Origin of the sequence: Bacillus sp. 22475 (assembly GCF_052044835.1) — a bacterium.
In the GTDB taxonomy this organism is placed as follows: domain Bacteria; phylum Bacillota; class Bacilli; order Bacillales; family Bacillaceae_G; genus Bacillus_A; species Bacillus_A cereus.
Genome location: NZ_JBQENW010000014.1, coordinates 57672 through 115342, shown reverse-complemented (window position 1 = coordinate 115342; position 57671 = coordinate 57672). Strand labels below are relative to the sequence as shown.

The window sequence follows — 57671 nt, the reverse complement described above, 5'->3', positions numbered from 1 at the left end:
AACGCTCCATATCTTCATCTACTACTTTGGTCATTTATTGCAGTCTTCCTTCACGTCTTTGTAGATATTTTCAACGCCTATGGTACACAAGCATTACGGCCTTTCACAAAAAAATGGGTCGCACTCGGCGTGATTAATACATTCGATACCGTAATTTTCTTTATCCATATACTTGCAATTGCTTGCATGCTCGTCGGTTCTCATAAAGGATACACTGCCTTAGCAGCATATATATTAATGATTGTTTACTATATCGGACGAATTATGATGCACAGAAATATAAGAAGCGTTGTACACAAACGTTTCAAAAATGTCGAAAAGATTATCATTTCTCCTTCTTACCGATTTTATCATTATCATTTAGCAGTCGTTACAGCTGATTATTACTACGTTGCGAGATGGCACCGTGGTAACATCATGATATATGACAAGTTCGATCGGGTACCGTTCCCAGACAATGATATTATGCGAGCAGCTAAACAAGATGAAAACATCTCGGCCTTCCTATCTTTCTCTCCTGTATATCGCTGGGATATTTTTGATCATGATCATTATTACGAAGTACGATTCATTGATTTACGGTATCGAAGTAAAGATTATTATCCATTTGTCGCGATTGTTCAGCTCGACCATAATTTAAATATTATTAGTTCCTATACGGGATGGATTTTTAGTGAAGAAAAACTTCGAAAAAAACTGGAATTACTTCCACATTAAAAAAAGCGACTCAAGTCGCTTTTTTTAATGTTTCAAATGATCTTCTTGATTAATTAAATGACTATACTTCGGATTGTTTGTACGCATTTCATGAAGGCGTACACCATGATTATTAATCCATGATCGTACCACTTGCTCAGTCATTTCCTCACCTTGATAACGCCCTGATTTTGCATAAGTTGTTTGAAAATCTTCCCAAAGTAATTCAACCCATGCACGAGCTTGTCCGTAAGAAAGCTTGTCATTCTTGTCTAATAATTCTTTCGTTAATGCTTCATAAATATCATTCATGTTCTAATCTCCTTTTACCTATTTATCCCTTCATTTCTAAAGGATAGTTTCTTCTGTTTTGCACATTCTATAAGTGATACTTCTTAAAGAGGTATCAACTGATGAGGAGGAGGGCGTTCGCAATGGGTAAACAAGCCGAATTTTGGTCTGAGTCAAAAAACAACAGCAAAATCGACGGTCAGCCGAAAGCGAAATCACGCTTCGCTTCGAAGCGACCTAACGGCACAATTAACACGCACCCACAAGAACGTATGCGTGCTGCAAATCAGCAGGAAGAGTAGTACAAATTAAATTAACTTCCTACACGAGGTGATAAAGATGAGCTACCGTGATCGCTTAGATAGTCGTTCTGAATTATTTAACCATACGTGGACTCGTCCAAAACATGCGAAAGCGCAAGTTAACGGACAGACGCAACAAACCCAGTCTCTCATTATATTGGCAAATGAATGTAAAAAACGCCAATTTTAGAATCTCCTATCTCCTTTAACGCCTACCAAAGATGAAAACCAGAGAGATATGTGCTCTCTGGTTTTTATTTTTCTTGCAATAAGGAAATTGGTATGCCAATCTCTTCATTATCATTTTGCTTATATCCCCAAGCAAATACCCCATTGAAATACGTAATTTTAAATAATACACCAGGTTCTTCTGCTAATTCATATATTTCACCAATACGGAACTTGTTTATATCCGTCATATAAGCACGAGCCATTGCCATTTTTCTCATTAATACATCAAATTCATTGACAATCCCAAGCTGCTCAGCTTTTACTGCTTGCTCCCTCAAAGCGCCAATTTCTTCCCTTAGCTCATGCGGTGTCATTTCACTGTAGCGTTTTGGCATATTCATCTTATTCTCCTCATTCCTCTTCGCGTTTCATTTGCAAAAATATCTCAATTTCATCAATAGAGAATCCTTTTCGATATAACGCTTGTTTCATCTTGTTTTCAAATGTCCATCCATCATGCTTCTTATATTTCTCATAATATTTATTTCCATGATAGTGTAACGCTTCTTGTTGCTTTTCGTCATCTCTTTCGTCTTTCAATTCTTCCAAACAAATTTGAATTACTTCTCTAGAATATCCTTTTCGAACAAGCATCTCATCTAACTTTAGCTTCATTTGTAAAAAAGAATGCTTTTGATAAGATTTTTTCTTCTTTTCTATGAGAAACAAGGCATTCTCAATTTGCTTTTCCTTCGGATATTCTTGTAAACTGTGCATAATAAGTAAATCTTGAACACCTTTATTTAACAACTCTCTTTTAATAACAGTTGGACCTTTTCGATTCACATTACTTTGCGTTCGCGTATATAAAACAGCGTACTCTTTATCATTAATATATCGGTCATGTAATAATTTCGAAACGACTTCAGAGATGATGGCCTGTCCCACTTCTTTTTTTCGTAAAAAATCTTCTATTTCTTGTTTTGTTCTCATTTGATAGGATAAATAGGAGATTGCTTGTAAATATGCTTTTTGTACCTCTTCATTGTACAAAATATTTCCTAACTCTATTTCATCAATTTCTAAGCCTTTTTGTAATCCATGTTTCATTAAGATTACTTGATCCACACTAAACCCGTATTCTTCACCTTGGCCTTTATCAATATAAATATTAAATCGTTCTTTCGATCGTTTTTGTACTTCTATTTTTGTAATGACAGCCATACTCTCACCTCTCTATTATTTTAACATAGTCGAGGAACATTTTTTCTTTTCAAGAATATATATAATGAGGAGGAAATACTTGTGAAAATCGCAATTTCTGGTGGTACAGGCTTTATCGGTAAATATCTTTCTACTTTTTTTGTTCAAAAAGGATATACTGTTTACATCCTCACACGAAAAAAAACTACTGAAACTTCCGACCCTAACCTTCAGTATGTTCAATGGACACCAGATTTACAAACCTTCCCCCTCTCTTCTATTGATGTAGTTATTAATCTAGCCGGAGAGTCTATTAATAGTAGATGGACAAAGAAACAAAAGAAAGCCATTTTAAACAGTAGAATTCAAACAACAAAAGGACTCATTAAACAATTGCAGGCACTCCATAAAAAACCACATACATTTATTAATGCAAGTGCTATTGGATACTACGGAACATCTGAAATAGAGTCTTTTACTGAGCAACAAGAAACTCCCGGAAATGACTTTTTAGCAGAAACAGTATTTTTATGGGAACAAGAAGCAGCTAAAGCATGTTCTCTCGGAATAAGAACAATTTACACAAGATTTGGCGTTGTATTAGGTGCAGATGGCGGAGCCTTGCCAAAAATGTTACTTCCCTATCAATTCTATATCGGCGGCACCATTGGTTCTGGGAAACAATGGTTATCATGGATTCATATAGACGATGTCGTTCGTATGATGGATTTCATCATACACAAAAAAGAAATTGATGGTCCTCTTAATATGACAGCACCAACACCTATAAGAATGAAGGAATTTGGAAAGACCATCGCTGCTGCAACGAGAAAACCACATTGGCTGCCTGTCCCTTCATTTATGCTTCACGCCTTATTAGGTGAGATGAGCATACTTGTACTAGAAGGGCAACATGTATTACCTAGTAAAGCAATTAAACATGGATACCAATACACATTTCCGGCAATAGACCATGCATTACAAAATATACTTTCGCATACAATGTAGTACTTCTAAAACACAATTTTACATGGGCCCTTTTAAAACTTTCATTTTCTAGGATCCGAAGCATTACCATACAAATAACCTTTCAGTTACTTTCCCTTAACTTCCATTAGCATTATAAAGTAACAGAAATGAGGTACCTATGAAAATATTGCTCAAACAAGCCATTGTATACCCTATTACATCTCCAAAGTTTCAAGGTGATGTACTCGTTACAGGAGAGCGAATTACCGAGGTCAAACCTTTTATTCAACCTACTCAAGATATGACCGTTATAGATGCACGAGCACTCCATCTCTTACCTGGCTTTATTGATGTCCATACTCACCTTGGTCTCTATGATGAAGGTACTGGTTGGGCTGGAAATGATGCCAATGAAACATCTGAAGTTTCAACACCACATATTCGTTCTTTAGATGGAATCCATCCTCTCGATATCGCCTTTCAAGACGCTGTACAAAATGGAATTACAACCGTTCACGTTATGCCTGGCAGTCAAAATATTATCGGGGGTACTACTTGTGTAATAAAAACAGCTGGAACTTGTATTGATCATATGATTATTCAAGAACCTGCTGGTTTAAAGATTGCCTTTGGAGAAAACCCTAAAAAAGTCCATAGTAATGGAACAAAAGAATCCATAACACGTATGGGGATTATGGGGTTACTTCGGGAATCATTCTATGAAGCACAACACTACGGGCACGAAGCTGATTTTCGAATGCTTCCTATTTTAAAAGCATTACGTCGTGAAATACCCGTACGTATCCACGCCCATCGAGCAGATGATATTAGTTCTGCGCTACGCTTTGCAACGGAATTCAACCTCGATCTACGTATTGAACATTGTACAGAAGGACACTTTCTTGTTGAAGAGCTTTCGAAACACAATTTGAAGGTTTCAGTTGGTCCCACTCTGACACGCCGTTCTAAAATCGAACTAAAAAACAAGACATGGGATACTTACCATATATTATCCAAAAATGGTGTGGAAGTTTCTATAACAACAGACCATCCTTATACACCCATTCAGTATTTAAATATTTGTGCTGCTGTCGCAGTAAGAGAAGGGTTAGACGAGAAAACAGCACTAGAAGGAATCACCATATTCCCAGCCCGAAATTTGCGTTTAGAGGATAGAATTGGAAGCATCGAGGTTGGAAAAGACGCCGATCTCGTGTTATGGACTCATCATCCTTTCCATTATTTAGCCAAGCCTGTACTAACTATGATTGATGGAAAAATAATTTACAAAAAAAATAAAAAAAACTAGTTTATTTTTTTGACTAGATAAAGTATTATACGATTATAAACTGAATGAAACCATAATCAATTTGTGTCGTGATTATCATTTTCAAATTGATGAATGGGGAAGGCAAATGGTGCGCCACCAGCGTTAGAAACTGGTTCTAGTGGGTTCGATTCCCACCCCGAAATTTTTTAAAGATTGATATAAAAATTTCGAGGGTGGGGTGTTTTTTCGTCATGCTACCCTCGTGTGAGGAGGAGTTAGTATGTTGAAAAAACGCGACTTACACGACAGCCACGTTCTATACGAGTTAATGGTGGATCCAGCTGTCTTCCCTTTTGTGCGTCAAAAGGCTTATTCTTATGAAGAATATTTATTCTTAACGAAACAAACGATTGAAGCTGAAGAGCGTGGTGAATTAATTTCACGCACAATTTTAGATGAATGGGGTAACCCTATCGGAACAATTACTTTATTTGATGTGCAAGAAAAAGCTGGATTTCTCGGGACATGGCTTGGCAAACCATATCATGGAAAAGGCTATAATAAATTGGCAAAAGATTCATTTTTTAGTGAACTTTTCTATGAATTAGATATTGAAACAATTTTCATGCGTATTCGTAAAATAAATATTCGTTCTATTAAAGCTGCAGAAAAACTGCAATATGTGAATCTAGCAAATGAAACAAGAAAAGCCGTATATGATGAAATTAACGCAAACGAAGAAGTATATAACTTATATGAAATTCCAAAAGATCAATACACACTTGCTACAATGCGAGATACACCCTTCCAAGATGCTCATCAATTAAAAGAAGCATAATCTAAATTTTCTGAAATGATAATCAATCATTAACATTTTCCATATGCGTATATCCCCTCATGTCTTTGGAAACGATAAATAGTAACTTTAAGACACGAGGTGATTTGTAATGGATAAAAAGAAACGTGATAAAGCAAAAAACACATTATCTAGTACACAAGAAGTTCTCTATCAACGCGAATTTCAAAAAGCAGATCGTGCAGCAGGATATCGCTCGAAAAGCATTTAAAGTGAAAATGAATAATTAGAAGTTTCCCCCCTAATTATTCATTTTCATTACATAATTTTCTCGACTGATAGAAGTAAGCAAAAAGGACCCTTATACATAAGGGTCCTTTTGCTGTGGACAACTTTATCCACAAAATCAATGGAATTGTTAGTAATTTTCAAAAACACTTAATATTTTTCTATATTAAAGCATATATCAGCTGTTTTAATTGTGGATATTTTTCTAAAAATTGTGGACAATGTGGATATAGTTGTTAATATTCCGACTTTACTGTTTAATGAAAACGCAATCCTTTTGTGGATAAGTAGCTGAATTTTCTTTGAAAATAATAAAGAACCCTCTTTACATATACAAAGAGGGTTTCATATTAAGTAAAAGATTGTGCAAGAGCAGGTGATTTAATAGGTATATGACGCGGTTCTGCATGATTTTCTGCCAAAATTGCATCTACAATATGGCCAGCTGGCTCTGGAAGATAGATGCTTTTCATTGCTTCTTTCATTTGAAGAAGCTTCACATCATCTTGTAATAATGCCTCTGTTTTTGCAAAAACCTCACTATCATCGCGAATGACAACTGCTGCTCCTTTTTTTTCAAAGTATATCGCATTTTCATTTTCTTGTCCTGGAACAGGCTTATATAAAATGACAGGTACTTGCAACGCTGCTGCTTCACTTAATGTTATTCCGCCTGGTTTCGTAATCATACACGAAGTAACTCGGAATAATTCATCAATATTTTCAACATACCCAAACACTTTTAATGCATCGGAATTTTGCTTCTGTAAGCTTAATAAATCATGTTTTAAAGCTTCATTTTTTCCACAAACGACAACTACTTGTAAATTAGGCACTGACATAAATGATTGGCATAGTTCTTTTACATTTCCTAATACCCCATGAGCACCTGCTACAATTAGTAAAATCTTTTTATTCTTACATAACTGATATTTATTATATATGATGTCTGAATTTACCTTTAACTCAAAACTACTCCGAATTGGAATTCCTGTTTCAACAATTTGTTCCGCAGGTACACCGATATCAACCATCAATTCTTTCACGTGATCCGTTGCAACAAAATAACGATCTACTTCTCGATGAATCCATATTTTGTGCACGCAAAAATCCGTTAATACGTTATAGACAGGAATTGAAATCCCCGTTTGTTTTTTCAATTCTGGTACAGCAATAATTGGAAATGTATTAATTACAATATCTGGTTTCTCCACCTGTAACAGTGTTTTCAAACGTTTTCTTCCAAAGTTCGCATACCAAGATGCTATTTTCTTATCATAAATTTTTTCTACCCCGTAATAAAACAAACGATATAATTCTTTTCCTATTGTATAACTTTTTAAATATAGATATTTTGTAATGTCAGTTATAAATGGATGTGATTCTCCAAACAAGTCGCATACAATAACATCTTCAATTCCTTTTTGGCGAAATGTTTGTTCTAATGTTTTTGCTACTTGCACATGACCATTACCGTAATGTGCAGTTAATATTAAAACCTTGGGGTTTTTTATCAAACAAATCCACTCCTAGCTTTTTGTTTCTCCATATTGCATATACGACAATAGGAAAAACATTTTCCTTAAAAATTACATAAACAGATTCTAATAATTCCCTTTTCAGCTATGTACCTGTCGTGGATATGCAAAGCATATAAGATTGACCCCTTAATCCTATCTGTGCTCATATCTTTACATTATACTTTCCTATAAGAGCTTTCGCAATAACTTACAAATGTTCTCTATTCCATGATACTCACTCTTTTACTTCTTAATTCTTTTTACTATTTTGATTTCCCTTTACAATTATGTAAATTTATCCACTTATTCCGTACAAAATTATGGATATTCTACTTTCAGTATACTCTTTTATCAATATATACTCTAGATTTTATTGTAAAGAAAGCAAAAAGCCTAATCCAATATTTGGATTAGACCGCTTGTAAAATATGTTTAGCATGTTCTACATTTTTCTCAGTAGGTGGTTCTACATTTGCGAGTGGGTACTTGTGTCCAAGCGCCTCCCATTTATATACACCAAGCTTATGATATGGTAACACTTCAACTTTTTGAACATTAGACAGACTTTGAATAAAGCTAGATAGTTTTTGTAGATCCTCTTCATTATCCGTAACACCGGGAACTAATACGTGTCGTACCCAAATCGGTTTATTCTTATCCGATAAATAACGAGCAAATTGTAAAATATGTTCATTTGGTTTCCCTGTTAATTTACGATGCTTTTTGGAATCAATATGTTTCAAATCCAATAAAACTAAATCTGTATAATCCATTAAAATATCTAGCTTATTTTGGAATTCTGGTTCCTCCGAATAACAACCACCAGAAGAGTCGATTGTTGTATGGATACCAGCCTCTTTACACTTTTTAAACAACTCAATTAAAAAGTCTAGCTGTAATAATGGTTCTCCACCACTAACTGTTATACCGCCTCCGGAGGCTTCAATAAATGGAAGGTAACATGTCACATCCTGCATCACTTCTTCAACTGTTATTTCTTTACCTTTACCGATTTCCCACGTATCCGCATTATGACAATATTGACAACGTAATAAACACCCTTGTGTAAATATGACATAACGAATCCCTGGGCCATCAACAGTACCACAAGACTCTACAGAATGTATTCTTCCTTTTACCATGTTACTTCCTCCTTTATTGAAACAGCCTCCCTTCGCTATGTATTAAAAGCGAAGGGATACTTTTTTCATTTACATGCTTTCATGCATTGTACGGTTAATTACATCAATTTGTTGTTCACGAGTTAATTTAATAAAGTTTACAGCGTAACCAGATACGCGAATTGTTAATTGTGGATATTTCTCAGGATGTTCCATTGCATCCATTAATGTTTCACGATTAAATACGTTAATATTTAAGTGATGGCCTTCTTTTATTGCATAGCCATCAAGCATAGATACTAAGTTACGTACTTGTACATCATCTTCTTTACCAAGTGCTTTTGGAATAATAGAGAATGTATTAGAAATACCATCTTGTGCATCTTCATATGGTAATTTAGCTACAGATAATAATGAAGCTAATGCACCTTTTGTATCACGTCCATGCATTGGATTTGCACCTGGTGCAAATGGTTCTCCAGTACGGCGTCCATCTGGAGTGTTACCAGTTTTCTTACCGTATACAACGTTAGATGTAATAGTTAAAATTGACATTGTATGAACGGAATTACGATATGTTTTATGTTTACGAAGTTTATTCATAAATGTTTTCACGAGATTTACAGCGATCTCATCTACACGATCATCATTGTTACCGTATTTAGGGAAGTCCCCTTCAATTTCGAAGTCGACTGCAATACCATTTTCATCACGGATTGGTTTTACTTGTGCGTATTTAATTGCACTTAATGAGTCTGCTACTACAGATAGACCCGCGATACCTGTTGCCATTGTACGAAGAACATTTGTATCATGAAGTGCCATTTCAATACGTTCATAGCTATATTTATCATGCATGTAATGGATAACATTTAATGTGTTTAAATATAGACCCGCTAACCATTCCATTGTCATATCAAACTTATGCATAACTTCTTCGTAATTTAGTACTTCAGAAGTAATTGGTGCGTACTCAGGACCAACTTGTGCTTTTGATTTTTCATCTTTACCACCGTTAATCGCATATAATAATGCTTTCGCTAAGTTTGCACGAGCTCCGAAGAACTGCATTTGCTTACCGATTCTCATTGCAGATACACAACAAGCAATTCCGTAATCATCGCCGTAATCAGCACGCATAATGTCATCATTTTCATATTGAATTGCTGATGTTTTGATGGACATTTTCGCACAGTAGTTTTTAAAGTTCTCTGGTAATTGTTTAGACCAAAGAACTGTTAAATTCGGTTCTGGAGCTGGTCCTAAATTATCTAATGTATGCAAGAAACGGAATGAGTTCTTTGTTACTAATGGACGACCATCTAATGCCATACCACCGATAGATTCAGTTACCCAAGTTGGGTCACCAGAGAATAGTTCATTATAATCAGGTGTTCTTGCGAATTTCACAAGACGTAATTTCATAATGAAGTGATCTACAATTTCTTGTACTTCTTCTTCTGTTAAAGTACCATTTGCTAAATCTCTTTCAATGTAAATATCTAAGAATGTAGAAGTACGTCCAAGACTCATTGCAGCTCCGTTTTGCTCTTTAATCGCTGCAAGATATGCGAAGTATAACCACTGGAATGCTTCTTGTGCATTTGTTGCTGGTTTAGAAATATCGAAACCATGAGAAGCAGCCATTTGTTTTAGTTCTTGAAGTGCACGCATTTGCTCAGATAACTCTTCGCGTAAACGCATTGTATCTTCGCTCATTACACCACCAGTTAAATTCAAATCAGCTTTTTTCGCTTCAATTAAATGATCAATACCATATAATGCTACTCGGCGATAGTCACCGATAATGCGTCCACGACCGTATGCATCTGGAAGACCAGTAATAACACCTGATTTACGTGCATTTCTCATTTCTGGTGTATAAGCATCAAATACACCTTGGTTATGAGTCTTTCTCCAATCTCTAAAAATACGACTAAGTTCTTTGTCCATTTCGTATCCATAAGATTCACAAGCTTGTTCTGCCATACGAATACCACCATATGGTTGTAAAGAACGTTTAAATGGTTTATCAGTCTGGAAACCGACTACTTTTTCAATATCTTTATTTAAGTACCCTGGGTCATGTGATGTAATAGAAGAAACAATTTTTGTATCCATATCAAGAACGCCACCGTTTTCACGTTCTTTTGTTGTTAAATCCATTACTTGATCCCAAAGTTGTTTCGTTGCTTCAGTTGCTTCTGCTAAGAAAGATTCGTCTCCTTCGAAAACGTTTACATTATTTAAAATGAAATCGCGAACATCAATCTCTGCTTTCCATTTTTCACCTTTAAAGTTTTCCCATGCGTTTTTAACATTTTCTAATACTTGAGTCATCCTAATCTCCTCCATTTTTGATTAGTACAGGACTAAGATTTTTTATATAACAGCTTACACACTTAGAATACTACTTTTTTACGAAAGTGAACGAAATAGTTGTGACATGTTTGTGAAATATTGAGCAAACTACTATATATATAGTGTTAACTTCATTTAAAAGTCTTTAAAATTAACCCTTTCCTTAATTGTATTTTTTTGGTATCCTTATATACGAGTCCTATTTTGTAATATAAGAACAATACCCATTGTAGAGCTGTAATACTCTTATCTCCTAATCTGTTATAGTTTTTATAACAGAACAAAAAAGTGTACACATGTTGTACACTTTTTTTGTTACTTCTATAAAACATCTCTTTTTCTATTGCCATCATAGAATCCGCCACGATTGTCTGTTAATGCAATTATTTGCTCTAGTCCTTCTATATGATCACCTATAATCCGAAGTACAGCTGGAGGATGACCTATTTTTGCAAAATGTTCACTGGGACGAATACGGTTCATCTTATCAACCTCAACACGACATACACATGCAATTTCAAATCCAGAAAGAAGAGCCTTCACCTGTGCTACACAAGGTGACAATAAAGATTTATATCCAATTGCTTGCAAACACTTGTGGCTAAATGCATTAGGCACCGCAATAAGTGAGCCTACCCCTAAATCCTTTCTATCACAAGCTAAATTTAGTGCATACTTAAATGCAGTTACAAGATGAAGTGGTACTCTTAAATCTAAATAATGATTTAAATCATTTAATGCGACGTCCTTTCCATCTGCTATAGCTTTTGCAAAAGGATATAGCTCACTAGCTGGTATAACAAAATCACCATCTATAAATAACACAATTTCTCCTTTTGCAAAATAAGTTCCAAGTGAACGCCCTACATCGTTTCCAAGGGCTTCTTTATATACAATGGTTGTTGCGCCTTTGTCTTTTGCAATCGTTGCTGTTTTATCTGACGAACCATTTACGACAACGATGATTTCAAAAGGTTCAATTTTACGAAGCTCTTCTATAACGTTTCCAATTGTTTTCTCTTCATTTTGTACAGGAATAACAACTGATAGTTGCTTTCCTTTATACAAATTGGATGTCACGCCCCATCCTTGATAAAAATCTTCAAAACTTAAAGTATGATAGACGCTATTCCTTTTCCTATTTCCATCATAATATCCCCCGCGTATATCACTGCTTACTATTCGTTCTGCAACTGCTTCTATATGATCACCTATCATTCGTCTTTCAGAGTGAGAAAGACTCGTGCCATATGCAGCATGTTCAATCGGTCGAAATTTATTCGGCGTAATAACATCAATAGCACAATGACGGCTAATTCTCCATTTACTTTGTGCTATACGTAAATGAGCTACAATAGGATTAACTAAACATTCATATCCAATACTTTGGACGACTTCTTTCGTCAACGCATGAGGTACAGATAATAAAGAATCTATTTTTAATTCTTCACGCTCTAACATTGCATTTAATATTTGACGCCACACTGTAACGGAATGGGGTTTTTGTTTCTTTAAAAACAATGCGTCCAAATTATTTAAAACGATGTCAGTCTGATCATGAAAAATTGGATTAAGAAACAATTGTAATTTGGAAGTTGGAATAGCAAAGTCCCCATCTATAAATAGTAATACATCACCTATCGCATGTTTTGCGCCGACTGCACGCCCAACATCATTTCCTAATAGTTCTTTATGCCTGATTATTTTACACCCTAGCCGATCAGCAACCTCTTCTGTACCATCATTACAACCATTTGCTATTACAATAATCTCTACTGGATTTAACGGTTTTACCGATTGAATAACGTCTGAAATCGTATCTACTTCATTACTTACAGGAATAATAACTGATAGCGACTTAGCCATTGTTTTCTTCACGAAACCATTTAATAGTTTCTTTCAATCCTTGTTCCCACGTTACTGTCGCTTGAAATTGAACAAGTTCTCTTAACTTCGTTACGTTCGGCCTTCTATTCGGAATTTCTTCAAAGCCATGTGGATATACTTCCTCAAAAGGAACTTGTACAATTTTCGAAGAAGATTTCGTTAGTTTTTTAATTGTTTCTGCTACTTCTTTTATACTCTGTTCGTTCTCAGAACCTATATTAATAATCTCACCATTTACCTTCTCATCCATTGCCCGAATTGTTGCTTCTACCGCATCACTCACATACGTAAAGCAACGTGTCTGCTTTCCATCTCCATATACGAGAATGTCTTCTCCTTGCAAAGCTGCACGGATAAATCGCGGGATTACCCCTGCATATGGACCATCTTTCGCTCTTGGACCATAAATATTAAAATAACGAACAATCGTTACAGGTAACCCTTCTAATGCGTATCCTAAACATAATGTTTCTTCTAACGTTTTACAAACTGCATAACTCCAACGAATTTTAGAAGTTGCCCCATACAATCGATCTCCTTCTTCAGAGAAAGGCGGTTTGCCTTTACCATACACTTCTGAAGTAGATGCAAAAACTACTTTCTTCTTTCCTTTTAATGCTGCTTGTAAAATATTTCTCGTTCCGTCAAAATTCGTTTCAATGAGCTCTATACTTTTTTCCATTGTCGTTTTAACACCTAAAATTGCTGCTAAATGAAACACTACATCATGTTGGTTTACTAATTCATAAATAGAATTTTTATCTAAAACACTTATTGGAATAACCCGAATCTCTCTCATTAGCTCATTATGATACTTATTTTTCCCTTTATAGAAGTTATCCACAATTGTGACTTCATAACCCCCTCTCACCAACTCTTCAGCTAAATGAGATCCAATAAATCCGGCCCCACCTGTAATTAAACATTTCTTACTCATACAATCACCTTCTTTATAATTCCCCGTGTATCTATTACTCGGTTCATTCCTTTAAAAAGCTTCCAATCGATATTAGAGTGGTCAGTTAAAATTAAAATACAACCTGCCTCTTTAACTGTTTGTTCATCCAAAGCAACAGATTGATACACCTTATCTCCAATTTCCGCGGAAGAAATATATGAATCATGGTATTTTATCTCGTATCCTTCTTTTATTAATAATTGAATAATTGGCAAAGCCGGTGATTCTCTCAAATCATTTACATCTTTCTTATATGCGATTCCTACAATTAAAACTAGTCCGGGTGATTGCACCATGCCCTTTACTTTCCGTACTATTTTCTCTGGCATTTCTTCATTAATTACATGTGCCGCCTCAATTAATTGACTAATTGCCCCATTCTTTTTTATTCTCCATTGAAAATATAAGGGGTCTACGGGAATACAGTGCCCCCCTATCCCTGGTCCTGGCCAATACGGAGTAAATCCAAAAGGTTTTGTAGATGCCGCTTCAATGGCCTCATAAAAATCAATCCCTAAACTTTCACATAATGTGTTTAACTCATTTACTAAAGAGATGTTAACTAAGCGCTGAATATTTTCAAATAGCTTACACATCTCTGCTACTTTCGGCGAACTAACAGGTACAACTACGTCAAAAATGGTACTATATAAATCCTGTACTTTTTGTTTACACTTTTCTGTTTGTCCACTAATAACTTTTGGAATAGATTGAACTGAATATTGGCTATTTGCTGGATCAATTCTCTCAGGGGAATATCCGATATAGAAATCTTCTCCTACCTTTTGGCCAGCTTGAGAAATAATAGGAATAACAACTTCCTCAAGTGTGCCTGGATATGTGGAACTTTCAAAAATGAAGGTTTGTCCTTTTTGGAGATTTTGTTGTATATAATGCGAAGCTGAAATGAGGGCACTTAAATCTGGTTCTCTTCGTTCATTAATTGGAGTTGGAACAGTAACAATAACATAATCACTACTTTGGAAATCAGTAATACCTTTATCTGGTGTATTTACTATTAATTTATTTTTAGTCAATAAACTTTGCAACACTTTAGAAGAAACATCTGGAATATAACTTTCTCCTTTTATAATCGATTCTATTTTTCTAGTATCTTTATCTAATCCAAGTACGGTATGTCCTCTTTCTGCAAAATGGACTGCTAAAGGAAGACCAACATACCCTAATCCAATAATAGCTACTTTACTACTAGCATTCATCTGTATTCTTTTCTTCCTTTCTCAATTGTTGAATAGTGTCTCTATCGCGATCTCCATCTGTAAAACTCCCACGTTCGTCTGTATATTGTAATAGATAAGCAATCGCCTCAAGTTGATCACCGAAAATACGGTCAAATGCCGGAATACGTCCATTTACAAATCCATGTTGCTCCGGGCGTACCCGATTGGTTTTTATAACATCTACAAATTCTACTGCTGTAATAGAAAAAACCTCCAAAATAGCTTTCATTTGAGCTAATGGCGGAATAACAAGCGAGTCATATCCTATTTTCTCTATTACCCTTTTATGCATAGCATGTGGTACTGCCGTTAATGAGTTATTCCATAAATCCGGTCTTTTCGCTACTAAATTCACAAAATATTTCCCCATACTAATTGGATCTGCAGGATGAAACATATCTAATAAGCATTGTAAATCATTTAAAACCACGTCACTTCCATCTTCAACAGCTTGCAAAAATGGAGTGAGTTTTTTTGCTGGAATAACAAAATCACCATCAACGAATAAACAAATATCTGCCGTAGCATGCATGGCACCTATCGCTCGTGCTACATTATGTCCAAGCGCCTCCCCGAATTCAACAACAATAACATTCTCTAGCTTTGCCTGTTTAACAGTCTCAAAATCCGCTCCATTCGCGACAACAATAATTTCATCTACCCCTGCTTTTTTCACTTCTTGTATAACAGATCTTATCGTCATTTTTTCTTCTGACACTGGTATAATCGCACTATATTTCGCTTTTTCCTTCTTTAATACAACTGGTTTATAGTTCCCTATAAACTCCCTATCCCTGTTTCCCTCCGAAAAACCGCCGCGTTTACCATATGTTTCGATTACATATTGCAAAGCACGTAAATGATCACCCATAATACGGCTAGTCGCTTTCGGATAAGGAGAACCAGGTGATGTTCCTGTATGCACAGAACGAACCTTATTTGTGTGAATTACATCGACCGAAGCCGTATCAACAATATCTACTCCTCTAGACATCGCTATCGCTTGAAATAGTGCTGGATCTGCTAAATTCCACCACCCAAGTTTCTCGATAACTTCCCTGCTCATCGCATGTGGAATTGCAATTAAAGATCCAACAACAAGCTCCTTTTTATTCAAATAACGATTCAACATGAACTTTCCAACTGTCGTATAATGTGGTCTCATCTTTAAATAAACCGACCATGTTAAATTATTCACAACAATTTGATGCCCTTGTCGAATTCCTTTCACGAAACGTTGTAACTCTTTACTATCAATAACAATATCACCATCTAAAAACAAAACAATTTCACCTTTTGCTTCTCTAGCTCCAATAGCCCGTCCAACATCATTGCCAAGAGAATGTTTATAATAAATCACGTGACAATGATGTTGTAACGCTATGTCTTTCGTTCCATCTGTCGAGCCATTATCTACTACAATAATTTCGTAAGGCTTGAGCTTCTCCACTTCTACTAAAACTTGTGATAAAGTACTCGCTTCATTGTGCGCTGGAATAACAACTGATACTCTCATACTTGTATCACGCTTACCCTTCCAAGCGAACATAAGCAATAATAGGAGTACGCACAATTACATCTTCCGGTGGTCCATAAGAAGGAGAAGTACGAACACTTACCGCCCCATCTGTCACAGATAAAAGAATGCCTGTAACAATTTCTACAGCTGTCACAACTTGCACTAATTCACCAACATGGTTACGTAATTCATCAGTAAATAACATATATAGCTCTCCTTTCTTACACTTCTTTAATTGATATAATACTTGTAAATGGTAATAAAACTTCAGTTCCTATACCTTCTTGCAATGTTAAGAAATCATCACCGACTGCTACAATAACGCCTGTTAATTGTCCAACTGTCACCGTAATTTCAACGTTTTTACCTAAATACTGCTTTGCAATTTCTTTAAAAGGTGATGTATTGCATTCTTTTAAAATGTTGCAAATAATAGATTGAAATTGGCTTGATTTTATAAATTCTTCCGTAGCTTGCTTAGAGTTTCTTTGAATAAACCTTGCAAAGTTTTGCGAAAATAAAAGTCGTTCCACAGCAGGCAATAATTTACCATCTAAAAAATAGCTTAATTGTCTATTAAACAATCTTGATAATTTATGCCAATATTTTCTGAACAGACACATACACTTCTCCTCCTATTATTTTTAGATTATAAAATTTTACATCCATACATCTTAATGTATACAAAATAGATATTTTTGTGATAGGTAAGGCATACATTTTCTAAAAGAAATATTTGTTTCAGGGCAAAAAAAAACTATCCAAAAGGATAGTTTTTTACACTTCAATATTTCGCAACATCGTATAAATGTCATTATTCACTTTACCAAATGATTTAATGTTATTTTGAATGTTAGATAATAAAACAACATACACACTACCATTTTTACTAAATCCATTTAAACAATTCCAACCTGGCATTACACCGTGATTCGAATAGCTTCCTGGGTCTACGTACCAGCCAAATCCGTAATCCTTTTTCACGGCTGTAAACATTTGATCGTAACTCGCTTTTGAAATTAACTTTCCAGAGTATAACGCTTCGTTAAATAAATATAAATCATGTGCACTCGTATATATATCACCACAACCATATAGTTGTGACATGCTCGGAATATTAGGTGTTGTCATATTATTATTTACTATTTTATAACCCGTTGATGGGAATCTTGTTTGTTCTAACGCTGTGCCAAAACCAGAATGTTTCATACCAGCAGTAGCAAAAATATGTTGTTTAATATATTCTTCAAGCGACTGTCCACTTACCTTTTCGGCAATGTATGCAAGTATAGAGTAGTTCGAATCGGAATACTTCCACTTCTCTCCTGGACCACCAATACGCTTTTGATTTCCTATTCGCTTTATCAGTTCTTCATGAGAAATATCTTCTTTTCCTTGCTCATATTCGGGAATCCCTGATGTATGTGTTAATAGATGTTTTAGCTGAATACTATTACCTTGTGGAAAATCTGGAATATACTTCGCAACAGTATCTTCTACTTGTAATTTATTTTGATCTTTCAATTGCATAATAGCAGTTGCTACAAACGCCTTTGAAATAGAGCCAATATAAAAAGTCGTCTCTGAATTATTCGGTACTTGCTGCTCTTTATTTGCCATACCGTACCCTTTATTCAGAAGAACTTTTCCGTTCTTCACAATAACAGCTGTCCCGCTAAATCCTGCGTTTTGTAAATACTGGTCCAATTGAGCGTTTTCATTAATTTCTTGAGGTGGTCCTTCAGCAGGCTGCTCCGCAGCTTGCGCTTGCTTCACTTGTTCTTCCTGCTCTTTTTGTTTTTGCTTCTGTACTTCTTGTTTCTTTTTTTCTTCTTTCTTTTTTAGCTCTTCTTGTTTCTTTATTTCTGCTGCCGCTTTTAAAGTTTCTTCTTTCTTATTATGCGCAACAATTTTTGTATACATGAAATATACAAGTGATAATAGTAAGACGAGAATGATTGTCCTTTTTATGTATACAATCGGCTGATGTGCTTTCCCATTCGCATTATTTTTTTCCTGATCCATAATTGCTTTTTTCCCCTTACTCACCAATAATTTACTTCCTCTACTAAAGTTTCATTTTAGTAGATTATGGATAATCCATTCTATATCATCCCTACTTTATCACGCACTGCACATATTACCAACCTATATATACAAAAAAGAAAAAGAAAATTTACAAAAGTAAGATTCCCGTTAAATTTTCAACATAAAAAAAGAGGATATCCTCTAAAAAACTGATGTTATCAATTTTTTTGGATATCCTCTTATCTAATTATTTATACGTGTTTTTTCATATCATCGGCAACAGATTCAACATTTGTACCTACGATAACTTGTACACTTGTGTCACTCAATTTCATAACACCTTTTGCACCCGCACGTTTTAGTGCCGCTTCGTTTACTTGACCAGCATCTTTCACTTGTAAGCGTAGACGTGTTGCACAGTTATCAATAACTGTTAAGTTTTCTTTTCCGCCTAAAGCTGCTACGTAAGTTTCACCAATTGAACCTGCAACTGGTGCATCCGCACCTTCAACTAACTCATCGTCATCTTCACGACCTGGAGTTTTTAAGTTGAACTTCTTAATTAAGAAGTAGAATACTGCAAAGTAAATTGCTGCATAAATTAAACCGATACCTGCTAATAATACAGGTTTTGTTGCAATACCAAAGTTAATAACATAATCAATAGCACCTGCACTAAATGTGAAACCATCACGAATGCCAAGTGATGTTGTTATGAATAAAGAAAGACCTGTTAATACTGCATGCACACCATATAATACTGGTGATAAGAACATGAACGAGAATTCGATTGGCTCTGTAATACCAGTTAAGAATGAAGTTAACGCTAAACCAGCTAACATACCAGTAACTGCTTTACGTTTTTCTGGTTTAGCAGCCGCAATCATTGCGAAACAAGCTGCTGGTAAACCAAACATCATAACTGGGAAGAAACCAGTCATAAACATACCCGCTGATGGATCTTTTGCAAAGAAGCGAGCAATATCACCATGAACAAGATCACCAGCTGCATTTGTAAAGTCACCAAGTACAAACCAGAAATATGTGTTCATTACGTGATGTAAACCGATTGGAATTAATAAACGGTTTAATAATCCGAATAACCCTGCACCGATTGAACCTAAGTTTACGATACCGTGTGATACTGCATCAATACCAGTTTGGATTGTTGGCCAAATTTGACCGAATACTAATCCTAAAAGAAGCATTACAATAGAAGTAATGATTGGTACGAAACGTTTTCCAGCGAAGAATCCTAACCATTCTGGTAGTTTAATCTTATGGAATTTGTTGTATAGTAATCCAGCGATAACCCCGGCAATAATACCACCGAGTATGGCCATATTTATTTTGGGCGTCAAAGCTGCTGCTTTAGAAACTTTATTCATCGTATCCGCTAATTTAGTTGGATCTACTGAACCGACTAAATCTTGAACACTTTTTAATTTATCATTTAGTTCTGCTGTTGAGTAAGTAACACTTAAAGCATTAGTTGTATTCTTCATAACTAAATAACCAATTGCACCTGCAAGACCAGCTGCACCACTACCGTCAATAGATAAACCGATTGCAACACCAATTGCAAAAATAAGTGCTAAATTATCAAAAATTGCTGCACCGGCCTGTGCCATAACAGGAATGTTTAATACGTCTTCTTGTCCTAGACGAAGCAATAATCCTGCTGCTGGTAGTACTGCGATCGGAAGCATTAAAGCTTTACCAATACGTTGTAAAAACTGCAACATTTTAATTCCCCCTAATTAAATTTATGAAATCGTTATCATTATAAGTACGCTTTAGAAAACGCTTTCTATTACATAACCATAATAACATATAGTTGTATAGATGTGTAGTTTTTATTTCTGAACTTTTTATGGATAAATCTCCTATTTCCAAACTGTTATATAAAAGGAAAATTCTCCTTTTTAAAATACAGAATACTCGAAACGAAAGACCTATTATAGCACATTAAACTTTCGTTTTATCATTCCACTTTTTCATGTTATTATTTATTTCCGAGCATATCGGGAAAAGTAAACTTAGTTAATTCAAAATAGGAGCGTTGGTACTATGCAGTGCATTGAAACAAACAACTTACAACAGTTGTTAGAACAAGTAAAACCATATACGAAAAAAGGAAAACTTGCTACTTATATCCCCGAACTAGGAAATGCAAATCCAGACGATTTAGGGATTGCCATTTTCCATAAAGAAACAGAATATATCCATGCAGGCAACTCACAAACACTATTTACTCTTCAAAGTATTTCCAAAGTAATTACACTTGCCCTTGCCCTTTTAGAGCGTGGCGAAGAATATGTATTTTCTAAAGTTGGAATGGAACCAACGGGTGACCCATTTAATTCTATTATTAAGTTAGAAACGACAAGTCCGTCCAAACCCCTTAATCCAATGATAAATGCAGGAGCATTAGCTATTACAAGCATGTTAGCAGGAAAAGATAACGAGGAAAAAATGGAACGTATTCTTCATTTTGTACGTGAAATAACAGATAATCCTACTATTAATTATTCCTCTAAAGTTGCCGATTCAGAATTAGAGACAGCTTATCTAAACCGTTCACTTTGTTATTATATGAAACAAAACGGAATTATCGATTGTGATATTGAAGAACTTATGGATTTATATACTCGTCAATGTGCAGTTGAAGTAAACTGCATCGATTTAGCACGTATCGGCTTAATTTTTGCAATGGATGGATATGATCCATATAAAAAGAAACAAATCATCCCTAAACATATTACAAAAATTTGCAAAACATTTATGGTCACATGTGGTATGTATAACGAATCTGGTGAATTTGCAATACGCGTTGGTATCCCTGCAAAAAGTGGTGTAGCGGGTGGTATTTTCGGCTGCGTAAAAGGCGATATGGGAATCGGCATTTTCGGACCAGCTTTAGATGCAAACGGAAATAGTATTGCTGGTTTTAAAATTCTTGAACTTCTTTCTGCTCAAGAAGGCTGGAGTATTTTTTAATCGCGAGTTATCCTGCTATACTAGCAGGATTTTTTATTTCACTAAAACCTCACTTTTGTCAGTTATCCATCCTCTTACAAAAACAGTGCTGAAAGTTTCTCTATATCATGCATATTTGTTCCCCCCTCCTGAATAATATAGTACAACCTAGCGCTATATGTGGAGGTGTGAAAGATGAAACTAATATTTCAAATGGGAAAACAACCTGTTCTTGAAAAAACAATCCTTCTTTTTATATTGAGTATTGTAGAAAGCTTGAAGTTAAAAGTTGTTTCACTCGACGAAGCTCACCGATACATATTCAATTTAGAAGTACTTGAATTATTAATGGATCGGAACATCGATGATCAAGTACTTGAACTTATTCATTTCGGGATGGGACTTGAAGACATTTATCATGTGCTTCCTGAAGAACTTGAGCATACGATTGAGGAATTAAAGTGGCTTTGCATTCAAGTATTAAGTGAGTACAGTATGCATGAAGAATCGGAACAATTAATTGAAGATATACGGTAAAAAAGCACCTATGTAGGTGCTTTTAATGTTTTTTTAAACTATTTTTATACGCCTCAATATTTACTGGTAGCTCTTCCTCTTCCAAAGTATGTTCATTTACATCTTTATGAATGAACGCACCTTTAGGTGGTTGATGATCATGCCCTTTTTTCTTATGATCAAATGCTTTCCCGCGTCCCATACAAATCCCCCTTTCTTAAAAGAAATCCGTATTAGTATGGAGAAAAGTACGTCGATATATGCAATCCCTTGCTGTATTTCCAAGGAAATACTCGAACCTTGTTTTCTACTCTCCTTACAACAACTGATCGATCCCAATAAGAATTAATAACACTCCTGCGATAACTGTCGCCCATTTCCCTAAGTATTCTGCTAAAAATCGTTTTCCTACATACGCAAAACCACTAATACAAATAAAACTAAACACCCCAGAAATAGTCGCTGTAAGCCAAAGATTTAAATTTGTTACCCCAGCATCAAACCCACCTGCAATATTATTAATAGATAATGCAACTCCTAAAACAAGTGCTTCAGAAAAACTAATTGTTTTAGAGCCATCAAAATCTGCTTTTTCTGGATCACGTAAAATTCCCATAAGTACATTATCACCTTTAGAACCTACAGTATTTTTTTGACTCAAGAAAGGCTGACATAAAATAAACACCCCGATTATCCCTAAAACGATTGCTCCAATCAGGTTTGCTGTAAACTCTGAAATAAATAACGCAATCCATTTCCCAAAAAATCCAGCTAGTAAAGTAAATAAAAACCCAAAGAATGCGATGATAAAATTGTTAAACCATGAAATACGAATTTTACGAATGCCATACGCAATTCCAACACCTGCATTATCTAAATTAGAAGCGATCCCAATTAAAAAAATTGAAAATAAGCCTACCGTACTCATAAATAGTCACCCCTTTTTCTCACTTTTCAATGCATATTATGAAAATGTTGAGCAACTGTGCCTGTCTGTTTCATATACTTGTAATAAATGTTCAACATTTTTTCAACACTAAAAAAGGAGTGCCTGCACTATGGCTAATGAAAACCCGAATGATCGGCTTGGTAAATTAATAAAAAAACTTTTAAAAGAACGCGCCTTATCTATGCGCCAACTAGGAATACTTACAAATATTGATCCTGCAACAGTCTCAAGAATTATTAATGGCAAACAACCGCCAAAACAAAAACATCTACAAAAATTTGCAGAATGTCTTCAAGTTCCACCCCAATTGTTATTTGATGAAATGTACCCTGATTCTCCTCACATTAATAAAGAAAAAACGGATATGTACACATCTCTTGATACCATTCAACAAACTTTACAATCCTCTAACTTATTCGATTTCGATTACACTACAACTCGCGTAAAACAAGAACTCGAAAATTACGAACGCTATGCCCAGACAACAGAAGGCGAAAAACGTATTCATGACAGTTTTGCAAGCAAATTAGAGCAAATTGATAGTGCTGGTCCTTTTATTGAACAATTAACAGATATGTATCAACAATTTTGTAATGAAACCATTTCAAAAGAAGAACGTGCAGTTCTTGGGAGCGCATTACTTTATTTCATATTATCGACAGATATTATTCCCGACTATCTCTTTCCAATTGGCTATTTAGATGATGCGATTGCCGTTGAATTAGCAAAAGAGAAATTACTTGAAATGAAACGAAAGACATAGCAAAATAAAGAACTATTTCAGTTGTTTATATTCAACTCTGAAATAGTTCACTAAAAAATCGTACAAGTATACATACTCGTACGATTTTACTATACAAATCTATTTTTTCGTGTGGCACCATTCATATATAAATGTTGTTATCACTTTTGTAAATTCAATTAACTGTTCAATTTCAACTTTCTCATTTACAGAATGCGCTTCTTCTAATGTACCTGGTCCATATATAATCGCTGGAATGTGAAACTCACTAAACCAACCGCCATCAGTTACCGTTGCAGACATATCTAAAATTGCATTTTTTGATAGAATAGACTCGTGTACTGAGCTAAGTTTTTTTACAGCTTTATGTTCACTATCTACTTCTAATGAAGGGAAAATTTCACCACGATCTACAATCATTGATTCTCCGCCCCACTTAAATTGTGGCGGATTTTCACTTAACCATGGATCGGCAGCTGCCACCTTTCCAATATACTCTTCAATTTCGTTTATTATTTGTTCATGTGTTTCATTCGGATAGAAGTGCACTGTTATCCACAATCGGCACTCATCCGCAATAAACGCCGCATGCCTTCCTCCCTCAATAACAGCTGGATTAATTGTTGTTGTTCCAGATGGATAGCCTTCATATGTTTTCATAACTGCCCAGTGGCGCTCTAATTCTTGTAAGCTTTGTACAATTTTCATCATTTTTTCAATCGCACTCGCTCCAAATAAACGTCCTCCAGCATGGATCATTTGTCTGCGCGTTGCATCATGAAACGTTTGTGGACTTTTCACTGTAATCCATCCAGTAATGACACCGCCTTGTCCTTGCATATGTAAATTACTCGTATCCACTACTACTGCAAAATCAGCATCGTAACCCCTTTTGCAGCATTGAAGTGTACCTGCTTCTCCAACTTCTTCTCCAATTACCGATTGAAAAGTTAAATCTCCAGGTAATTCAATACCAGCTTCTTGTAAAAGTTGAATGGCAAATAGCGCTCCAGCCAGCCCACCTTTCATATCTGCTGCGCCACGTCCAATTAAACAGCCATCTTTTATAAATGGATCAAATGGATTTGTTTCCCACGCCTCATCTGCTGACACTTCGGCTACATCCATATGTCCATTAATAATAAGACTTTTATATGAGTCACTTTTTATCCCTTTTTTTACCCCAACAACATTCGGATCATTCGGATATACATCCCATTTATCAATACTAAAATTTCGTTTTCTTAAAAACTCTGCAACAAATTCTTGCGCTTCATTTGTATTTCTCGCTGGCGGTGCTGGTGTTTCAAAACGAATTAATGTTTTTGTAAGTTCTAGCAATTCCTCTTTCCTTAAATCTATTTGTTTTAATAACTGTGAAACTTCCGGATTCATCACTAATTCCCCTTTGCATACATAGAATGTTCCCAGCTTTATTGTCACAAAAAAAGAGACTGTTTACAATGTTACAGTCTCTTTTTTGCATCAGTTTCTAATAGCTTTATAAACTTTCTGCTTCTGTTGTATTTACTTTTTCAACATGTTCTATTTTACTTCCCTTATTTTTTGTGGCACGGTAAAACAGTAAACAAATGATCATAAATGGAATACCACAATATAACGCCATTCTTTGCTCGGGGATAAAGGCCATAGCAACTATAACTGTTACATTTAATGTTAATGCAAGAAGTGGTACAAATGGATACAATGGTGTTTTAAATTTCAAGTCCTTAACATCCCCGCCCTGCTTCATGTATGACCTTCTAGCTAATAAGTTTGATAAAGCAATAGATGCCCAAACTAGTATCGCTCCGAATCCAGCGATAGAAAGCAACCATAAATAAACTGTGTCTTCCGCATAAATACCTGATAGTAATGAGAGACAACCTACAATTGTGCTTACAATCAATGCATAAATAGGAACACCGTTTTTAGATAACTTACCAAAAATAGGACTAATCATTCCTTGATTAGACATAGACCATAGCATACGAGAAGTTGCATATAATCCTGAATTCGCAACGGATAGTACTGCTGTAATAATAACGAAATTTATAATATCTGCTGCATAAGGAATACCAATTTTATCAAATACAACTACGAATGGACTTTCTATCACTCCTGCTTGCTGCCAAGGGAATAGTCCAGCAAGAATAAAAATAGATAGTACAAAGAAAACAAGTATACGCCAAACTGTATTATTAATTGCCTTCGGGATCGTTTTCTCTGGATTTTCACTCTCCCCAGCTGCAATACCAACTAATTCTGTTCCTTGGAAAGAAAAATTAACTGCAATCATCGTAATTAAAATTGCTGATAATCCATTTGGAAACAATCCACCATAATCAGTAAAGTTAGAGAACATTGGCGCCGGTTCATTTCCTTTCATATCTAGAAACCCAAACATTGCTGCCCCGCCCAAAATAATAAATGCAATGATTGTAATTACTTTAATACTTGCAAACCAAAATTCCACTTCCGCAAAACTTTTTGAAGATAACGCATTAATAGCAAAGAGCAGTACTGCGAACACTACACACCAAATCCATGACGGTACATCGGGAAACCAGCGTTTCATCAAAATACTAACTGCAATTAATTCAATGCCTATCGTAGCAGACCAGTTTAACCACGACATCCATCCCACTACATAACCCGCTGCAGGGGAAATGTGCTTTGTCGCATACGTTTGATAAGACCCTGCGTCAGGCATCGCAACAGCTAATTCTCCTAAACAGAGCATCGTTAAGTACATTACAAATCCACCGACAAGATACGCTACAATTGCTCCTCCAGGTCCAGCTTCATGAATTGTATAACCTGACCCTAAAAAAAGTCCTGTACCAATAACTCCACCGAGTGCAATCATAAATATGTGCCTGCTTTTCAACTCTCTTTTTAATCCTTGGTTTTGATCCATCATATAAATCCCCCCTTTTTACTTTGCCAATCTACTTAATGTAAGCGTTTTTAAAATTATTTACTGTAAAAATAATGATTTAAAAGAGCAAAAATACACATCCCTTACATTAATCACTGCCTGTTACTAAAAGATCATCCCTTACTGTTATTAATAATTTTTGATCAGCAATAGCTTGTCCTTCTACTACTTCTAATGATTCGATATAACCACTGATTCCTATCTTAATTTCTACTTTCTGTTTATCTATCGTTTCAATTAACGCTAATTTCTCCCACTCGTATACGTAAGAACTTTCAGTAACAAATAATTTCTCTACTTTTCCATAACAAGGACTATACACACTTTCTATAACCGTCTTCACTTTATAAACTCCTCCTTCTTATTAATTGGTACTGAAACTTTGCATATCCTATAACAATCCATATTCCCCCTTTAAGGATTTCAAATATTATTTATGCAAAATACGTACCAAACTCTAATCCGTATATAAAATAAGAGTTTTTCACAAAAAAATCCGCTTAACCGCAAAATTTTTCTATCATTTGAAAAGTTTTAAGAGAAAAATAGCAAAAAATTTTTGCGATTTTATGAGAATTTTAATAAAATTATAAAAAGTCAGTCTTCATAGGGTGAAATGAGGAGAAGATGTCACATGTATACAGAAGAAATTAATTTTAGACAAATTATTGAAATGAATACGCTATATGAAAATTTACTCAATGAACTCGATATCGGGATTCATATTATTAATGAGGAAAGTAAAACCATTGTCTATAACCGCAAAATGATGGAAATTGAATCAATGGACCGCTTAGATGTGCTATATAAAAGTCCTTTAGAGGTATTTGCATTTGAAGAAAATAAAAATAGTACTCTTATAGAGGCATTAAAATTTGGAAAAACAAAGAAAAATATAAAACAAACGTACTTTAACAATAAAGGACAAGAAATTACAACGATTAACGATACTTTCCCTATAATAGAAAATGGAAAAATTAAAGGCGCTATTGAAATATCAAAAGAGATTAGTCACTCAAAGCAAACAATAAGAATGGGCCCTTCTCGAAAACAAAGCACTAAATTTACCTTTGATCACATAATTGGTGATTCTGAAGCCATTCAATCAATCATTGCAGAAGGAAAAAGAGTAATTCGTACATCTTCCTCTATACTTCTCGTAGGAGAAACAGGTACTGGGAAAGAACTATTTGCACAAAGCATCCATAATGAAAGTCAGCGTTCAACAAAACCCTTTATTTCACAAAACTGTGCCGCTATACCTGATACCTTAATGGAAAGCTTATTATTTGGTACAAATCGAGGTGCCTTTACAGGAGCAATAGATAAACCAGGTTTATTCGAAGAAGCAAACGGAGGAACTTTGTTATTAGATGAAATCAATTCATTAAGTCCTACACTTCAAGCTAAGTTGCTACGGGCTATACAAGAAAAAACAATACGAAGAATAGGAGGTACACAAGAAAAAGAAATTGATGTTCGCATTATAGCAACTATCAATGAAGATCCCTTCGAAGCCATCGCAAATGATCGATTAAGGGAAGACTTATATTACCGATTAAGCGTCGTTACTTTATGTCTTCCGCCTTTACGTGAAAGAAAAGAAGATATTCCAGCTCTTGTTCAGCACTTTATTGAAAAATATAATACTCAATTCGGGCTCAGCGTAACCGATGTAGATGTAAATGTAAGAGAATTTTTTTATGCATACGATTGGCCTGGAAACGTACGAGAATTGGAACATATAATTGAAGGTTCCATGAACTTGATAGAAGATGAAACCATCATTACAGCGTTTCATATGCCCACTCGCTTTCGCGAACGAATAAAAAAAGAATTCAATATGCAGCCTTCACTAACTAATCACAATACTGACACACCTAAAACTTTAAAACACACAATAGAAAAAATGGAAAAGAACTACATCAATCAAATCCTTAAAGAGAATCATGGCAACATCTCACAAGCTGCAAAATTTTTAGGATTAAGTAGGCAAAACTTACAATATCGAATTAAAAAACTGCATTTACACATATGAAATGAACATGTCTCCAAGTGTAAAAACAACTTGGTAAAATATGTTATAATAAACATATAACATGCTAGAAAGGGGCTATATATATGAGTAATGATAAAAAATTAAAGTTATTACAATACTTATACTTTTTCCCTGCCATGCTCTGTATGATGTTATTCATTAATGCCCATGTAAGCAGCTCTCCTTATGCAAAGCTATTAGGAACAATTTTTGGCTCCTTTGCAGCTATTATGCTTGCTGCTTTTTGGAATTTGAAGCTACATATAAAAAAAGAGAAATCTTCGTAATACTAAAAAAATCGAGCTACTTAGCCCGATTTTTTTTATTTGCCATTAAAACTCAACATTCTCCAAATACAAACCACTCGCCTCAGCAAGACAATTAATTTGATTACGTTGTTTTTCCTCTAAAATATTTGGGATTGCGTCCGCATCTAATTGTCCTAATCCGACTTCAATTAATGCTCCAACAATTTTTCGTACCATGTTATGAAGGAATCCGTTACCACTTACTCTAATTTGTACAAATCCTGCTTCTTCCATCACTTCAAGTGTATATACTTCTCGAACCATAGACTTTTTCTTTGATTTCGCATTTGAAAAAGCAGTAAAGTCATGTGAACCAACTAAATGTTTCGCAGCTTCTTTCATGTTTTTCACATTTAATTTTTTATTCACATGCATGCTGTATTTACGCATAAATGGATTTGTATGCTCTTCATTCCAAATTTTATACAGATATGTTTTTGCTTTAGAATTGTAACGAGCATGGAAACGATCATATACTTCTTCCACATTCGTAATGCTAATATCATTAGGTAAATATTGATTTAAATATTTTTTCACTTTATGTTCCACTAACTTCTCATCACTTTGAAAGTTAGCAACTTGATTCAAAGCATGTACACCAGCGTCTGTTCTACTACAACCGATAATTTCAATTTCTTTTCCAATCATTTCAGATATGACACTTTCGATTTTTCCTTGAATTGTATTATCGTTATTACCGAGACGTTGCCATCCTTTAAAACGTGCACCATCGTACTGAATCGTTAATTTATAATTATGCATAATATTCTCCTTCATAGAAAATATTCCCTCATACCATGAGGGAATATTAATAAACTTTACTTTCTAACAAGCTTCACTACATTTTCTACGTGAGCTGTATGTGGGAACATATCAACCGGTTGCACATACTCCACTTCATAGCTCTTCATTAATGCTTGTACATCACGTGCTAATGATGAAGGATTACAAGACACGTACACAACTTGTTTCGGCTTCACTTTTAAAATTGTTTCCAGTAATTTATCATCGCAACCTGTACGTGGTGGATCGACAACAATTACATCTGGACGCCATCCTTCTTTTACCCATTTCGGTAACCATTGTTCAGCTTTACCTGCTTCATATTTCGTATTTGTAAATCCGTGGCGCTTCGCATTTTTTCTTGCATCTGCAATCGCTTCTGGAATTACATCCATACCACGTACTTCCGCTGCATCATTTGCAAGCCAAAGACCGATTGTACCAACACCACAGTAAGCATCCACAATCTTCTCGTTTCCTGTTAACGCAGCTGCTTTTTTCGCCTCATTATATAAAACAACTGTTTGTTCTGGATTCAACTGGAAGAATGCACGTGCTGATAATTCAAATGATAAATCACCAAGTGTTTCTTGAATTACTTCTTTTCCAGCTAATTTAAATGTTTTGTCTCCAAAAATAACAGATGTTTTACGCCAGTTTACATTTTGCATAATTGATTTAACCGCTGGCATCTGTTTTTGTACTTCTGCAACAAATTGTTCTTTATTTGGTAATTCTTCTTTTGTTGTAATAAGTGTAACTTGTACTTCCCCTGTTTGAACTGCAGTACGTGTTACAATTGTGCGTACTAAACCTTTTTGTTTTTTCTCATTGTAAATAGAAACATTTAATTTTTCTAAAATACGTCTTACAACTTTTGTCGCTTCATTCGTTGCTTTATGTTGAATCATACAGTGAGCAATATCAATTAACTGATGTGAGTTTTGTTTATATAGCCCTGTAATAACCTTTTCGTCTTTACGCCCCACTTGTAATTGACTCTTATTACGGTAATGCCATGGATTTTCCATGCCAAGCGTTGGACGAATTTTCTCTTCCATACTGTTTTTCATGTACTTCTCAAATGCTTGTACAACGATATCACGCTTTTGATTCAATTGTTCTTTATAATCTAAATGTTGCAGCTGACAACCGCCACACTCCTCATATACTGGACACGGTGCTTTCACACGATGCGGTGAAGCTTTACGAACTTTTTTCACTTTCGCTTCAGCGAAGCCACGCTGAATTTTCGTTGTTTCTGCAACAACTTCTTCTCCTGGTAATGCCCCTGGAATGAAAACAACTTGTCTCTTAAAATAACCAACGCCTTCTCCGTTAATCCCAAGACGTTTAATTGTCACAGGAAACGTTTGACCAACTTCCAACTTACTCTCATGTTGCTTTTGCATCATTATTACACCTCTACTCTATACTTTTCCATAAATATAACGCTGCATAACTGCAGTATGGTTCACACTCTTGTTTCACTTTTTCTAAAAATGCATCATCAGGTTTATCATCTAATTGAAATATACCTTGCACTGCACGCTGAATCCCAATGTCCGCTTTCGGGAACATATTTTTCCGTCCAAGCCCAAACATTAAAAAGTTTTGCACTGTCCATGCACCAATTCCCCTAATTGGCAACAATTGTGCTGAAACTTCTTCTTCCGTCCCATTTTCTATACTCGCTAAATTTAATGTACCACTGACAATACTTCGACCTAATCCTACTATATATTCAGCCTTTCGCTGACTAAACTTCCGCTCTCTCAATTCTTCTATTGAAATATTTGCTACTATTTCCGGAGTGGGGAAAAAGAATACACCGTTCTTCTCTGTTCCATACCGTTTCACAAATTGTTCTGTTAACACAGTAGCAAATTTCAAATTTATTTGTTGGTGAATGATACAGCGAAGAAGACAAGCAAAATAATCAAATTCTAAAATAATTGGAGTATAAGCATATGTTTCAAATAGTGGACGTAATGATGTGTTTAAAAAATGATTTTGTATATCTTGAAACGGTTCATTCCAATGAAAAATGGCCCTCATTCGCTTCATGACTTTCTCCGGATTTCCTGTCTGACTAGAAATCCAAAACTGTGGATTTTGAACAGTACCAATCCCTTGTAAGCGAACAATAACCTGTTCCTCGTCTATACAAAGCGGGATATAAATGACTTTCTCATCTAATTGAATGACGTTAAGAGGATCAAAAGATAAACGTTTTAATACTTCTTCAAAATGATACGGATACTCTAACGTAACATGTTCGCTCCACATACGTTTCCCCATCCTTTTTACACATCATTATAGCATGAGAAAACCGTAAGCATACATGCTTACGGTTGATTGCTTTTTACTAAGTCATCTAGACTTTTAAAATGATACCCTTTCTCGCGCAAATCATCAATGATTTTTGCAAGTGCTTCTGCATTATCTTTTGATATTGCATGAAGTAATAAAATAGATCCTGGGTGAATCATCGTCATAACATTATTATGCGCATATTGCCATCCTCTTTGCTGATCCACTTTCCAATCCAAAAATGCAAGTGACCAAAATACATTATAGTAGCCCATTTCTTTCGTAAGAGCTAACGTTCTTTCACTAAATACGCCGCGCGGAGGACGTACATATTTCACTTCTTTTTGCCCAGTTACTTTTTTAATTTCTTCCGTTACACTCGTTAATTCTTCACGAAGCTTCTCATCATTTACCGCTGTAAAATCAGGATGACTCCAAGAATGATTTCCAATAATGTGTCCTTCATCCTTCATTCTTAACAATAAATCTTTTTGTGTTTTAATGTAATGCCCCGTTACAAAGAAAGCTGCTGGTACTTTTTTCTCTTTTAATACATCTAAGATTTTCCCTGTGTATCCATTCTCATATCCATTATCAAATGTTAAATAAATATCTTTTTTCTTCGTATCTCCTAAATAAAACCCGCCATTTTTTTGCAGTAAATCCGTATATAACTTTCCTGCATCTGGTACTGTTTCATTTTTAGGACGCGGGATTCCCCAGTTATGTGGAGTATTTGTATAAGCCAATGCCGAAACTGGAACAAGTGCCATCATAATTGAAAAAATGAGACCGATATATAACCATTTATATTTCATAAATAGTCTCCTTTCCATATATAATCGTACCTGTAGTTTCTGTTTACTTACTTACTTTCATGCTGTGCATGTTTTTCTATATATACCAAAAAATGCATCTCGAAAGATTCGAGATGCATTTTTGTTTATTTAAATACCGGCTCTTTAAAGCTCGCTAATTTTTCAAGTGATGTTTTATCAACATCTGCATGTAAACTATTACCATGAGAGTCCATCGTTACAACTGCTTTAAAACCTTCAATGCGTAAATGCCACATTGCTTCTGGAATACCAAATTGTAAGAAATCAACATCTTTCACTTCTTTAATACATTCAGCATAATATTGCGCCGCGCCGCCAATTGCGTTTAAGTACACGCCGCCGTGTTCTTCTAAAGCCGCTAATGTTTTCGCACCCATACCGCCTTTTCCAATAACAGCGCGAATACCAAATTTCTTCATAATATCGCCTTGGTACGGTTCTTCACGAATACTTGTCGTTGGACCTGCCGCTTTAATTTGCCAATTGTCATTGTCATCTTTCACAACAACTGGACCACAGTGGTAAATAATTTGTCCATTTAAATCTACTGGACAATCATTATCCATTAAATGCTTATGGATTGCGTCACGACCTGTATACATCATGCCATTAATTGTTACAACATCACCAACGCGAAGTCCACGAATTTGCTCTTCTGTAATTGGTGCTTGTAATACAATCTCACGTTGCTCTGTTTTTTCTTGTGCTTCATGCTGAAGTGTATCTTCACCTTCTTGATATAACCAATCCATAATTTCACCTGTTTCAGGATGGATTGTTACACCTAGGCGGCGATATGCCCAGCAATTATACGCCACAGATACGTAGAAGCTAGCCGGCAGGCGGTTATACACGCCAATTTTACAGCCCAGTAAAGTTGTTTCTCCACCAAATCCCATTGTACCAATGCCAAGCTTATTCGCATTTTCTAATACGTACTCTTCAAGTTGTTGTAACTCTGGTACTGGATTGACATCATCTAATGTACGGAATAATTGATTTTTTGCTAATTCATAACCTGATGTGCGGTCTCCCCCGATACCAACACCAATTACACCAGCACTACATCCTTGACCTTGTGCTTGGTATACTGCATGAAGAAGGCATTTACGAATTCCTTCTAAATCACGGCCAGCTCGTCCAAGTCCTTCTAGTTCACACGGTAAGCTATATTGAATATTTTTATTCTCACAGCCACCACCTTTTAGGATTAAACGTGCATCAATATAATCTTTTTCCCATTGTTCAAACTTAATAACCGGTGTACCTGGTCCTAAATTATTTCCACTATTGTCTCCAAAAAGAGAGTCAACAGAATTTGGACGAAGTTTACCATCTTTTGTCGCCCGCTCAAGCGCATTATAGATAGCTTCCTTCAACTTTAATTGGTTCACACCAACTGGTGTATAAATTTTAAACGTTGGCATCCCTGTATCTTGGCAAATCGGTGAGATGTTATCATCAGCCATTTTAATATTATTTGTAATTGTGCCAAGTGCCATCGCAGAACGAGTCCCTGCATTTTCTCGCTCTTTCGCTTGTTGAATCGCACGACGAACATCTTTCGGTAAGTTCGTTGACGTTTCAACAATTAGTTGATACATGCTTTCTTGAAGCTTTTCCATTGTTACTTCCCCCTCAATTGTGAACGCTACCAAAACGTTATGAGCTGAAAATTCCATTGTTATGCTCTTTAGCTTTTTATTTGTTTCACGCTATTAAAGCATAAATGAAATTTTTCACAACTTGATTATACCTCTTTTTCTATCGTCCTTCTATTATCCGCACAGAAAAAGGCTACCAAATTGGAATTGGCAGCCTTTTTAATATATTATTCGTCTTTTTTAAATTGCTCACATTTTAATTCTAATTCATCTAACATTGCAAGAAGACGATCTACATCTTCTAATTCTACTTCTTCAGGTTCAATTGTATCAATTACTTCAATGAACATATTTAAACGCTCTTTTAAATATACTAATTGTGTATCTTTATCTTGAATTGCTTTTCCCATGAAGGCACTCTCCTTTTAATTCGAGTTGCTTTTATTATACCGCAAAAATGATTGCTATGGGCATGAAATTTCATCAATTTTGTCACAGTCATCCACTATAATGTAAGCCCTCTCTCTTTTCACGCTAAAAAGTTTCACTTTATAAAAAGCACATATTCTTCTATTATAGAGAATGGACAAATTGTTATTTCAATAGTCAAAGGAGTATTTCATATGACGATATCACAAAAAATGAAGCCGATTACTCCTTCTTACGATCCATGGGAAGCGTATATGGACCTTGAAGAGTACGGCAAACTACTATTAACAAATGTTGAATTTACAACGACGACGTTATGCAATATGCGCTGTGAGCATTGCGCTGTTGGTTACACGTTACAGCCGAAAGACCCAAATCCGCTTCCGATGGATCTTTTATTAAAACGATTAGATGAGATTCCTCATTTACGTTCTTTAAGTATTACTGGCGGAGAACCTATGCTTTCAAAAAAATCCGTCGACAACTATGTAACACCACTCTTAAAATACGCCCATGAACGAGGCGTTCGCACTCAAATCAACTCTAACTTAACTATAGATTTAGCACGTTACGAACAAATTATTCCTTATTTAGACGTGTTGCATATCTCTCATAACTGGGGAACAATTGATGACTTCGTTGAAGGCGGATTTGCAATGATGGAGCGTAAACCTACTTACGAACAACGTGCAAAATTATTCGAAAGAATGATTACAAATAGTAAGGCTCTATCAGATGCAGGTGTACTTGTATCGGCCGAAACAATGTTAAACAAAAGAACTCTACCACATATTGAACATATTCACCGTCAAATCGTCGAAGAGATGGGCTGTAAACGTCATGAAGTTCACCCAATGTATCCAAGTGACTTCGCGAGTAATCTAGAGATTTTAACAAAAGCTGAAATTCGTAATGCAATTGAGCATTTACTAGAAATTCGCGATGAAAATGTATGGATGTTATTTGGAACGTTACCTTTCTATGCTTGTAGCGATGACGAGCGAGACATTGCCACATTTAAAAAATTACAAGAGAGCAAAAATGTCACTGTTCGTAATGATCCAGATGGCCGTTCTCGTTTAAATGTAAATATTTTCGATGGAAATATTATTGTGACGGACTTTGGTGATGTTCCACTTCTAGGAAACATACAAACAAACACATTACAAGAAGCATATGACAAATGGAGTGCTTCAAAAACAGCAAAATCATTAAGCTGTCACTGTCCTGCAGTAAAATGTCTTGGACCAAATGTTCTTGTAAAAAACAGCTACTATCCGACAGAAGATTTCTTATCAAAAACAGCAAACATTACATTATAAAAAAACGTCAGCTTATAAGCTGACGTTTTTTTATGTTATTGCGAGTGGGAAGAAGAAATGAATTTAAAAAATAAATGATCATGAATTGGAATCGCCGCTCCAATTCCTTGAGAAGTAATATTTTTCACAACAAGTCTTTTTTGATTTCCCTTTAATACAAGATACACTTCTCCAAATGTTACTTTTCCCTTTTCATTTACTGCTGGTGTATAAGCGTATAAATATCCGAGTTGACTCGGACTAATATTATACACACGCTCATGTCCAGTACCATAACCAATAGTTGTTTTAAACGAAAGGGGCAATTGTACTTTTTCAAGCGCTTTGAGAAGCATCATTTTTTTCACATCTGCAGCATCTTTCATATCTGCTGTTAAATCGCCTTCAACCGTCTTTTGTGTTTCTTGCTTATAGCGAAGTGGATATAAACGGTCTCCTCCGCGATTATCATACACATTTCGATTCACTTGTTTATATTCCCAATTAATCGATGTGTCTACTGATTCATAATGTAAAGCCCATTGACCTAAATAAATTTTTGCTCGGTACCCTACTGCAAGCGGCGCATTTGAAATTGTCGTTTCATTAAACATCCGAATTAAGTCTGGATTTTCAATTTTAATATTAGCTGTTTTCAATAGTTCTTGAGCAAACTTACTTGGCTGTAAACGTGGCAAATCTTGCGCATCATTTGGAAATGTATTGTCTTTTGAAATATTTAAAACAGATGAAGGCATTTTTGTTCCTACTGTTGTCTTTGCAAAACTCATGTTAGGAAATAATAAAATAAACGAGACCATAGTTGAAAGACATATGCTGTATACTCGTTTCACCTGTCTGGCTCCTTCCTATGTAGGTATATATACTACTTCGTTTATTGTTTTCTCTGAGCACAATTGTTATGCCTATTTTTCATAATAAATAAAAACCAATTCCCATAATGACATACGCCGCTAGTAAAGTGCCGCCTTCAAACCAGTTTGTATCTCCATCATTTGAAATCGCAATCGTTAAGAAAACGGCTGTAATCATAGATACAAGTTCTGGTATGGTAAATACTAAAGGCATCCTCTGCGCGAAGAACATAGATAGCAATACTAATACAGGAGCAACAAACATGGCGATTTGTAATGTAGAGCCTATTGCAATTTCAACTGCAATATTTACTTTATTTTTATAAGCCATAATAATTGCAGACGCATGTTCCGCTGCATTCCCAACAATTGCAACGATAATAACCCCTATAAATAACTCTGACCAGCCAAATGACTTTGCAACAGTTTCAAAAGTATGCACGAGTGCCTCTGACACATAAGCTACCGCTAGTGTTGCTATCGCTAAAATAAGGAGCGCCTTCCCTTTCGACCACTCTGGCTCTTCTTCATGCGCTACTTCGTCACTTTTATGTTGATATACACCACGGTGCGTAACTAATTTAAATAGTAATGCAGCAAGGTACATGATAATCATAATAATAGAAACACCTATACTTAATTGATACGTCTTGCCAGCGTCCATCTTCATTGAGAAGATCTCTGGAATAACAAAGGCCACAACAACAGCAAATATTAATAAAGCTGAATTATGCCTTGCATCATATACATTAAAACTTTGTCTTTTGTATTTAAGACCTCCAACAAAGAAGGATAACCCTCCTACTAATAATAAATTTCCAAGTACAGATCCCGTTAAAGAAGCTAACACCACTTCGATTAACCCTGCTTGAAGTGCAAAAATTGAAATGATAAGTTCAACAGCATTACCGAAAGTAGCATTTAATAATCCGCCTATTCTAGGACCAGAAACAATTGCTAGACTCTCTGTTGCTCTCCCCATAAAACCAGCTAATGCGATAATCGTAATACAATACACAGCGAACATAATTGTTTCTGGCCAATGAAGTGTTTTTCCAAGTACAGATAGTGGTACACCTATAAGCGCTACTATAAGAAATATTTTATTAAACATGCTTTTCATCCTTCCATCGTATGTATTTCTCCTCAATATTATTACTATTCTTCTCCTAACTTGTCCGATTTCATCACAATTACGTTTAAAAAATCGGATTGAAGAAAACAGTATGAAAGATATTTAAATTATCTTGTTTAAACAGACAGAATTATAAATTGTGAAAAGGGGTTAAAATTATGCACTTAAAAGAAAAAATCGCAACTATTATTCAAGGTCAACGTACTGGTGTATTATCTACAGTACGAAATGAGAAACCTCATAGCGCCTTTATGATGTTTTTCCATGAAGATTTTGTACTGTATGTTGCAACAGATCGAAAATCAAAAAAGATAACAGATATTGAACAAAATCCTAATGTCCATGTACTACTCGGACGAGAAGGGAAAAAATTAGATGAAGATTATATTGAAGTTGAAGGATTGGCTTCAATTGAGGAAGACTCGACATTAAAAAACAAGTTTTGGAATAATAGCTTAAAACGTTGGTTACTCGGCCCTGAAGACCCTAATTACGTATTGATAAAAATCAATCCCGACACAATTTATTACATTGATGGTGCTGGTACGACGGAGCCTGAGTTTTTACGACTATAAAATAAAACAAGCCCCCCTTAGGTGGGCTTGTTTTGTCGAAAAGTTCTTTTGAAAAAAACAATAAAATAGGTGGAACTTTCTAAAGATTCTGTTATATAATAGCATTAACTTAAATAAACTGTATTAAAACAGTTTGAGAGGAGAAATAAAATTGATGAAGAGAGAAGAACGCAAAAACATGATTGAGTTTATTGAAAAGAAAAAAGGGATTGAGCGTGACGAATTACTGTTTATGACAGACGATGAAGTAGAACATATTTATAATGTAACGTACTTTTTATATGAGGAAATTGCAGAGTAGTATAATAATCCCCACCTTATTAAAAATATAAGGTGGGGATTATTTCGTTATTTAGCCCACTATTTGCGGGCAGTCAAACTCCCACCTTAAAATTCAGGTGGAACAAGAAGTTAAGTTGAAGTCGTGCTTCCTATAAACCTCAATTGCTTCAACTTTATACATGAGAATCATTTTCATGTATAATACTGTAAGATTGGAGGAGTTTTACTATGAGTTCGTGGCTCTTATTTGCACTATTATCAGCAATTGCTGCTGCCCTTGTATCGATTTTTGGAAAGTTTGGTTTAGACGGAATCGATGCAAACGTTGCAACAACAATTCGATCTATTATTATGGCATTATTTATGATAGGCGTTATTATCATACAAGGTAAATTTCAAAATATCGGCGACGTACTGCTAAATAAAAAAGCACTGCTATTTATCACATTAAGTGGGATTGCAGGTGCTTCTTCATGGCTATTTTATTTTCTTGCCCTCAAAACAGGAAAGGTTTCACAAGTAGCTCCTGTCGATAAATTAAGCGTCGTATTTTCTATCATTCTCGCTATGATTATCCTCGGTGAAAAGTTAAACTTTATGACCGGAGTTGGTGTAGTCTTTATTACAGCTGGTGTATTATTTATTACTTTCAGCTAAAAAAACCGCTATTAGCGGTTTTTCTTTTTCTTTATATAAAACCATACAACACATGTAACAACTGCTGAAATTAATAAAATCCATATTCCATAATGATGTAAACTATACTCAACGAAGCGCCACTTCTCGCCTAACTTCCAGCCAAGCCCAATAAAAACACTTATCCAAATGAGCGCACCACCGTAAGCGTACAAACAAAAACGCCAAAGTGTCAAATTTGATACCCCAGCAAAATATGCTGTTAAATGACGTACTCCCGGTATAAAATAACCAATCATTAAAAGAAATGGCCCATATTTTTCAAATAAAATATGTGTTTTTTCAATGTGATGTTCTTTAATTCTAATTTTCGGCCCATATTTCTTTAAAACAGGGAGCCCAAGTTTTAAACCTAATATGTAGCTTAACGTGATCCCTAACATCGCACCAGCCATCCCACTTAAAAAAGCAGCGGTTCCTGACATAACTCCTTTTGAAACATTATAACCAACAAAGGTCAATAAAAACTCGTCTGGTATCGGTAATCCGACAATCCCACCAGCCAAAGCTATAACAATTCCAAAATACCCATAATGCGCGATTAACTCGCCAATATGTTGTTCCATTCGGAAGACACATCCTATGCACGATCGTTATTCCACATTGTACCCGTTCTATCTTTAAGGCAAACATGGTATACATATTCACTATACATTGTTTTTATAATGAACTCTACTTCTATTCGTTCCTTTAATAGAGATAAAATTAAACTTCAATCAGCGGGGGTTTTCTTCATCATCTACTGATTATTAGCCTACGCCAATCAGACTTCTACAGGTATCTTGCCTCCGACATAATTCACTTACATTCACTAATTTTGAGATTAGATTCTTACTGCCTGCAAATGTCCTGATAAAAAATAAAAATTCATATGCGTGTTTTTTTGTTACAATAAAGGAAAGTTACTTTTCGCAACGGTTTAACTCTCAAGAAAAATGATATATCTAGCAAAAACATAGTTTGGTCTATATAATACAACTTCTACCTATTAAAAGAACATGAACCCTTTTACATACAACATCATTTTTCTAAATTATACAGGGGGGAACGAACATGACCATTGAAAATCAATTTATTCAAAAAGTTTACTATAAAACATTTTTAACAGAAGAAACTTCTACTCCTGCATCGGAAGTACTCGGTGAAGCATATATAAATGAATCTAAAAATGAATTCTCCAACATTTCTAATATTCGATTTGCTCAAGGTGAATTTTATTATCAAAATAAAGATTTTGAAGCAGCTATATTTAAATGGGAAAAAGTTAATAATACTCTTGCACTTTGGGCAACAAAAAATATTGCAGATGCTTATTTTGAACTAGGATTCCTACCAAAGGCAGAAGAAATTTATCAATCTATTCAAACAGAAGATACAACTCTTACGATGGAAGTTTCATTACAACTTCTTTCTCTTTATATCGAACAAGATCGTTTAGGACTTGCTTTTAAGACGATTAGTGAAGCTGTTGCATTCCAACCGGATTACCCAAACATTACTGCAATTGCACGTTCCTTCTATGAAAAACAAGAAGATTGGAACAATGCTATCGAACTAGCTGTTCAAGAAGGTATTCGAACACAATCTTTACACTGGTTTGATACGTTAATAAATTACATAAACAAAGGATTTACTAAAAATATTAAGCCTGAATATTTCTATGAGTCTTTAAAAGCTCTATATGCTGTTGATCAAGCTCAGTTTAAAGAACTTGTTATTGCTCTTTGGAATAGCTACCAACATGAATCCTTATACCTTCCTTGGATTCAAAGTATTAATCATTTATTCTTGCATATTGAAACAGACAATAATGACGATTGGAATGAAATTTCTACTCGCTATCAAGAAACATACTTTGCATTAATTACCGGAAATCATTTTATGCATGAATTAAACGGACTTGTACCAAATCTATTAACAAATTGGTTCAGTTTAACGAAAGCAAAAGATTCTCTAGTTGTCTCTGCAGCAGTGTTAGCATGGAATGAAGTCTCACCTACAACCTTAGAATCATTACTCGTAAAAAGTGCTGGATCCTTACTTTCTAATACATCAGCTAAAGCAGATGTAAATATGGAAACAGTTTCTCATTTATTCGAAACAATCGCTGTATGGGCTGAGAAAAATGATGTAGATTTAAGTCATCAATTTACGCTACTCGTCCATGAACTATGTGATTTAAATGTCACACCACTACTAATAGCTGGAACTAGTGACCATGATAAAACATCATTTGTTAATTCAATATTAGGAGAGAACATCTTAACTGAAACTTTAACAACTCCTATTCTATTTAAAGACGCTAGTCAAACTGAAATAACAGAATTTACCGAGTTAGATATCAGAAATATCTCTAACCTTGATGAATTCCATCAAATAACGGCTACATCTGCTCAGTCAGAACTTGAGAAAAAATGTATAGAAATTAAGCTACCAAGTAGATTTTTAAGAAAAAATAAGTTTACATTTCTTATTACACCATCCATTCAAGGACAATTGGATAAAAACAATGCATACTTTGAATACTTACAAGCAGCAGATAGCCTTGTTTACGTATTAAATTCTTCTTCACCATTGCATAGTGAAGAAATTGATACGTTAATTTATTTACGTGAACAAGTACCAAACTTACAAATTCACTTCGTATTACACACAAATAATACGACTACTAATGAAAAACTAATTAGTAAACTTAAAGTACATTTTCCAGATGCACAATTCTTCCCATACTCTCCTTCGCAAGAGAGTAGTCAGCAACTTGGAGATGTAACAGAATCTATTCTCTCTAATCTTGCAAAACGCGATATAGAAAAAGAACGTATAGAAAAGCTAATATGGTTTACGCAAAAGACAATTGCTTATCTCATAAATGAACGTGTGGAATTAGAAAATACATTAGTAAAATCCGTACGCTGGAATAAACACATCTCAGTGAAACTTACTGGATTTATTAATAACCTTACTGCTCTTGAAAAAGATAAAATTCGCTCTATTACCGAATCCTATCTTTTAACGAAAGAAGAAATTACACGAGATATACATTCTCAAATTCCTGAATTATTACAGAGCTGCTCTGATCTTGTTCAAGAAGATAGTGATTTCAAACTAGTTCATGAAGAATTAAATGCTGCAATGAATGAACGAGTTCAAAAGCATGTACAACAGGTACTTCTTCCTAAATTTACTGGGTCTATTCAAGAATGGATTGAAACAGCACATAATGAATTTATTCAAGCTCAAGCTTATTTAGATGAAATGAGTGAAACGTTTAATAAATTATATAAAGAAGAACGTATGAAACTTCCTTGCGATTTCAAATTATTAGATGATTGGAATCGAGATGTTGCACGAATGACAAATCGAATTACAGTAACGAACATCAATATTTTATTACGCTTTACACCGACACAGTTTTTCTTAAAAAGTGCCGGAAAATTATTTGGTAATATGCAAAAAAACCAATCTATGCTCGCCAACAAATATAAACAATATATTGAAACAGAAGACTATACAGAAATTGCTCACACAATTTCAAAACAATTCTTCCTACAATTTGAAGTATTTGAAGGTGCATTAGAACGTGATATCATGATGTTCTTTAAAGATCCACTTAACATATTGAAACAAAATGTAGATGCAGCTCAACTTGAGATAAAAGAAGACGAACAAACATTAGCAACGCTAAGAAGCAATCCAGAAACATATCATGATCCTTTAGCGTTATTTAAACTACAATTGCTACAACATAAATTCGTTTTAAGTACTACAAAGAAACATGAAGATATGTTTGTATCTAACGAATCTCCTACTGTTTAACAAAAAAACCAAGCAAACTAAAATTTGCTTGGTTTTTTTACTTTATTATTTTCATATGTTCAAACGGATAATAAATGCCTGCTAACTTTCCTAACACATCTTCTCTATCAATAAAACCTAAACCATTTCTACTATCTTTACTTATTAAGCGATTATCTCCCATAACAAAAATCTTATTTTTAGGAACTGTAATCGGTCCAAAGTCCTCTGTTAAATTCATAAGTTTTTTTTCTGCTTGTTTTTTATTACTATCCAAATACTCTTCATCTTTCACTTCAGAATTTACATATAATTGATCATTTCTCATCTCAATTATATCTCCAGGTAATCCAATCACTCTTTTGACATAAAAATTATCTGTTTTCACAACAATAATGTCTTCTCTCCCATAGCTTTCAAATTGTTTTGCTAACTTATTAACAATTACCTTATCTCCATCTTGCAACGTTGGCCTCATAGATGCTCCTTTTACAGTCATAGGGAAAAACACAAAAATTTTCGCCAAAAACACCAATAAACATGCAATTGCAATAGTTCCAAAGAATTCACGCCAACGTTTTTTCTTTTGCATCATTTCACCATCTCATCATCTTTTTACTTTTATTATAAATAATACAACCGATATTTTTCTACAAAATTCTGAATTATAGAATTTTAATATTAGAAATTTCAAAATGGTAATACTGATCAAATTAAACAAGCAAAAAAGATACTCTCAAAATAGTCTATCCACTATTTTGAGAGTATCTTTTTATAATCCCACATATACAATACACATTTGAGCAGCTACATATGTAAACCAAATCCAAAGTGGCTCATACTTCAATTTACGCCCTCCGATATCTGTCACGCCAATAATAAAATCAGAAATCACAAACAGTAAACCACCAAACGCTGGTATCCACCATATTCCTGTATTTTCATAATATAAGGCGAATGCAAAGCAAGCCATTCCTCCAACCCACAATCCGTAAATTAGAGCTCCTATCGTAAACAATTTATCCTGTTTATCATTTCGGATAAAGAAGAACCATCCTACAATTAGAAAGAGCCCATATACGAGTAAGCCAATCCAAAAACCATTCCACGAAATTCCTGTTTGCAAAAATGCTTTTACATAAAAGCAATGAGCAAGAGCGAAAGTAACCATCCCACCAATTAATCGATGACCAATTGGAATCAGCCCAGCCATAAACAAATCTCCCACAGTCGATAAAGTCATACCAAGTGCAACCCACGTACTATACTCTACAGATGGATCTTGTAACCATATCCAAATTGCACTACCTGTTAAAGAAAAACTAAGAATAAGACGGATTGCTAAAGGTAACGGCATATTATCTTTCGTTCTTTTTGTCTGCCGCATTGCATAAATTGCACCAATTAAAAAAAGAAGTATTTGCCCAATTAACACCATGTAAAGTAGATTCATAATATGTTCTCCTCAATAAATGCTTTTTGTATCTTTTTTCGTTACACTTAGTCTATTATCCTTTTTCTATAAAAAAAAGAAGAACAGTACTGTTCTTCCATTGTAATCGCTTTTCTGCTTTCTATGCTACTTGTTTTTCTTGCTCTATTTTTTGCTTAGCTGGCGTCCGATTTACCACAATAATTCCCGCGGCTACACATGCTAAACCGAGTAACACAAATGAATGAATTGCTTCACCTAAAATCATGCTCGATAATAACACACCAAATACGGGTATAAAGAACATATACATAGATACTTTTCCAACCTTATTGTACTTCATAATTGTATTCCAAATACAAAAACCAGCTGCAGATAAGAAAGATAAATAAATCAGCATAAGTAGTGCATGTAGACTAAATGTAAATGGCATTACTCCAACTTGTAAAGCCCCTATACATAATAATCCTATAGAACCAAACATCATTTGGTATGCTGTCATATAGCCAACATCTAACGTTTTACTACCTTCTTTCGCTAATATGTTTCCATATGAATACAGCATTGCTGCACTAAGAAGTAATAAGCTTCCGATTCCAAAATGAAATGATAAGCTACCATCACTCGGCACATTTACTAAAACGACGCCACAAAAGCCAATCGATACGCCAATTATTTTTCTCATATTGAGAGCATCATCTTTATATAAAAAATGGGCGAGTAAAATTTGAAAGAATGATGATGTCCCTGAAATGATAGCTCCTTCAATTCCTGAACTATAACTCATTCCAATGTAAAAACAGATATATTGAAGAAACGTTTGGAATAAACCAATTTGTATTAACTGTTTCCCCGTTCCTTTTTTGAAGCTCATATCTTTTCCTAACACTTTAAAGAATAATAAGAGCATGACTCCAGATAAAAAGAAACGATAACCGGCAAATAATATTTGTTCTCCAACTTCTTGTGGTTGAATTCCAAGTTCAACATAACTTAACTTAATAAAAGGAAATGCGCTTCCCCATAAAAAAGTTGCTACTATTGCAGCAATAAATACGCCAATCGGATGGGTAAAAAATTTCTCTGTCTTCACTTGTTGTCTTCCTTTCCGACCTTTTTATGAACAATATTCATATATACCAAAGGAATTGCGAAAACACAAGTTTTCCGTTTATACTTGAAACAAAACCGTACCATCTCATAAAAACATATGATATACTATAGAATAATTACAACATAATAACTATTAAAAACAGATTCAACAGAAATGCTGCTATCCATTATGGATGGCAGCTTTCGTCGTTTTATAGGGGTTTCGATTTTGATTATTTTTCTCAATAAGAATTCGGAAGGAGCGAGTAGTAATGAACTCAGAAGTAAAAACGTTACACGCAAAAGAAACAATTTCTCATCCCTCTTTATGGGACACATTAAAAAAACATTATGAACTTGTATTTGCATTGGCATCTGGTATTTTTATTTTAGCTGGCTGGCTATTCACAAAGAACGATGCAATGAATGCAGGTATTACTTGCTATATCCTTGCTTATATAGTTGGTGGATATGCAAAAGCGAAAGAAGGAATTGAAGATACGATTGAAGAAAAAGAGCTAAATGTTGAAATGCTAATGCTCTTTGCAGCTATCGGTGCTGCAATTATTGGCTACTGGGCAGAAGGGGCTATTTTAATCTTCATCTTTGCGCTCAGCGGTGCTATGGAATCTTATACATTAAGTAAGAGCCAAAAAGAAATTTCCGCTCTTCTTGACTTACAACCCGAAGAAGCATTACGCATTTCCAACGGAACGGAGGAACGTATTCCTGTTGGAGAGTTACAAATTAACGACATTATTTTAATTAAACCAGGTGAACGTGTTCCTGCTGACGGTACGATTCATAACGGTGAAACAAATATCGATGAAGCAGCAATCACGGGAGAACCTATTCCAAATGAGAAAAGACATGGCGATGAAGTATTTGCAGGTACTGTAAATTTACGTGGTGCTATCGAAGTTAAAATTACGAAGCCGAACGATCAAACGTTATTCCAAAAGATTATCCGTCTCGTACAAAGTGCACAAAGTGAAAAATCACCATCACAACTATTCATCGAAAAGTTTGAAGGAACATACGTAAAAGGTGTACTACTCGTTGTTGCGCTTATGATGTTCGTTCCTCATTTCTTACTTGACTGGAGCTGGAATGAAACGTTTTATCGCGCTATGATCTTACTTGTAGTCGCATCTCCTTGTGCACTCGTTGCTGCCATTACACCAGCAACGTTATCTGCAATTTCTAACGGAGCAAGAAATGGAATTCTCTTTAAAGGTGGCATACATTTAGAACGCCTCGCTTCAGTAAAAGCAATCGCCTTTGATAAAACAGGAACATTAACAGAAGGAAAACCTACCGTAACAGATGTATATGTTCGAGAAAATATAACAGAAAAAGAAGTACTTTCTATTACAGCATCAATTGAAAGCCACTCTACACATCCTTTAGCTGAATCCATTGTTAAATATGCACAACATGCGTACGACATTACATTAAAAAAACCAGAAAAGGTTGAAGATGTAACTGGTTTTGGTCTAAAAGGAATATTCGAAAACAACGCTTATAAAATAGGTAAAGCTGATTTTATCGGTGAAGAAACAAAAACATTTCATAATGGTATTTCTGCCTCACTTGAAAAGGAAGGTAAAACTGTCGTTTATATTAGTGATGAGGGAGGCATTCTTGGACTTATCGCTTTAAAAGATACGCTTCGCCAAGAAACAATAGCTGCTATTCGTGATTTACAAAGCATTGGTGTCGAAGCAATTATGATTACTGGAGATAATGAAGAAACGGCAAAAGCAATTGCCTCTGAAAGTAATATAAAGGAATATTACGCATCATGCTTACCAGAAACAAAAGTTGAAACGATTAAAAAGTTAAAAGAAAAATACGGTACAGTAGCAATGGTCGGAGACGGTATAAATGATGCACCTGCACTAGCTACTGCTAGCATTGGTGTCGCAATGGGAGAAGGAACAGATGTAGCTTTAGAAACTGCGGATGTTGTACTGATGAAGAACGAACTATCTCGTCTTTCTCAAGCGATCCGTCTATCAAAACGAATGAATCGTATTGTGAAGCAAAACGTAATCTTTTCGCTAACCGTTATTGCCATGCTAATTTGTTCAAACTTCTTGCAATTTTTAGCTCTTCCATTCGGTGTTATTGGCCATGAAGGAAGTACGATTCTTGTCATTTTGAATGGCTTACGATTATTAAAAGGAAGCAAATAAAACGGGTCCCTCATAGAGGACCCGTTTTTTTTAATGATAGCTATTATGACCGTTCGCACTGCTACTCGTTTTATGCTTTGGATGCGAACTGCTCTTTTGTTTATTATTACTTTTATTATTATGGTTCTTTTTATTATTACTCATGAAATATCCCCCCTGTTCCTTTTTATTATGGAACAAGAGCTCATTATTCATTACGGGAATTATTGTCACCGGTTCTATAATGGTGGAGTAAACCATTAATTTCACCGCCAAGTAAAATTACCCATCCAGTTAAGTAAAACCATAACATTAAAATAATGATACCACCGAGACCACCATATGTATTGGCGTAATTCGCAAACTTATCTACATAATAAGCAAATGAGTACGATACCACAATCCATCCTACAGTAGCAAATAACGCCCCTGAAATAACTTCTCTTCTTTTTAACTTTCGATCTGGTGCAAATGTATATAAGAAACTAAACAAAGCAAATAGCACGAAGAAACTCGCTACTAATCGTGTAATGCTCCATACGAAAGAAAAACTATCTGATAAACCGAGTGCTTTAAACACTGCTGCTCCAATAACTTGTCCGAATACCGGAACAATTAACGCAAAGACAATCATAAAAATAATAGCTAATGTAAACACAATTGATAACGCTCTTGTTGTAATAAAAGAACGTGTTTCCTTCACGTCATAAGCGCGGTTAAAAGCATTCATAACCGCATTAACACCATTTGAGGCAAACCATAACATGGATAATAAACCAAATGATAATAAACCACCATTTTGCTGGTTTACAACTTTATCTACATTTACCTCAATTAAGTTCATTGCATCATCTGGTACATAAACCTCTAATAAACTAAGCACATCCTCTGTTTGAATGGGAATAAATCCAAGAAGCGTAATTAAGAAAACGAGCCCAGGAAAAATTGCAAGCAAGAAGAAATAAGCGAGCTGTGCTGCCAAGCCCGCTACATCATCGCGCATCGTTCGGTCATATAAATCTTTACCAAACGAATAAGTACGATTTCTTCTCACCTTTTCTAAAATTTTTCTCATATATGTTTAAACGCTTTTCTTCTCTTCTTTATCTTGCTTTAACTCAATGTACGCTTCAGTTTTTTTTTCCACTGCATTTGAGTCTTTCATAAATAATTCACGCGCTTCTTTCATACCACCATCTTCAGCAACTACTGGCTCTTCTTCTACTTTCAACTCATCTACCTTTGGAGATACAGCTTGAATTTCAATCGTTTCTGGCTTTTCTTCTGGCTCAACTTTTTTCTTACTAAAAATTTCTTTCGTTTCTTTTAACGTCTCTACAACAGATGGCGTTAATTTTTTAATTTCTGCTACTTTCGCTTTTACCACATTGAAATCAGCAAGTTCGCGTCCTTTATCTGTAACAGTTTGCACTTTTTCTTTGATCTTTGCATTTTCACCAATTTCAATCATCTTTGTTTTTGCTTTTTCTGCTGTATTTTTTACTTTTTCACGGTTTTCTTTCTTTAACATGGATACAGCTACACCTGCCGCTACACCAATCGCAATGTTTCGAGCAATATTATTTTTCTTTGCCATATTCCTTCACCCTTTCATTTCTTATGTTAGAAAGTATTTCTTTCTAAGCTTCCTCATATTCCTTGTTCATTTCGAATGAAAGCTAATAGCTTTGCACACCCTTCTGTTACAAGGTCATATACTTCTTGGAAATTCCCTGTATAGTAAGGGTCAGGAACGTCTGTCCAGCCACCGTCTGGAACAAAGTCGGACAGCCTACCAATATAGCCTCCAGTTTTACCTAAACTTTTTAAATCTGCTATATTCTTGTTGTCCATGGCAATAATATAATCAAACTTTGTTAAGTCTTCTTTTTCTACCTGCCTTGCTTTAATTCCTTCAAAAGTGACTGCATTTTCTTTTAAAATTTTTTGTGTTCCTTTATGTGGCGGATGGCCAACATGCCAATCTCCTGTTCCTGCAGAATCAATGACAATTTTCTCTTCAAGTCCCTCTTTTACGACAAGATTTCGAAAAATTGCTTCTGCCATCGGAGACCGGCAAATGTTCCCAAGACAAACAAACAATACTTGAACCATGTTTTTGTTTCTTCCCTTCTTGGTGCATTTCTTAATATATACTTATAGTATAAACAACGAATTATTAAATATAAAGGAAATCCCTACTAATTTAATAGGATTGAAAAGATTCATTAACGAAAATGATAAAAAATGTTAAAATAGCCTTATGTTATTTTAAAGGGGGACACTTCGGTGGATTTATCCGTAAAGTCAGAAGAAAACGTTGAATATATGGTCGAAGCTATTAAAGAAAAATTACGTATGGTTAATGCTGGAGCGATGAGAGCTGCTAGTTTTAACGAAGAAATGTACGAAGATTTACGTGACATTTATGAGCATGTTATGAAACGTGAAACATTCAGCATTAGTGAAATGCAAGCTATTACAGAAGAATTAGGTACATTAATTAAAAAGTAAAAAAGCCTCTCTTATATGAGGCTCTTTTTTATTTCCAACAAATTCATGACAACTCTTCTCTTTCCCTCAACCAACTGTAAAATATTGTACAATAGAAGTAGAACCTCACCTTAGATTTTTTCTCCATACATACTACTCACAAATAATAGCAACACTACCATTGCTAACTGTTTTTACTGGAGGTGCTTACTTATGAGCAATTGGTACAGTAAGACGAAAGATCAAACATTAATTGACCTAGAAACAAACGAACAACACGGTTTAACAGATGAAATTGTAAGTGAACGTTTAAAGCAATACGGTTCTAATGAATTAGCTACAAAACAAAAACGCACTTTATGGCAGCGTATTTTCGCCCAAATTAATGACGTCCTCGTATATGTCCTTATTATTGCTGCCCTTATTTCTGCCTTTGTAGGTGAATGGGCGGATGCCAGCATTATCGCGCTCGTTGTAGTTTTAAATGCTGTTATCGGTGTTGTCCAAGAATCGAAAGCAGAACAAGCTTTAGAGGCATTGAAAAAGATGGCAACACCTAAAGCTATCGTCAAGAGAAATGGTGAACTAAAAGAAATTCCATCTGAGCACGTCGTTCCAGGGGATATCGTTATGCTCGACGCCGGACGATATATCCCATGCGATTTACGCCTTATTGAAACCGCAAATTTAAAAGTTGAAGAATCTGCTCTAACTGGTGAATCTGTCCCTGTTGATAAAGATGCAATCTACCACCCTTCCATGCAAAGTGATGAGCAAGTACCACTCGGCGATCAAAAAAACATGGCATTTATGTCCACTCTTGTAACATACGGAAGAGGCGTCGGTGTTGCTGTTGAAACTGGAATGAACTCACAAATTGGTAAGATTGCTACCCTTTTACATGAAGCGGACGATGATATGACACCACTTCAAAAAAGCTTAGCACAAGTCGGAAAATATTTAGGCTTTGTCGCTGTAGCTATTTGTATGGTTATGTTCCTCATCGGTTTTTTACAAGGCCGGGATACGTTAGAAATGTTTATGACTGCTATTAGTTTAGCCGTTGCAGCTATTCCAGAAGGCTTGCCAGCTATCGTTTCCATCGTTCTTGCAATTGGTGTGCAACGTATGATTAAACAAAACGTTATCATTCGGAAACTACCAGCTGTTGAAGCCCTCGGTTCTGTCACAATTATTTGTTCAGATAAAACAGGTACGTTAACGCAAAATAAAATGACCGTTACTCACTTTTATAGTGATAACACATACGATCGCTTAGAAAGTTTAAATGTAAATAATGATGCGCAACGTCTATTGTTAGAAAATATGGTGCTATGTAATGATGCGTCTTACAATAACGAATCACAAACGGGAGACCCGACTGAAATTGCACTTCTCGTTGCTGGAACCACTTTTAACATGCAAAAAGATTATTTAGAAAAAATACATGAACGTGTTAACGAAGTACCTTTCGATTCAGATCGTAAAATGATGTCAACCGTACATACATACGATGAAAGCTACTATAGCATGACGAAAGGCGCTATTGATAAGCTCTTACCTCGATGTACCCATATTTTTAAAAACGGCAAAATCGAGATTTTAACTGATTCTGATAAAAATCAAATATTAGAAGCTGCCGGGGCAATGTCTCAAGAGGCTTTAAGAGTACTTTCATTCGCATTTAAACAATACAATTCAAACGATGTGGATATAAATTATCTTGAAGAAGATCTTATCTTTATTGGTCTTGTCGGTATGATTGATCCACCGCGAACTGAAGTGAAAGATTCAATTACAGAATGTAAAAAAGCCGGTATTCGCACAGTTATGATTACTGGTGACCATAAAGATACCGCCTTTTCAATTGCCAAAGAACTTGGCATTGCTGAAGAAATATCGGAAATTATGATTGGAACTGAATTAGATAACATTTCTGATACAGAACTAGCTAGCAAAATTAATCATTTAAATGTATTCGCTAGAGTCTCTCCAGAGCATAAAGTGAAAATTGTAAAGGCATTACGCGCGAAAGGAAATATCGTTTCTATGACTGGTGATGGCGTCAATGATGCACCATCTTTAAAGCAAGCCGATGTCGGCGTAGCGATGGGCATTACAGGAACAGACGTTGCAAAAGGAGCAGCGGATGTTGTGTTAACAGATGATAATTTTTCATCTATCATGAAAGCTGTTGAAGAAGGTAGAAATATTTATCGCAACATAAAAAAATCAATTCTCTTCCTACTCTCTTGTAACTTCGGAGAAATTATCGCTTTATTTTTAGCAATTTTACTCGGCTGGGCAACACCACTACGACCTATTCATATTTTATGGGTGAATTTAATTACAGATACACTGCCTGCATTATCACTTGGGGTTGATCCTGAAGATCCAGATGTGATGAAGGAAAAACCACGACATGCGAAAGAAAGCTTATTTAGTGGCAGCGTTCCTTTCCTGATTTTCAATGGAGTTATCATTGGACTTTTAACGCTAATAGCTTTTATTGCCGGAGCAAAATTCTATACTGGAGATACAAATTTATTCCCTCTTTTCCCAGAGCGAATTGATGACGATGCTCTATTACATGCCCAAACGATGGCATTTGTCGTTCTTAGTTTTTCTCAGCTCGTTCATTCATTTAACTTGCGTTCAAGAACGAAATCAATTTTTTCAATTGGGATCTTTACAAATAAATATTTAGTCTTCTCCCTTCTTATCGGTGTTGTTATGCAAGTTTGTATCATCTCCATCCCGCCCCTTGCAAATATATTCGGTGTACATGCATTAACGATGCGAGATTGGGGATTTGTTCTCTTATTAAGTATCATTCCACTTATTGTGAATGAGATTATTAAATTAGTGAAGAGAAACTAAAAGGCAATGAGGAATAGTCCTCATTGCCTTTTCATTTATCCTTGTAATTCTTTTTTGATATTCTCCGTTAATGTAGCCATACGCTTGCGGCTTTCTTCACGCTCACGTTTATTTTGTTCTTCAATTTGTTGTGTTTCTTGCATACCTCTTGAAATAATGTTCCAAGTTTCCTCAAGTGTTTCCATCTTAATACTAGAAGAACCTGATAATCTCGCTACTTCTACACTTTGCGTTGCGATATTTTGTGCATTTTTCTTAAGTAATTCATTTGTACGGCGATCAAGTTCAGCCATAGAATCTGCAACAAGCTTTTGACGTTTCGCATTTACTGCTTGAATGATACCATTTTTAAAGATAGGAATCGTTGTAATAAATGCTGTATTGATTTTACCAATTAATTTATTATTACCACGTTGAATCATGCGAATTTGCGGCGCTGTAAGTAGCGCAACCATACGCGCTTTTTCTAAATCATCAATACGTTGCTCTAAAATTTCAACCGAGTTTTTAAGCGACTCTAATTCAATACCTGCTAATTGATCATTATTACGCACGCGCTCTTCATACATCGGAACTAATTCTGTATTTAAACGCTCTAATAGCATTTCTCCTGCTACTACGTACTTCTCTAAGTCTAAATAATATTTTAAGTTTTGCTCATACAAGCCATCTAACGTTCCAATTGATTTTTTCATCTCATCTTGGTACTTCGTAATTTCCACATAAACTTTATCAATTTCGCGGCCCATCGTTTGATATTTACTAAAGATTTGTTCTATCATTTTATCCGCTTTTTTGAACATGCGCGAGAAGAAACCACTTTTTTCTTCTGCAAAGTCTTTACTATCAAATCTGTCCATAATTTTACCAAGTTGCTTTAACAATTCACCAGAATCTTCTATCTTTGATAATGACATTGTATGTAAAATTTGATCAGCAAAACGTGAAATTTCCATAGAAGGTTCTTTTCCAAGTTCAATTAATTCCAGTTGATCTTTAATATCTACTGCGTTATAAATACGTTGCACATCTGCATCTTGTCTAAGTTGCAAGCGAACATCTTGTGCGGTTTGCTCATTCAATTCAGTTTTCGAATCTAGTACGACTGGGTTATTCATATGGTATTCTCCCTTTCCTTATAAAAATGGACGAAATAGTCCTTTTATTGTTTGTGATAAATTTTTATAGGCTGATGAACCATGAAACTCAAGATCGAAATTAACTTCTTCAAGCCAATGGGAATCAAATGCTCCCGCTTCAACATATGGTTCAATATCGTTTCTGCCCGTGGGATTGAAATGGAATATATCTACTCCAATTTGATTCAAAAATAGTAATAAAACAGCGTCAGAGCGAGTTAATTCTCCGCTCTTCTCATTATTAAATATAACAATTTTCGGTACATCTTGTGAATAATCAAATTTCTCAAGCTGTTCTAAAATATTGGGTGGTATTTGAGAAAGTTGTGCGAAAACATATAGCGCTACATCTTGTTTCGTCTCTTTCGCAATTGGTTTGCACATTTCACTTTCGCACGTATGGATAATCGCCTCTGCAATCCCATGTTGTAAACCTTCCGGTAAACGCTTATGCGGCCACCAATGGCTATTCATAATTAGATCAGGATGTAATTTCCCAGCTCGGTCCAATGCATCTCGATAATGATATTGGAAGTTTGCTTTTTGCTCTTTCGTAAACGGGAATGTATTAATTAATAAACTGTTATCAAATGATGTAACAGCCTTTAATCGTTGAAAATACTCTTTATCATTCTTTGAAACGCCTGATATTTTCGCAAATAAAGAAGGGATATAAATGTGTTTATTTTCAACAAAGAATGTCGGGCGTACAAACGCCTTCTCTTTCGTAATTAAAAAGAGTTCATCATATGTTGTTTTTAGTGTACGAGCTACAGGCGTATAGGAACGAAATTGCCACGGCTTGTACAGCAGTGAATTATCGTGGTGAAGTACTTGTTCAATTTCTTTCGAAGCTTGATACGCTACTGTTGCAACACGCTCACGTCGACGATCAGGGAATGGTTCAAGCGAAATGCGACTTGAATGAGATACAACAAAAGTTCTTCCCTCTTCATCAATATTTTCAAATCCATCTTTTCCTTCGGGGTGATAATAAAGCACATCACAACCGAGCATAATAAGAAAATATAAGAAATATATACGGCTTTCCTGTGCATCACCATACCAAACGATACGCGGCATCTGTTTCTTATAATTAATCGTAGAAAACCACTTCGCTACATAATTTTCGCTTAGTTTAATTATGTCGATTAAGAAACGACGGAAGCCTTCTGTCTTTAACGACTGATTATGTTGTTTCTCATATAATTTCAATAGTGAAATAAACGTCGTATGTATGTAATGCTGTAAATCAGGATTGTCTACTTTAGGTAAAAGTTTTTTCCCAGATAAGTGTGCAACTAACCTATTTACTGTCAGACCATTTGGTGCTTCTTGATGTAATCCGAACACTTCTTGAATATGACGAAGCTTTTCCGAATCAATCACTTTGTTTAAATTTTGTTCGTGTAAAACTTCGATTCCTTTCGCTTCACTATAATCAAACAGTTCATTAAAATATTCATCTACATCATTAGGAACGCCAAGGATTCGACATGCTATATAACTAAATTTCATCTCATTCTCTGTCAGCTCATATTGTGGACGTTTTTCTAAAAGCGTTTCAAATTGCTTTAAATCTGATTCATCTTTTAATGCATATGGTTGAAGTGTAAAACGTGAAAACACAACAGTTCACCTCCAAAAACATTTACGTTTTTCTAAGTCCTTCTTCTATTATAAACTATTTTTGGTTATAAAAAATGGGCGCTCGCAAAACGAGCAAACCCATTTCAATTATTTATTGTCTTCTTTAGTAGCTGCAACTTCTTCTTTAGCTTGTCCAGAATTCTTCATGTAGTGAACTATAAATGTTGCTCCAAATGCTACAACTAAAATAATAAAGAATAGTGTATGACTAATCTCAATCTCGATTAAAGACAGTAACATTTTCGATGCAATAATTAAGATTAAAATGTATGCTGTCGTTTCAAGCTCTGGAATACGCTCTAACAATTTTAAGAATACACCGGCAATACCACGCATCATTAAAATACCTAGCATTCCGCCTAATAATAAAATCCAAACTTCATTAGATACACCAAATGCAGCAAGTACACTATCTACAGAGAATGCGATATCCATTAATTCGACCATTGCAACTGTTCCCCAGAAGACACCGAACATTCTGAAGAAAATACTGTTTTGGTTCATACCATGAGCTTCCTCTTCTTCACCTGCACCTTTACGCTTATCAATAAAGTATTTTACTGATAACCAAGCAAGGTAAAGTGCACCAAGAAGTTTTACCCACCATAATTTAATTAAGAACATTCCGATTCCAATTGCAATAAAGCGGAATATATAAGCTCCAATAAGTCCATAGAATAATGCTTTTTTACGTTTCTCTTCCGGAAGGTGTTTTACCATTACCGCTAACACAAGTGCGTTATCAGCAGATAACAACCCTTCAAGTACAACAAGTGTACCAATTAATCCCCAAGATACTGGATCTTGCAACACTTTAATCCACATGTCCAAGTCGAAAAACTGAGCATACGTATCAAGGATTCCTTGCAAAATACTCATCTTACCTTTATCCCCTATTCTTTGCTAGATTTATAGAAAGGTCAAAAAAAGGAAACGAATATCGTTTCCTTTCTATGCATCCAAGCCATACGCTCTTACAAGCGCACCTAAACCACCTTGGAATCCACTTCCTACTGCATTAAACTTCCACTGTCCATTATGACGGTATAATTCACAAAAGACAACTGCTGTTTCGATAGAGAAGTCT

At 35.1% G+C, this 57671-nt stretch carries 59 protein-coding genes (2 of these 59 cut by a window edge); 20 read left to right on the top strand and 39 right to left on the bottom strand.

Annotation, left to right across the window (positions count from 1 at the left end; all coding sequences use genetic code 11):
* Positions 1 to 717: the 3' portion of a metal-dependent hydrolase gene (locus tag ACTJJY_RS20775; protein ID WP_223618157.1), read on the top strand. The gene continues 264 nt to the left of window position 1, outside the view; 717 of the gene's 981 nt are visible here — the last part of the coding sequence; its start codon lies off the left edge, out of view; its stop codon occupies positions 715 to 717.
* 24 nt (positions 718 to 741) lie between these two features.
* On the opposite strand, the gene ACTJJY_RS20770 is transcribed toward ACTJJY_RS20775, so the two are convergent.
* Positions 742 to 1008 (bottom strand): YfhJ family protein, encoded by a 267-nt coding sequence (locus ACTJJY_RS20770; protein ID WP_000998159.1) that lies wholly within the window; start codon positions 1006 to 1008, stop codon positions 742 to 744.
* Positions 1009 to 1130: 122 nt separating this feature from the next.
* Between ACTJJY_RS20770 and ACTJJY_RS20765 the strand changes: the two genes are divergently transcribed.
* Positions 1131 to 1289: a small, acid-soluble spore protein K gene (locus ACTJJY_RS20765; protein WP_000517891.1), complete on the top strand. Its 159-nt coding sequence runs from the start codon at positions 1131 to 1133 to the stop codon at positions 1287 to 1289.
* A gap of 37 nt (positions 1290 to 1326) precedes the next feature.
* The gene (locus tag ACTJJY_RS20760) at positions 1327 to 1479 is read left to right on the top strand and encodes a YpzG family protein (RefSeq protein ID WP_000122093.1); all 153 of its coding nucleotides are present in this window, start codon (positions 1327 to 1329) and stop codon (positions 1477 to 1479) included.
* Between the two features lie 64 nt (positions 1480 to 1543).
* On the opposite strand, the gene ACTJJY_RS20755 is transcribed toward ACTJJY_RS20760, so the two are convergent.
* Both ACTJJY_RS20755 and recX read right to left on the bottom strand, forming a co-directional pair.
* A complete protein-coding gene (locus ACTJJY_RS20755) occupies positions 1544 to 1861 on the bottom strand; it encodes a YfhH family protein (protein ID WP_440606420.1) in 318 nt (105 codons plus the stop codon).
* A 10-nt stretch (positions 1862 to 1871) separates the two neighbouring features.
* On the bottom strand, positions 1872 to 2684 hold the full coding sequence (gene recX, locus ACTJJY_RS20750; protein WP_000268513.1) for a recombination regulator RecX: 813 nt from the start codon (positions 2682 to 2684) through the stop codon (positions 1872 to 1874).
* Positions 2685 to 2765: 81 nt separating this feature from the next.
* On the opposite strand from recX, the gene ACTJJY_RS20745 reads away from it, so the two are divergent.
* The 4 genes from ACTJJY_RS20745 (at position 2766) to ACTJJY_RS20730 (ending at position 5969) form a co-directional block, all read left to right on the top strand.
* Complete coding sequence (locus tag ACTJJY_RS20745) at positions 2766 to 3671, top strand: TIGR01777 family oxidoreductase (RefSeq protein WP_161520375.1); 906 nt, start codon at positions 2766 to 2768, stop codon at positions 3669 to 3671.
* A gap of 139 nt (positions 3672 to 3810) precedes the next feature.
* Complete coding sequence (locus ACTJJY_RS20740; protein WP_000698297.1) at positions 3811 to 4941, top strand: amidohydrolase; 1131 nt, start codon at positions 3811 to 3813, stop codon at positions 4939 to 4941.
* 241 nt (positions 4942 to 5182) lie between these two features.
* Positions 5183 to 5740, top strand: a complete 558-nt coding sequence (locus ACTJJY_RS20735) for a GNAT family N-acetyltransferase (protein ID WP_325764342.1) — start codon at positions 5183 to 5185, stop codon at positions 5738 to 5740.
* A 109-nt stretch (positions 5741 to 5849) separates the two neighbouring features.
* Complete coding sequence (locus ACTJJY_RS20730) at positions 5850 to 5969, top strand: YfhE family protein (RefSeq protein ID WP_000358482.1); 120 nt, start codon at positions 5850 to 5852, stop codon at positions 5967 to 5969.
* 367 nt (positions 5970 to 6336) lie between these two features.
* On the opposite strand, the gene ACTJJY_RS20725 is transcribed toward ACTJJY_RS20730, so the two are convergent.
* The 12 genes from ACTJJY_RS20725 to nagE form a co-directional block, all read right to left on the bottom strand.
* Positions 6337 to 7503, bottom strand: a complete 1167-nt coding sequence (locus tag ACTJJY_RS20725; protein WP_098587879.1) for a diglucosyl diacylglycerol synthase — start codon at positions 7501 to 7503, stop codon at positions 6337 to 6339.
* A 413-nt stretch (positions 7504 to 7916) separates the two neighbouring features.
* Positions 7917 to 8648: a pyruvate formate-lyase-activating protein gene (gene pflA / locus ACTJJY_RS20720; RefSeq protein WP_000238466.1), complete on the bottom strand. Its 732-nt coding sequence runs from the start codon at positions 8646 to 8648 to the stop codon at positions 7917 to 7919.
* A 69-nt stretch (positions 8649 to 8717) separates the two neighbouring features.
* Positions 8718 to 10967 (bottom strand): formate C-acetyltransferase, encoded by a 2250-nt coding sequence (gene pflB, locus ACTJJY_RS20715; protein WP_161520377.1) that lies wholly within the window; start codon positions 10965 to 10967, stop codon positions 8718 to 8720.
* Positions 10968 to 11119: 152 nt separating this feature from the next.
* Positions 11120 to 11341: a hypothetical protein gene (locus ACTJJY_RS20710; RefSeq protein ID WP_002094217.1), complete on the bottom strand. Its 222-nt coding sequence runs from the start codon at positions 11339 to 11341 to the stop codon at positions 11120 to 11122.
* The gene (locus ACTJJY_RS20705; protein WP_440606430.1) at positions 11310 to 12854 is read right to left on the bottom strand and encodes a glycosyltransferase family 2 protein; all 1545 of its coding nucleotides are present in this window, start codon (positions 12852 to 12854) and stop codon (positions 11310 to 11312) included. Before ACTJJY_RS20705 ends, ACTJJY_RS20710 begins: the two co-directional genes overlap by 32 nt.
* Positions 12847 to 13812 (bottom strand): NAD-dependent epimerase/dehydratase family protein, encoded by a 966-nt coding sequence (locus ACTJJY_RS20700; RefSeq protein ID WP_440606419.1) that lies wholly within the window; start codon positions 13810 to 13812, stop codon positions 12847 to 12849. The genes ACTJJY_RS20705 and ACTJJY_RS20700 overlap by 8 nt, the downstream gene beginning before the upstream one ends.
* The gene (locus ACTJJY_RS20695) at positions 13809 to 15053 is read right to left on the bottom strand and encodes a nucleotide sugar dehydrogenase (RefSeq protein ID WP_440606418.1); all 1245 of its coding nucleotides are present in this window, start codon (positions 15051 to 15053) and stop codon (positions 13809 to 13811) included. Before ACTJJY_RS20695 ends, ACTJJY_RS20700 begins: the two co-directional genes overlap by 4 nt.
* Positions 15043 to 16590 carry a glycosyltransferase family 2 protein gene (locus ACTJJY_RS20690; protein ID WP_440606429.1) on the bottom strand — a complete coding sequence of 516 codons (1548 nt, stop codon included), beginning with the start codon at positions 16588 to 16590 and terminating at the stop codon, positions 15043 to 15045. Before ACTJJY_RS20690 ends, ACTJJY_RS20695 begins: the two co-directional genes overlap by 11 nt.
* Positions 16591 to 16603: 13 nt before the next feature.
* Positions 16604 to 16798, bottom strand: a complete 195-nt coding sequence (locus tag ACTJJY_RS20685; RefSeq protein WP_000899476.1) for a hypothetical protein — start codon at positions 16796 to 16798, stop codon at positions 16604 to 16606.
* A 16-nt stretch (positions 16799 to 16814) separates the two neighbouring features.
* Positions 16815 to 17216 carry a DUF2642 domain-containing protein gene (locus tag ACTJJY_RS20680; protein ID WP_440606417.1) on the bottom strand — a complete coding sequence of 134 codons (402 nt, stop codon included), beginning with the start codon at positions 17214 to 17216 and terminating at the stop codon, positions 16815 to 16817.
* Positions 17217 to 17370: 154 nt separating this feature from the next.
* Positions 17371 to 18618 carry a serine hydrolase domain-containing protein gene (locus tag ACTJJY_RS20675; RefSeq protein ID WP_440606416.1) on the bottom strand — a complete coding sequence of 416 codons (1248 nt, stop codon included), beginning with the start codon at positions 18616 to 18618 and terminating at the stop codon, positions 17371 to 17373.
* 254 nt (positions 18619 to 18872) lie between these two features.
* Complete coding sequence (gene nagE / locus ACTJJY_RS20670) at positions 18873 to 20366, bottom strand: N-acetylglucosamine-specific PTS transporter subunit IIBC (RefSeq protein WP_440606415.1); 1494 nt, start codon at positions 20364 to 20366, stop codon at positions 18873 to 18875.
* A gap of 325 nt (positions 20367 to 20691) precedes the next feature.
* On the opposite strand from nagE, the gene glsA reads away from it, so the two are divergent.
* Together glsA and ACTJJY_RS20660 are read left to right on the top strand one after the other, a co-directional pair.
* Positions 20692 to 21621, top strand: a complete 930-nt coding sequence (glsA, locus tag ACTJJY_RS20665) for a glutaminase A (RefSeq protein WP_001149864.1) — start codon at positions 20692 to 20694, stop codon at positions 21619 to 21621.
* 174 nt (positions 21622 to 21795) lie between these two features.
* Positions 21796 to 22137: a DUF3969 family protein gene (locus ACTJJY_RS20660; RefSeq protein ID WP_000766604.1), complete on the top strand. Its 342-nt coding sequence runs from the start codon at positions 21796 to 21798 to the stop codon at positions 22135 to 22137.
* Positions 22138 to 22159: 22 nt separating this feature from the next.
* On the opposite strand, the gene ACTJJY_RS20655 is transcribed toward ACTJJY_RS20660, so the two are convergent.
* Positions 22160 to 22318: a hypothetical protein gene (locus tag ACTJJY_RS20655; protein ID WP_000532409.1), complete on the bottom strand. Its 159-nt coding sequence runs from the start codon at positions 22316 to 22318 to the stop codon at positions 22160 to 22162.
* A gap of 114 nt (positions 22319 to 22432) precedes the next feature.
* On the bottom strand, positions 22433 to 23044 hold the full coding sequence (ytaF, locus tag ACTJJY_RS20650) for a sporulation membrane protein YtaF (RefSeq protein WP_440606414.1): 612 nt from the start codon (positions 23042 to 23044) through the stop codon (positions 22433 to 22435).
* Between the two features lie 130 nt (positions 23045 to 23174).
* On the opposite strand from ytaF, the gene ACTJJY_RS20645 reads away from it, so the two are divergent.
* The gene (locus tag ACTJJY_RS20645; RefSeq protein WP_001262773.1) at positions 23175 to 23828 is read left to right on the top strand and encodes a DUF1232 domain-containing protein; all 654 of its coding nucleotides are present in this window, start codon (positions 23175 to 23177) and stop codon (positions 23826 to 23828) included.
* A 99-nt stretch (positions 23829 to 23927) separates the two neighbouring features.
* Here the strand turns inward: ACTJJY_RS20645 and ACTJJY_RS20640 are convergent, their stop codons facing one another.
* The 3 genes from ACTJJY_RS20640 to ACTJJY_RS20630 all read right to left on the bottom strand — a co-directional run bounded on the left by ACTJJY_RS20640 (position 23928) and on the right by ACTJJY_RS20630 (position 27091).
* The gene (locus ACTJJY_RS20640; RefSeq protein WP_440606413.1) at positions 23928 to 25202 is read right to left on the bottom strand and encodes an acetylornithine deacetylase; all 1275 of its coding nucleotides are present in this window, start codon (positions 25200 to 25202) and stop codon (positions 23928 to 23930) included.
* A gap of 106 nt (positions 25203 to 25308) precedes the next feature.
* Positions 25309 to 26730, bottom strand: coding sequence for an amino acid permease (locus tag ACTJJY_RS20635; RefSeq protein ID WP_440606412.1), 1422 nt, complete (start codon positions 26728 to 26730; stop codon positions 25309 to 25311).
* A gap of 106 nt (positions 26731 to 26836) precedes the next feature.
* Positions 26837 to 27091 (bottom strand): biotin/lipoyl-containing protein, encoded by a 255-nt coding sequence (locus tag ACTJJY_RS20630; RefSeq protein ID WP_098612571.1) that lies wholly within the window; start codon positions 27089 to 27091, stop codon positions 26837 to 26839.
* A gap of 291 nt (positions 27092 to 27382) precedes the next feature.
* Between ACTJJY_RS20630 and ACTJJY_RS20625 the strand changes: the two genes are divergently transcribed.
* Positions 27383 to 28786, top strand: a complete 1404-nt coding sequence (locus ACTJJY_RS20625) for a sigma 54-interacting transcriptional regulator (RefSeq protein WP_213746813.1) — start codon at positions 27383 to 27385, stop codon at positions 28784 to 28786.
* Between the two features lie 83 nt (positions 28787 to 28869).
* Positions 28870 to 29073 (top strand): hypothetical protein, encoded by a 204-nt coding sequence (locus ACTJJY_RS20620; RefSeq protein ID WP_440606411.1) that lies wholly within the window; start codon positions 28870 to 28872, stop codon positions 29071 to 29073.
* A 45-nt stretch (positions 29074 to 29118) separates the two neighbouring features.
* On the opposite strand, the gene truA is transcribed toward ACTJJY_RS20620, so the two are convergent.
* The 6 genes from truA to ACTJJY_RS20590 all read right to left on the bottom strand — a co-directional run bounded on the left by truA (position 29119) and on the right by ACTJJY_RS20590 (position 35043).
* Positions 29119 to 29856, bottom strand: coding sequence for a tRNA pseudouridine(38-40) synthase TruA (gene truA, locus ACTJJY_RS20615; RefSeq protein WP_440606410.1), 738 nt, complete (start codon positions 29854 to 29856; stop codon positions 29119 to 29121).
* A gap of 56 nt (positions 29857 to 29912) precedes the next feature.
* Complete coding sequence (gene rlmD, locus ACTJJY_RS20610) at positions 29913 to 31292, bottom strand: 23S rRNA (uracil(1939)-C(5))-methyltransferase RlmD (RefSeq protein ID WP_440606409.1); 1380 nt, start codon at positions 31290 to 31292, stop codon at positions 29913 to 29915.
* Between the two features lie 10 nt (positions 31293 to 31302).
* Positions 31303 to 32166, bottom strand: a complete 864-nt coding sequence (locus ACTJJY_RS20605) for a DNA-3-methyladenine glycosylase family protein (protein WP_440606408.1) — start codon at positions 32164 to 32166, stop codon at positions 31303 to 31305.
* A 59-nt stretch (positions 32167 to 32225) separates the two neighbouring features.
* Positions 32226 to 33008 (bottom strand): delta-lactam-biosynthetic de-N-acetylase, encoded by a 783-nt coding sequence (pdaA, locus tag ACTJJY_RS20600; protein ID WP_440606407.1) that lies wholly within the window; start codon positions 33006 to 33008, stop codon positions 32226 to 32228.
* A 125-nt stretch (positions 33009 to 33133) separates the two neighbouring features.
* Positions 33134 to 34654, bottom strand: coding sequence for a class I fumarate hydratase (gene fumA / locus ACTJJY_RS20595; RefSeq protein ID WP_000413530.1), 1521 nt, complete (start codon positions 34652 to 34654; stop codon positions 33134 to 33136).
* A gap of 206 nt (positions 34655 to 34860) precedes the next feature.
* On the bottom strand, positions 34861 to 35043 hold the full coding sequence (locus ACTJJY_RS20590) for an SE1561 family protein (RefSeq protein ID WP_000513558.1): 183 nt from the start codon (positions 35041 to 35043) through the stop codon (positions 34861 to 34863).
* 213 nt (positions 35044 to 35256) lie between these two features.
* Here ACTJJY_RS20590 and yfkAB point away from each other — a divergent pair, with 213 nt between their 5' ends.
* Positions 35257 to 36384: a radical SAM/CxCxxxxC motif protein YfkAB gene (gene yfkAB / locus ACTJJY_RS20585; RefSeq protein ID WP_000156025.1), complete on the top strand. Its 1128-nt coding sequence runs from the start codon at positions 35257 to 35259 to the stop codon at positions 36382 to 36384.
* A 35-nt stretch (positions 36385 to 36419) separates the two neighbouring features.
* On the opposite strand, the gene ACTJJY_RS20580 is transcribed toward yfkAB, so the two are convergent.
* A complete protein-coding gene (locus ACTJJY_RS20580; protein WP_002083605.1) occupies positions 36420 to 37217 on the bottom strand; it encodes a YfkD famly protein in 798 nt (265 codons plus the stop codon).
* Positions 37218 to 37296: 79 nt separating this feature from the next.
* The gene (cax, locus tag ACTJJY_RS20575; RefSeq protein ID WP_000482133.1) at positions 37297 to 38352 is read right to left on the bottom strand and encodes a calcium/proton exchanger; all 1056 of its coding nucleotides are present in this window, start codon (positions 38350 to 38352) and stop codon (positions 37297 to 37299) included.
* A 179-nt stretch (positions 38353 to 38531) separates the two neighbouring features.
* On the opposite strand from cax, the gene ACTJJY_RS20570 reads away from it, so the two are divergent.
* The 3 genes from ACTJJY_RS20570 (at position 38532) to ACTJJY_RS20560 (ending at position 39887) form a co-directional block, all read left to right on the top strand.
* On the top strand, positions 38532 to 38948 hold the full coding sequence (locus ACTJJY_RS20570) for a pyridoxamine 5'-phosphate oxidase family protein (protein WP_053512345.1): 417 nt from the start codon (positions 38532 to 38534) through the stop codon (positions 38946 to 38948).
* 154 nt (positions 38949 to 39102) lie between these two features.
* Entirely contained in the window at positions 39103 to 39249 is a 147-nt protein-coding gene (locus ACTJJY_RS20565; protein WP_000817786.1) for a BH0509 family protein, read from the top strand.
* Positions 39250 to 39458: 209 nt separating this feature from the next.
* Entirely contained in the window at positions 39459 to 39887 is a 429-nt protein-coding gene (locus ACTJJY_RS20560; protein ID WP_440606406.1) for an EamA family transporter, read from the top strand.
* Positions 39888 to 39898: 11 nt separating this feature from the next.
* Here ACTJJY_RS20560 and ACTJJY_RS20555 read toward each other — a convergent pair whose 3' ends face one another.
* Positions 39899 to 40492: a DedA family protein gene (locus ACTJJY_RS20555; protein WP_000434876.1), complete on the bottom strand. Its 594-nt coding sequence runs from the start codon at positions 40490 to 40492 to the stop codon at positions 39899 to 39901.
* Between the two features lie 487 nt (positions 40493 to 40979).
* Here ACTJJY_RS20555 and ACTJJY_RS20550 point away from each other — a divergent pair, with 487 nt between their 5' ends.
* Positions 40980 to 43742: a tetratricopeptide repeat protein gene (locus ACTJJY_RS20550; protein ID WP_440606405.1), complete on the top strand. Its 2763-nt coding sequence runs from the start codon at positions 40980 to 40982 to the stop codon at positions 43740 to 43742.
* A 37-nt stretch (positions 43743 to 43779) separates the two neighbouring features.
* Here the strand turns inward: ACTJJY_RS20550 and lepB are convergent, their stop codons facing one another.
* The 3 genes from lepB to ACTJJY_RS20535 form a co-directional block, all read right to left on the bottom strand.
* A complete protein-coding gene (gene lepB / locus ACTJJY_RS20545; RefSeq protein ID WP_440606404.1) occupies positions 43780 to 44316 on the bottom strand; it encodes a signal peptidase I in 537 nt (178 codons plus the stop codon).
* Positions 44317 to 44493: 177 nt separating this feature from the next.
* Entirely contained in the window at positions 44494 to 45174 is a 681-nt protein-coding gene (locus ACTJJY_RS20540; protein WP_440606403.1) for a lysoplasmalogenase, read from the bottom strand.
* A gap of 121 nt (positions 45175 to 45295) precedes the next feature.
* Positions 45296 to 46246 carry a DMT family transporter gene (locus ACTJJY_RS20535; protein WP_000845707.1) on the bottom strand — a complete coding sequence of 317 codons (951 nt, stop codon included), beginning with the start codon at positions 46244 to 46246 and terminating at the stop codon, positions 45296 to 45298.
* A gap of 271 nt (positions 46247 to 46517) precedes the next feature.
* On the opposite strand from ACTJJY_RS20535, the gene ACTJJY_RS20530 reads away from it, so the two are divergent.
* A complete protein-coding gene (locus ACTJJY_RS20530) occupies positions 46518 to 48443 on the top strand; it encodes a heavy metal translocating P-type ATPase (protein WP_440606402.1) in 1926 nt (641 codons plus the stop codon).
* 187 nt (positions 48444 to 48630) lie between these two features.
* Here the strand turns inward: ACTJJY_RS20530 and ACTJJY_RS20525 are convergent, their stop codons facing one another.
* The 3 genes from ACTJJY_RS20525 to ACTJJY_RS20515 are packed head-to-tail and all read right to left on the bottom strand — an operon-like array spanning position 48631 to position 50537.
* Positions 48631 to 49497 carry a YihY/virulence factor BrkB family protein gene (locus ACTJJY_RS20525; protein WP_001226536.1) on the bottom strand — a complete coding sequence of 289 codons (867 nt, stop codon included), beginning with the start codon at positions 49495 to 49497 and terminating at the stop codon, positions 48631 to 48633.
* 6 nt (positions 49498 to 49503) lie between these two features.
* On the bottom strand, positions 49504 to 50019 hold the full coding sequence (locus ACTJJY_RS20520) for a DUF4075 domain-containing protein (RefSeq protein ID WP_313755255.1): 516 nt from the start codon (positions 50017 to 50019) through the stop codon (positions 49504 to 49506).
* Positions 50020 to 50072: 53 nt separating this feature from the next.
* The gene (locus ACTJJY_RS20515) at positions 50073 to 50537 is read right to left on the bottom strand and encodes a low molecular weight protein-tyrosine-phosphatase (protein WP_000250916.1); all 465 of its coding nucleotides are present in this window, start codon (positions 50535 to 50537) and stop codon (positions 50073 to 50075) included.
* A gap of 174 nt (positions 50538 to 50711) precedes the next feature.
* On the opposite strand from ACTJJY_RS20515, the gene ACTJJY_RS20510 reads away from it, so the two are divergent.
* Complete coding sequence (locus ACTJJY_RS20510; protein ID WP_000366197.1) at positions 50712 to 50936, top strand: DUF1128 domain-containing protein; 225 nt, start codon at positions 50712 to 50714, stop codon at positions 50934 to 50936.
* A gap of 192 nt (positions 50937 to 51128) precedes the next feature.
* Entirely contained in the window at positions 51129 to 53795 is a 2667-nt protein-coding gene (locus ACTJJY_RS20505) for a cation-translocating P-type ATPase (RefSeq protein WP_440606401.1), read from the top strand.
* 35 nt (positions 53796 to 53830) lie between these two features.
* Here the strand turns inward: ACTJJY_RS20505 and ACTJJY_RS20500 are convergent, their stop codons facing one another.
* The 4 genes from ACTJJY_RS20500 to ACTJJY_RS20485 form a co-directional block, all read right to left on the bottom strand.
* Positions 53831 to 54913 carry a toxic anion resistance protein gene (locus tag ACTJJY_RS20500; RefSeq protein WP_001064413.1) on the bottom strand — a complete coding sequence of 361 codons (1083 nt, stop codon included), beginning with the start codon at positions 54911 to 54913 and terminating at the stop codon, positions 53831 to 53833.
* An 18-nt stretch (positions 54914 to 54931) separates the two neighbouring features.
* Positions 54932 to 56563, bottom strand: coding sequence for a YceG family protein (locus ACTJJY_RS20495; RefSeq protein ID WP_440606400.1), 1632 nt, complete (start codon positions 56561 to 56563; stop codon positions 54932 to 54934).
* Between the two features lie 108 nt (positions 56564 to 56671).
* Entirely contained in the window at positions 56672 to 57463 is a 792-nt protein-coding gene (locus ACTJJY_RS20490) for a TerC family protein (protein ID WP_440606399.1), read from the bottom strand.
* A gap of 72 nt (positions 57464 to 57535) precedes the next feature.
* A protein-coding gene (locus ACTJJY_RS20485) for a TerD family protein (protein WP_440606398.1) crosses the window boundary here: on the bottom strand, positions 57536 to 57671 show its final stretch. The gene runs 443 nt beyond the window's last position; only the last 136 of its 579 coding nucleotides appear in the window; the start codon falls outside the window, past its right edge; its stop codon occupies positions 57536 to 57538.

Coding starts and splice junctions, on each gene's coding strand:
- ACTJJY_RS20770 (WP_000998159.1), bottom strand. CDS start 1,008: ATGAATGATATTTATGAAGCATTAACGAAAGAATTATTAGACAAGAAT.
- ACTJJY_RS20765 (WP_000517891.1), top strand. CDS start 1,131: ATGGGTAAACAAGCCGAATTTTGGTCTGAGTCAAAAAACAACAGCAAA.
- ACTJJY_RS20760 (WP_000122093.1), top strand. CDS start 1,327: ATGAGCTACCGTGATCGCTTAGATAGTCGTTCTGAATTATTTAACCAT.
- ACTJJY_RS20755 (WP_440606420.1), bottom strand. CDS start 1,861: ATGAATATGCCAAAACGCTACAGTGAAATGACACCGCATGAGCTAAGG.
- recX (WP_000268513.1), bottom strand. CDS start 2,684: ATGGCTGTCATTACAAAAATAGAAGTACAAAAACGATCGAAAGAACGA.
- ACTJJY_RS20740 (WP_000698297.1), top strand. CDS start 3,811: ATGAAAATATTGCTCAAACAAGCCATTGTATACCCTATTACATCTCCA.
- ACTJJY_RS20735 (WP_325764342.1), top strand. CDS start 5,183: ATGTTGAAAAAACGCGACTTACACGACAGCCACGTTCTATACGAGTTA.
- ACTJJY_RS20730 (WP_000358482.1), top strand. CDS start 5,850: ATGGATAAAAAGAAACGTGATAAAGCAAAAAACACATTATCTAGTACA.
- pflA (WP_000238466.1), bottom strand. CDS start 8,648: ATGGTAAAAGGAAGAATACATTCTGTAGAGTCTTGTGGTACTGTTGAT.
- pflB (WP_161520377.1), bottom strand. CDS start 10,967: ATGACTCAAGTATTAGAAAATGTTAAAAACGCATGGGAAAACTTTAAA.
- ACTJJY_RS20710 (WP_002094217.1), bottom strand. CDS start 11,341: ATGATGGCAATAGAAAAAGAGATGTTTTATAGAAGTAACAAAAAAAGT.
- ACTJJY_RS20705 (WP_440606430.1), bottom strand. CDS start 12,854: ATGGCTAAGTCGCTATCAGTTATTATTCCTGTAAGTAATGAAGTAGAT.
- ACTJJY_RS20700 (WP_440606419.1), bottom strand. CDS start 13,812: ATGAGTAAGAAATGTTTAATTACAGGTGGGGCCGGATTTATTGGATCT.
- ACTJJY_RS20695 (WP_440606418.1), bottom strand. CDS start 15,053: ATGAATGCTAGTAGTAAAGTAGCTATTATTGGATTAGGGTATGTTGGT.
- ACTJJY_RS20690 (WP_440606429.1), bottom strand. CDS start 16,590: ATGAGAGTATCAGTTGTTATTCCAGCGCACAATGAAGCGAGTACTTTA.
- ACTJJY_RS20685 (WP_000899476.1), bottom strand. CDS start 16,798: ATGTTATTTACTGATGAATTACGTAACCATGTTGGTGAATTAGTGCAA.
- ACTJJY_RS20680 (WP_440606417.1), bottom strand. CDS start 17,216: ATGTGTCTGTTCAGAAAATATTGGCATAAATTATCAAGATTGTTTAAT.
- ACTJJY_RS20675 (WP_440606416.1), bottom strand. CDS start 18,618: ATGGATCAGGAAAAAAATAATGCGAATGGGAAAGCACATCAGCCGATT.
- nagE (WP_440606415.1), bottom strand. CDS start 20,366: ATGTTGCAGTTTTTACAACGTATTGGTAAAGCTTTAATGCTTCCGATC.
- glsA (WP_001149864.1), top strand. CDS start 20,692: ATGCAGTGCATTGAAACAAACAACTTACAACAGTTGTTAGAACAAGTA.
- ACTJJY_RS20660 (WP_000766604.1), top strand. CDS start 21,796: ATGAAACTAATATTTCAAATGGGAAAACAACCTGTTCTTGAAAAAACA.
- ACTJJY_RS20655 (WP_000532409.1), bottom strand. CDS start 22,318: ATGGGACGCGGGAAAGCATTTGATCATAAGAAAAAAGGGCATGATCAT.
- ytaF (WP_440606414.1), bottom strand. CDS start 23,044: ATGAGTACGGTAGGCTTATTTTCAATTTTTTTAATTGGGATCGCTTCT.
- ACTJJY_RS20645 (WP_001262773.1), top strand. CDS start 23,175: ATGGCTAATGAAAACCCGAATGATCGGCTTGGTAAATTAATAAAAAAA.
- ACTJJY_RS20640 (WP_440606413.1), bottom strand. CDS start 25,202: ATGAATCCGGAAGTTTCACAGTTATTAAAACAAATAGATTTAAGGAAA.
- ACTJJY_RS20635 (WP_440606412.1), bottom strand. CDS start 26,730: ATGATGGATCAAAACCAAGGATTAAAAAGAGAGTTGAAAAGCAGGCAC.
- ACTJJY_RS20625 (WP_213746813.1), top strand. CDS start 27,383: ATGTATACAGAAGAAATTAATTTTAGACAAATTATTGAAATGAATACG.
- ACTJJY_RS20620 (WP_440606411.1), top strand. CDS start 28,870: ATGAGTAATGATAAAAAATTAAAGTTATTACAATACTTATACTTTTTC.
- truA (WP_440606410.1), bottom strand. CDS start 29,856: ATGCATAATTATAAATTAACGATTCAGTACGATGGTGCACGTTTTAAA.
- rlmD (WP_440606409.1), bottom strand. CDS start 31,292: ATGATGCAAAAGCAACATGAGAGTAAGTTGGAAGTTGGTCAAACGTTT.
- ACTJJY_RS20605 (WP_440606408.1), bottom strand. CDS start 32,166: ATGTGGAGCGAACATGTTACGTTAGAGTATCCGTATCATTTTGAAGAA.
- pdaA (WP_440606407.1), bottom strand. CDS start 33,008: ATGAAATATAAATGGTTATATATCGGTCTCATTTTTTCAATTATGATG.
- fumA (WP_000413530.1), bottom strand. CDS start 34,654: ATGGAAAAGCTTCAAGAAAGCATGTATCAACTAATTGTTGAAACGTCA.
- ACTJJY_RS20590 (WP_000513558.1), bottom strand. CDS start 35,043: ATGGGAAAAGCAATTCAAGATAAAGATACACAATTAGTATATTTAAAA.
- yfkAB (WP_000156025.1), top strand. CDS start 35,257: ATGACGATATCACAAAAAATGAAGCCGATTACTCCTTCTTACGATCCA.
- cax (WP_000482133.1), bottom strand. CDS start 38,352: ATGTTTAATAAAATATTTCTTATAGTAGCGCTTATAGGTGTACCACTA.
- ACTJJY_RS20570 (WP_053512345.1), top strand. CDS start 38,532: ATGCACTTAAAAGAAAAAATCGCAACTATTATTCAAGGTCAACGTACT.
- ACTJJY_RS20565 (WP_000817786.1), top strand. CDS start 39,103: ATGAAGAGAGAAGAACGCAAAAACATGATTGAGTTTATTGAAAAGAAA.
- ACTJJY_RS20560 (WP_440606406.1), top strand. CDS start 39,459: ATGAGTTCGTGGCTCTTATTTGCACTATTATCAGCAATTGCTGCTGCC.
- ACTJJY_RS20555 (WP_000434876.1), bottom strand. CDS start 40,492: ATGGAACAACATATTGGCGAGTTAATCGCGCATTATGGGTATTTTGGA.
- ACTJJY_RS20550 (WP_440606405.1), top strand. CDS start 40,980: ATGACCATTGAAAATCAATTTATTCAAAAAGTTTACTATAAAACATTT.
- lepB (WP_440606404.1), bottom strand. CDS start 44,316: ATGATGCAAAAGAAAAAACGTTGGCGTGAATTCTTTGGAACTATTGCA.
- ACTJJY_RS20540 (WP_440606403.1), bottom strand. CDS start 45,174: ATGAATCTACTTTACATGGTGTTAATTGGGCAAATACTTCTTTTTTTA.
- ACTJJY_RS20530 (WP_440606402.1), top strand. CDS start 46,518: ATGAACTCAGAAGTAAAAACGTTACACGCAAAAGAAACAATTTCTCAT.
- ACTJJY_RS20525 (WP_001226536.1), bottom strand. CDS start 49,497: ATGAGAAAAATTTTAGAAAAGGTGAGAAGAAATCGTACTTATTCGTTT.
- ACTJJY_RS20520 (WP_313755255.1), bottom strand. CDS start 50,019: ATGGCAAAGAAAAATAATATTGCTCGAAACATTGCGATTGGTGTAGCG.
- ACTJJY_RS20515 (WP_000250916.1), bottom strand. CDS start 50,537: ATGGTTCAAGTATTGTTTGTTTGTCTTGGGAACATTTGCCGGTCTCCG.
- ACTJJY_RS20505 (WP_440606401.1), top strand. CDS start 51,129: ATGAGCAATTGGTACAGTAAGACGAAAGATCAAACATTAATTGACCTA.
- ACTJJY_RS20500 (WP_001064413.1), bottom strand. CDS start 54,913: ATGAATAACCCAGTCGTACTAGATTCGAAAACTGAATTGAATGAGCAA.
- ACTJJY_RS20490 (WP_440606399.1), bottom strand. CDS start 57,463: ATGAGTATTTTGCAAGGAATCCTTGATACGTATGCTCAGTTTTTCGAC.